Origin of the sequence: Campylobacter concisus (genome assembly GCF_002913045.1) — a bacterium.
In the GTDB taxonomy this organism is placed as follows: domain Bacteria; phylum Campylobacterota; class Campylobacteria; order Campylobacterales; family Campylobacteraceae; genus Campylobacter_A; species Campylobacter_A concisus_AP.
The window spans coordinates 172,067-229,737 of the sequence record NZ_PPAF01000004.1 but is presented as its reverse complement, the minus strand read 5'-3'; the positions used below and the strand labels follow the sequence as shown (position 1 = coordinate 229,737).

Below are 57,671 nucleotides of genomic sequence, written 5' to 3'. Positions count from 1 at the left end.
TTGCTGTTATATCCTCACTTTTAGCAATATCTGGATGATTTATCAACATAGTTTTTATATCATCTACACATTTTTTAATCTCATCAGTTGTCGCTCCATACTCAATGCCTATTAGCATTCTGATACGTCTACCAACTTTTCTTCTACTCCAGTTTCTAACAGGATCACTTGCTAGCTTTGAGTTTGGCACAAAGATTAAAGCATTATCAAAACTTCTGATAGTCGTCTTTCTAAAGCCAACCTCAACAACAGTACCCTCTATATCACCACAAACTATCCAGTCACCTTGCGAAAATGAATTATCAAAAAGCATCATAACAGAAGCAAAGAAGTTTGCGATGATGTCTTTTGCCGCAAATGCAACAGCAAGACCGCCGATACCAAGTGAAGCTATGAGTGCTGATATATCAAAGCCAAGCTTTTGAAGAATTAGTAAAAGTGCGATTATTAATACAATTACATAGACTACTTTTAAAACTAAATTTACGACCTCTTTTCGTCTACTCTTTTGTGCGATTTTATCGATTATTACTATGCCATAGCCATTTAGGATAGTTAAAACAAGCCATGAAAATGCGACTATATAGACGATCGAAAAAATATTTGCTAGAGTTAGTGGCACTGGCACTGGATAAAAGCCAACACCGATACAAATATTTAGTGCATAAATGATAAGAAGTGCAGAGATAGGCTTTTTAACGATATCTACTATCTGATCCTTTGCCTCCTTTACACCTTCGCCCGATGCAATGAGTGACATAAGCCAGTATGTAAGCTTGGCGAGAATTCTTGTAAGTGAGACAAAAAATAAAAATACTACGATTATAACTACGATCTTGCCAACGTTAAATTTTGCCGAATTTATAGAAGTTAGCTTATTTATATATTCGACCGTATCGACTAAATTTAGCTCTGATAAGATCATGCTTGAGCTTAGAAGATCGGCATTGTTTTTAAGATAGATTAAGATTTCCTCATCAGTTTCTTTTTTTAGATCAAGCTCGGCAAATGCGTTATCGTAAGAGCTTGAAGTCTCATTTAGCGAATCTTTTAGCTCTTTTATGCTGACGTAAGAATTTGTTTGTAAATTTAAAAGTCCGTTATCTATAACCTCTTTTATAGAGTTTGCTTTAGCACCTTTTTTAAATATCTCTTCAAGATTAATTAAAGCCGATAAATAAGCATAATCTATCTTCATTTTCTCAAGCTCAATAGCACTTTGAACGTAAGCATCTTTGTTTGATTGCTTCTCTAATCTAGCTACTTTTTTTTCTAAATTATTTTTTTGCAAAATAAATTTATCAATATCGTTTTGAGTTACTTCAATCTGCATAACATATAGTGGAATTTTTTCCAAAAGGTCATTTTTTTTCTTTTGAAGTCCAGCTAAATTTGAATTATCAGCTTTCGTTGAGTTTGTATCTTTTTGCTGTGCTTTTATGATTTGGATTTGATTATTTAAAGTTAAAATTTGATTTGTTAGGCTTAGTATATTTTCTTCTTGAGTTTTATTATTTTCAGCACCAAAAAGCATTATAAATGAGAGCAAGACGATGGTTAAAATTTTACGCATTTTCATCCCTTTTATCTGCTAAAAGTTTGAATGTGCCCTCTTTTAAATCGTAGCTGAAAATTTCACCGGTTTCTATAATGTAGTGCCAGCCATAAATTTGAAGATTTCCTCTTTCATACTCCTCTTTTACATTTGGATAAGTCATTATATTTTCGATCGAATTTATCACATTTAATCTCTCAGTTAGCCACGCCATCTTTGCTGGATCGTCGCTTGTAAATTTAAGCACTTCTCTCTTAATTGGTTCTATTAGCTTTATCCAATTTCTAACATTTGGTGTAGTTTTGAGCTTTTTTTCATCCATATAAAGCGCTGCACATCCACCACAGTCAGAGTGCCCGCAAATAATAATATTTTTGATATTTAAAAGCTCTAATGCATATTCGATAGCAGAAGTCGTTGCCAAAAATTCCTCGCTCACTCTATAAGGTGGCACGATGTTTGCGATATTTCGCACCATAAAAAGCTCGCCTGGGAGGCAGTTTGTTATCAAATTCGGTACTACTCTTGAATCAACACAGGATATAAAAAGGGTATGTGGGTCTTGTCTATTTTGTAGACTTTTAAAGAGCTCTTCATGCTCTAAAAAGCCATCTTCCATAAATTTTACCGCACCTTCAAGTAGCGAGTCATCCATAGAAATTTATCTCCATTTTTTATATTTTTACGCGATTATAGCAACTTTTATTTAATCTAAAAAATACTTTAATATATAAATTTTTAACTAATATAATTTATTAAAATTCTTTTTATTCATTGTTTAATTATTTTAGGCTAAACTCATTCAAAAATTCATAAGGAGATAAAATGAGTCTATATGATAGGAACTACGCAAAACAAAATCAAGAAGAACTTGCGTACTCTCAAAGCTCGCTAAGCACTTTTATAAAACAAACTTATCAACTTTTTGCAGCATCACTACTTTCAGCTACAGCTGGTGCCTATGTAGGCATTAGCATTGCTGGTGTTTTTGCGGCAAATAGATTTTTGTTTTGGGGACTTGTTATAGTCGAGTTTGCACTACTTTTTGGCTTAATGGCAGCTAAACGCAAAGAGGGATTAAATTTAATACTTCTATTTGCATTTACTTTTATAAGTGGCCTTACGCTAACTCCGCTACTTTCAGCGATCCTTGCTATGCCAAGTGGTGCTGGTATCGTGGCTCAAGCATTTGGACTAACAACAGTTGCTTTTGGTGCGTTAAGTGTCTTTGCAATGAATACAAAGCGCGACTTTACAACAATGGGTAAAATGTTGTTCATAACCTTAATTGTTATTGTTGCAGCAGCTATTATCAATATTTTCGTTAAAAGTACAATGTTTCAACTTGTAATCGCAAGTATCTCATCGATCTTGTTTAGTGCATATATACTTTTTGATACGCAAAATATTATCCGTGGAAACTATGAAACACCAGTTGAAGGTGCAGTTGCTTTGTATCTTGATTTTGTAAATCTATTTACATCATTGCTACAAATTTTAGGAATTTTTAATAGAAATGACTAAAGATGAGCGCATCTACCGAGTGATAGATGCGAATCTAAATAGGCTAAAAGAAGGGCTTCGCGTTGTTGAAGATATAAAAAGATATGTCTTTGATGACGCTAAGCTCGCCTACAAAATAAAATCCCTCCGCCATAAAGCAAAGATCCCACAAAAAGAATTTTTAAAATTTAGAAATTCACAAGAAGATGTCTTAAAAACTAGCACAAAAAGCGAGCAAGCTAGAGAAAATTTAGACGAGATAATCACTGCAAATTTCAAGCGTGCCCAGGAGAGCGCCCGCGTGCTTGAAGAGTGCTTTAAGCTTATAAATTTAGAGCGAGCCGAGCTTTTTAAAAGCATAAGATACGAGCTTTATGAGCTTGAAAAAGAACTTTAACTAAAAATTTAAATCTTTTCTTGTATAATCGCAACCAATTATTTTTAAAAATTTAAAGGAAATTTCGTGAGTTTAATATTTTTGATCTTACAGTTTGCTCTAGCTGTCATCATAACTATCGCTGTTTTACTTCAAAAAAGCTCATCTATCGGACTTGGGGCATATAGCGGAAGTAACGAGAGTCTTTTTGGAGCAAAAGGACCAGCTGGATTTTTAGCTAAATTTACTTTTATCGTAGGTATTTTATTTATCTTAAATACACTTGCACTTGGATACTTCTACAATAAAGATCTAAAACGCTCTATCGTTGATAGCGTCGATAGTAAATCTCTAGTCATACCAAAGTCAAACGACGTACCATCAGCTCCTAGTGCACCACAAACTCCAGCAAAATAACAATGATAAAAACACTTTTAGCGTCATTCTTGACGCTAACATTTGCTTTAGCAGACGCTCATATTTTAGTCTATCATCGCTTTGATGATCCAAGACATACAAGCACTGATATTTCTATTAAAAATTTAAGAGAGCAGTTTGAATATTTCAAAAATAATGGCTATGAAGTCGTTAAACTCTCAAAGCTAGTCGATGCTGTAAATGCTGGCGAAAAAATACCTGATAACTGGATCGTCATCACTGTAGATGATGGTTATAAAAGTTTCTATGACAAGGCCCTTAGTGTATTTAAAGAGTATAACTATCCATTTGCACTAATGCTTTATGTGGAAGCCAGTGCAAATAAATATGGCGATTATTTGGATTTTGATCAGATTAAAGAACTTGAGGCTTATGGCGAGATTGGGTACCACTCGTACGCTCATCCAAGGATGACGAAGCTTAGCGATGAGGCATTAAGAGAGGATTTTCAAAAGGGCGTTGAAACCTTTGAAAAACACATGGGCTATAAGCCAAAATACTTCGCAGTACCTTACGGCGAGATCGATAGTAGAGTGGTTGCTCTTGCAAAGGAATTTGGCTTTTTAGCACTTTTAAATCAAAACTCAGGCGCAGTTTCAGATAAAAGCGATGTTTTTGATCTTTACAGAACGCCCGTAATGAACGGTACCAAAATAGCACTAACGTTTAATAGCAAATTTTTAAATGCCCAGTGGATATTTCCAGATAGCTATCCACAAAATAATGCAATAGACAAACTTATTATAAAAACTGATACAAATGCTAGCGAAGGTAGTTTTTTTATGACTGGCTTTAATGGCTTTAAAAAGGTACCTATGACAAATGGTGTTTTTGAGTGTAAATTTAACCCACCGCTCGATAAACGCAAAGTTTTAATATCACTAAAAGTAGATCATCAACGAAGTACAAAACTTCTAATAAAGGACATCAATGCTAAATAAAATTTACGAAACACAAAAAGAAGGCTGCGAAAAAGCAATAGCTTCATTAAAACGTGACTTTACAACGCTTAGAACGGGTAAGGTAAACATTAATATTGTAGATCATGTAATGGTTGATTATTATGGTTCGCCAACTCCACTTAACCAAGTAGCCACTGTGCTTACAAGCGACGCTTCAACTATCGCTATCACGCCTTGGGAAAAAAGTATGATAAAAGCCATATCATCGGCTATCCAAGCAGCAAATATCGGTGTCAATCCAAATAGTGATGGTGAGAGTGTTAAGCTATTTTTCCCACCTATGACCGTCGAGCAACGCCAAGAAAATGCAAAACATGCAAAATCAATGGGGGAAAAAGCCAAAGTTAGTATAAGAAACGTAAGAAAAGATGCAAATGATGAAGTCAAAAAGCTTGAAAAAGACAAAGCTATAACTGAGGACGAGAGCAAAAAGGGACAAGATGAGGTTCAAAAGATAACTGACACCTACACTGCAAAAATCGATACTCTTGTAAAAGAAAAAGAAGCCGAGCTTTTAAAAATCTAAAATTTTTAGAAATTTTTCCTTATCTAGCTACTTTTATGTGGCTAGATATTCTCTCAAAATAATATTTCAAAAAAATATTTATTAGCAAGTAGTTTATTTTTTGTCTGTTGTACTTTTATCTATTAAATATAAATAGAACCTAGACTACATAAAACATAGCCGCCACTTTAACTTTAAACTATTTTCATGGATTGCTTTAGTTTAAATTCTTATTTTGAATTCGTCTTAAATTCTTTATTCAATATTATTAATTTTACATATATTTATACACAGGATTACTACCTATTATGTATTTTGGATGTGCTACTACAAATATTATTTTGAGAATTTAAGATAGTCAAAAATAAAATATAAAAACTCTTAAACTTTTCCTTATCTTACAATATCTTACTTTGAATAAGAAATTTACTACTATTTTTAGTTTTAGTAAATTTTGGACTGAATATTTATAGAAATTTTTTTATAGCCATTATGAACGATAAATCTAGGTAATGCTTTATAAAATAAACAAGGAATTAGATAGGTGGCCGGGAGATAGGGATTCGAACCCCAGGAGGCTTTCACACCTCAACGGTTTTCAAGACCGCCGCTTTCGACCGCTCAGCCATCTCCCGAATTAAAGATTTGTGATTATAACCAACTTTGCTTAAAATTTACTATAATCTCTAAAATTTACTCTGTTTTTTCTTTAATATATGTAGCTCCATCATTTATCTTTTCTTTAGTCCATTCTTTGGCATTATGAGTATCTTCTTTTACGCCATGCCAAGTATTTGAACAACCAGCTACAAAAAATGCTATACAAGCTGCTAAAAATAAATTTCTCACTATTATTCCTTTGAGTAGTTATTTTTGAAGTTTGGAGGCGACACCCGGATTCGAACCGGGGATCAAAGCTTTGCAGGCTCATGCCTTACCACTTGGCCATGTCGCCATATCGTGGTGCCCGAGACCGGACTTGAACCGGTACGGTAAAAACTACCGAGGGATTTTAAGTCCCTTGCGTCTACCATTCCGCCACTCGGGCTAAGTTAATGGAGCGGGAAACGAGATTCGAACTCGCGACCCCAACCTTGGCAAGGTTGTGCTCTACCCCTGAGCTATTCCCGCGTTAAAGTTTGCAATATTATCCAAAAATTGCTTAAAATTTTATTTTGCTAAAACAAATTTCAAAATATTGTAAGCCATAAAAAGATAAAATGCCAAAATCTATTTGGGGTTATAGCTCAGCTGGGAGAGCGCTTGAATGGCATTCAAGAGGTCGGCGGTTCGATCCCGCTTAACTCCACCAGTGCTTTACTATCTCTTTTGCTTAATATATTTTCACTACTTTTTACTAAAATTTACGCCACATATATGTAAAAATTCAGATTTCTTTCGCTAAATTACAAATATGCAAAATTTAAAACAATATGTCAATGAAATTTTAAAAAGTCATAGTGACGGCAATGATCGTATCTTTAGCTTTGAATTTGATGGACAAAAATTTTGGTTAAAACGTATTGAAAAAAACATTGAAGGTGGCTTTTTAACTAAAATTTTCAAGCCAAATCCTTATAAATCATTTGCCAACGAAATAAAGAAACTTGAAATTTTAAACGAAGCCAAAGCTCCTGCCCCAAAACTCATTCTAAAAAGCGATGAGTTTTTCGTGATAGAAGATGTCGGTGAACCGATTTCTCAGCTTTTTAAGTATAGCAACAATGAAAGATTTAAACATGAAATTCTACTAAAAGCAGCCCGCGCACTAGCTGGGCTTCATGCACTAAATTTTGCACACGGACGCCCAGCCCTTAGGGATATCGCCATAAAAAATGACGAGATAAAATTTTTAGACTTTGAGTCAAAATTTTTTAGCCATGACCTAGAGCTTCAAAAGTGTCGCGATCTGCTTGTTTTTATAGATGAGTTATTTCGTTTTAAAATTTCAGACGAGTTTGCAAGCGAAGTCATTAGCGAATATTTGGCAACCGGAGGGAGTGAAATTTACGCGCGCTCACTACAGCTAATTATAAAATTTAAACCACTTTATCACTTACTAAAACCATTTAAATCTCTAAATAAAAAGGATCTAAACGCAGTCATCAGAACCTTTGAGTATCTCTTACCGATCGCTCAAAATAAATAGCAAATTTCTTACCAAATTTATCTCCTCTTAACAAAAAATAAAATAATATTCGCTATTAAAATTTAAAGGAAAAAAATGTTTTTAAAACGAGGAAAAATCATCTTCAACATCCACCTAATAATTGGACTAATTGCGGCTATTCCGCTAATATTCATGACTCTTTCAGCACCATTTGCGTCTTATAGAGAAGAGATCAAAAGTGCGATAAATAAAAATTTTATAAACCTAGTTCCTAGCGAAAAAACAAATTTAAGTTTAAATGAACTCCTAGCTAAAGCAAAAAGTGAGATTCAATTTGATACGCTTGAAAGCTTACAAATAGGTGGAGAAAATGAAGCTTATCGTATAAGCATTACAAAGGATAAAAAGCAATTAAATTTCTTCATAGATCCAAGAAGTGGCGAAGTTATTAGCGAGGATTGGGGTGAGAAATTTCGTATCATTATCTTAAGTCTTCATAGAAATTTAGGTCTTGCCTTGCTTGATAGCAAAATACCAGCCAATATTGGCAAACAAATAGTTGCCATTAGCTCTATCATCATGGCTCTGCTTGCTATCAGTGGCCTCATCCTCTACGCACCAGCGATCAAGCGAAATTTCTTAAATTCACTAAAAATTAAACCAAAAGCAAAGGGCTACGCCTGCTTCTACAACCTTCACACCAGCCTTGGCACCTACGTGGCGATCTTACTTGTGGTGATGTCACTAACTGGACTTTACTGGTCTTATGGATGGGTCAGAAGCGGTGTAAATAGTATATTTTTTGACCTAAAAACAGCTCCAATGAAAAAAAGTCTACCACAATCAAATTTACTCTCAATAAGCGACGAGAAATTTAAAGAGATCGAGACTGCGAAGCAAATTTTTAAAGAAAATGTCACACTAGATCTAAAATCACTCACGATAAACATTCCTGAAAATAACCAAAGCACCTACACTATAAACTATGAAACTAGCGAGAGCCAAGTGGGCAAACTAAAGCTTGACACTAGCGCTGGCAAGATAAAAGAAAATAAGCTTGTTAGCAAGAGTGATAGTATCCCAGAGGCCAAAAAGGCTGGGCGAAAGGTGCTTAGCTTGCACACTGGAGAGATGTTTGGCGAGGTCGGTCAGGTCGTATTTGCAGTATCATGCGTTATCGCAGTTTTGCTGATCATAACTGGCTTTTTAATGACCATAAAAAGGACTAAGGCGCTCTAAATAAAAGTAAATTTTTACCTTGCTTTGGGTAATATTTTAAGAAATTTTTACCACAAACAAGAGAGAAATTTATGAACAGAAAACGCATATACAACCCAAGTTCAAATGAAAATTTGACCGACAGAAGAGTCTTTAACGGCAACCCACACGGCATTTTAAATTTCACCAAGGCAAAATACGAGTGGGCGTTAAAGCTTTGGGACCTCATGGAGGCAAACACCTGGTTTCCAAAAGAGGTCGACACCACAGACGACGTGCGAGACTACGCCTACAACCTCACAGAGGCCGAAAAACGCATGTATGATCTAGTTTGGAGCCAGCTCATCTCGATGGATAGCTTCCAGACAAACAACCTAGCCGATAACATCAACCCTTACATCACCGCACCAGAGATCAACGCCGTACTAAGCCGCCAAGCCTACGAAGAGGCAAACCACTCCAAGTCCTACGCCGTCATGGTCGAAGCGATCTGTGACAATACCGACCTCATCTACGAGATGGAGAAGCACGACGACGTCTTGCGTGAGAAAAATGACTACATCTCAAGCGTATACGAGGAGCTTGCAGGTGAAGTAACTGACGAGAAGCTACTTCTTGCGATGGTTGCAAACCAAATTTTAGAGGGCATCTACTTTTACAGCGGCTTTACAGCGATCTACGCTCTAGCACGTGCTGGCAAGATGCTAGGCTCAGCTCAAATGATCCGCTTCATCCAACGCGACGAGATCACGCACCTGCTTCTATTTCAAAACATGATAAATTCAGTCCGCAAAGAAAGACCCGATCTCTTTACGCCTGAAACTGAGGCAAAAATTTATGATATGTTTGAAAAAGCTGGAAATTTAGAGATAAAATGGGGCAAATACATCACCCAAAACCAGATAATGGGCTTTACTGATGATATCATCGAGCAGTATATCCACTACCTCATCGATCAACGTCTAGTTGCGATCGGTCTAAAACGCAAATACAACGTCACTCACCCGATCAAATGGGTCGATGACTTTGCGAAATTTAACGACCAAAAGTCAAATTTCTTTGAAGCAAAGGTGACAAACTACAGCAAGGGAAGCATTAGCTTTGATGACTTTTAAAAATGGAATTTTAGCCCTTGTCTGCGTGCTTTTTGTGGGGTGTGCTAGCAGCAATCAAAGGATAATTGATCAAGCAAATAAAAATAATCTCGAAAATTTCTACGCCTACAAGCTTGTCAAGGTAAAAGAGACAAGCCAAGCAGAAATCTATCAAGAGATGCCAAACGGCGAAATTGCACCAAGTTTCGCACCGCTAGGATCTGTGCTAGGAAATGACGTGATGCTTGGCATAAACAAACAGTGTGGCTTTGAAGCAAAAGACCTAAAAGAGGTAAGAGTGGTTTCACATGATGAGGCTAGAGGTCTTGCCTTCGAGATCTGGGTTTTTAATGACCCACTCTCCCAGAGAGATGATAAAATCACAGCTATAAGCGTTATTTTAAAAGCCACACCAAACATCGGTGGTACGGATATAAACTGCAAAATTCCAAAAGACTGCCACGACGAAAAACCTATGACATTTGTATTTGGAAAATAAATGAGCGAAAATTTAAACCTAATAAGCCTAACATTAAAGGCAAAAAATGCAACCGATCGCCTAGAAGAGCTTGCAAATTTAGTTGAAGCTGCGCCTGAAAATTCGCTCCTGCTTGCAAGCGAGCTTTGCATAAGCGGCTATGACTTTGACGGTTTTTTTGCAGGGACGAACAAAGCGATGCTTGGTGGTATGATAGGTAGCTTTGATGCGATGCTACTTGAGCGCTTGCAAGAGGCGCTTAGCCCAGATAAATTTCTTGGTTTTACGCACCTTAGCAGCCTAAACAAAAGCGCAGGACTCGCTAAAATTTCAAATCTAAATCCACACCAGCCAAAAATTTATAACGAATTTTTGCTTCTTAACTCAAATAATGTCTTTCATTCACAATTTAAAGCCGAACTTTTTAGGCCAAATTTAGAGCATGAAATTTTTGCCGCTGGCGATGTGAGCGATATAAATGCATTTGATTTTAGAGGGCTAAAGCTTGGCGTGCTAATATGCTTTGAACTACGCGATAGCACACTTTGGGCAAAGCTAAAAGGATGTGATATCATCATGGTGCCAGCCATGTGGGGCAAGGCTAGAGAGGATGCTTATCTTAGCCTTTGCAAGGCTCTAGCTATCGCAAACAACTGCTATGTCATGATCTCAAGCTCTCTTGCATTAGAAGTTGCTGGGGTATTTTTACCAAATGGCACACTTGTTAAAGAGATGATTTTTGATGCAAATTTAATAAAAGAGATCAAGACAAATTTAGGGATTTTATAAATTTTAAGATAAGTTTTAAATCGTATAATAACGATTTAATTTTTATTTAGGATATAAATTTTGACTCAACTAGAAGCGATAAAATGCCAAAATTTGGCTAGCGATATAGCCGATGAGATCACGTTAAGCCCACTTTTGTTCGATGCGATAGCTACCACTGAGCGTGAAATTTTTGTACCAATCACTGCGCATGCTTATAAGCTCGATGCTCAGCCGATACTGGGCAATCAGTGGATCAGCTCACCGCTAACTGTGGCAAAGATGACAATGGCGCTAGAGTGCGAGAATATGGATAACATCCTAGAAATAGGCTGCGGTAGTGGCTATCAAGCAGCGATTTTAAGCAAACTTGCACATAGAATTTTTAGCGTCGAGCGAATAGAGAAACTAGCCATGGAGGCGAAAAAACGCTTCGAGGCACTAAAAATAAAAAACGTGCATGTAAGATATGATGACGGCAACAATGGCTGGCGAAGCTACGCACCATTTGATCGTATCCTGCTCTCGGCAGCTGCTGATGAGATCTCGCCAAATTTATTTAAGCAGCTTAAAAATGGTGGAATTTTAGTAGCTCCAATGAAAAAAGATGGCAAGCAATTTATCGCTAAATTTAAAAAAGATAAAGATGGAAATTTAGAAAAAGAGTACTTAGATGAGTGCCTTTTTGTGCCACTTCTTGAAGGTAGAGAGTAGCCCAAAATAAGGCAAAGCCTAGCCTTGCCTAAATGTTAGAATCTATAAGTATAGCCTGTATAAATTCCTATAGTCGTATCTCTTAGCTGAGCTCCGCTATTTTTCTTATAAAAAGTCTTATCAGCTTTTAAGCCAAACTCGATCGCGTTATGTTCGTCAAATGAGTAGATGCCGCCCGCTTTTGCGCCAACTAGTAAGCCTTTGAAATTTTTCTTACTTGTTTCGTTATTAAATCTCTCTCTAACGCTCAAGTAGCCAAGGCCTGTGTATCCGCCAAGAACGGCTTTAAAATTTTCAGTGATGCTTGGCGTATAATCAACGCCGCCTAAAAATTTATGCTTACTCCATTTTGCATCTGATTCACCAGCATTTTTCCTAGCTTTAAAGTCATAATAATAACCGCCATAAGCTCTATAGCTGTCAAAATCATAACCGCCATAAAAGCCAAGACCATAATGACCTTTTTTGAAGTTATTTTTCTCACTACTTGCTATGTTTTTTGTTTTGATTTTTGAGTTAAACGAATAATCACCTTCGCCGCCGACAAATGCACCTTGAGCTAGTGCTGCTGAGCTTACCAAAGCTAGAATCAAGCTTGATTTTACAAGTAAATTTTTCATACCTCTCCTTTAAAAAATTTCTGAGATTTTACATCTAAGCTTTTAATCTATATAAAATTTAAATTTAATAAAGCCCTATTTTAATCATCCTTTGGCTTTAAAATTTAATAAGAAATTTTATACCAAGTGCCAATTTATTACTAATAGTAAATATAGCAAGCGTGAGTATTATTAAGAAGATAAGAGTAAAAATACTTAAATTTGGCACAGCTCTAGGGCAAATCCTAAGCCCATAGCCATGCAAATTTATTAAGTTACGCCCTAAAAATGTACCTTAAATTTCGCCCAAAAGCTTCTACCTGGCTCATAAAGCCTCGTGCCGTTCGGGATAGTCTCGTAGCCTGCGATACCGCCGCCGTAGCCGCCTTTTGAGTTATGATAGGCGTATTTGGCGTCGTTTAGATTTTCCGCCGCTAGCAAAAATTGATAATTTTTATATTTATAGCCCGCGCTTAGTCCTAGCGTCCAGAAGCTATCGCTCTTGCCCAGGTCCATACCGCCCACGTCGCCGTAGCCTTTTTGCGCGCGGTTTTGCGATGCGTTAGCGTAGAAGTCGGCTTTGACGAACCAGTCTGGCTTTTCTAGGCCGGCGCTTAGTTTAAACGTTAGAGGAGAAACCTTAGGCAGTGCATCGCCGTCTTTTAAGCCGCCCGCGTTTTTAGTCACCTTGCCGTAGACGTAGGATACACCCGCCCCTAGCCTAAATATATCGGCTAGTAGCGTATCGCCCTCGATCTCACCGCCGTATAGTAAGGCATCGGTATTAAATACGTTTGATGACATACCCATAGGGTTATACTTTATCATTATGTAATCATCCATCTTCGAGACAAAGAAATTCGCGTTTAGCTCGTAGTTTTTGTCTTTTAGCACGGTGCCAAAGTCTAGTTGAGTGTTTCTTTCTTTATTTAGCTTAAGATCTGGGTCTTTATTCGTTTCCCAGTGATCCGGTAACCTTTGCGCGTGACCTAGTCCTGCGTAGAGCGTTAAATTTTGTAGATATTTCTCGTATCTAAAAAACCCTGAGAATAAATTTTCTTTCCTGCTCTTATGCGTTTTTAGCAGTTTTCTCTCGCCCGCGTCCAGCCTAAGTCCGCCAAAAAGCCCGTAGTCGTTTTCAAGGACGTATTCGTTTTGAGTGTATATCGTTTTATACGTTACCTTGCGCTCTTTTACGTGCGGCTTTGATACGGCGGCATCCATTTCGGCTTTAGACACGCCGGCTCTGCCCGTTCCGGCGCCTCGCCATTTAAAGGAGTCTTGCGAATAACCGGCGCCGATGAAGCTGGTTAGATTATCGAAATTTAACTCGCCTTCTAGCTTAAAGCCGTACATATCGCGTATCGGGTGACTGATGCTGTATCCCTTGCCGCGCCCCGTGCCCGGCACCACCGGACGCATGGTGAAGTTGTCCATTATGTGATCGATTTGATGATAGTATGAGCTTAGCCTAATCTTGTGCTCGCCGACGTCTTGTTCAAATTTGAGTCCGAAAGACTTACGGTCAAACTGTATGCCGTCCCTCATCCTATCGGCATACGCCGCTTCGCCCTCCCCCAGATCCGCACTTAACTACAATGCGGTAGTTTCCGTAGGCGTTAGCGTACCCACGAGAGAGACGCTGTTGCGTTTATAGTGCGTATGCATTTTCTGCCCGCCGCCGCTTTTATAATCGCCGCTCTCGTAGTGTCCGCCGGAAACCTCTATGCTGCCCAGCTCGTTGCCCGCCACTACGTCCGCGGTAGTTTCAAACCGCTTAAAACTGCCGCCCAGCACGCTTACGTTTCCTCCGAAGCTCGGTTTTGACAGCCTTGCTATCTCTCTATCGAAAAATATGCCGCCGCTAATGAGCGCGCCGTATCTGACGTCTTGCGGGCCTTTTACGATACGAACCGAGCTGTAGTTTTGCGCCGAGATGTAGGTGATGGGCGTATCCATGCGCATACCGCAACCGCCGTTTAGCGTGCTACCGTCGATTAGCACCGGCAGTCTAGCCGCCGTCTGCGAACGATAATAAACCTCGCTGCCGCCTCCACCCTTGCGCTCCATCGTAAAGCCGCTCAAATTTAAAAGCGATTTAGCGATGTCGCCGTTTTCTAGTATCGCGCCTTTGCCTACTATTTGAGCCTTTGTCGGTTCGTCAAGAACGGACTTTTGTATCTTTGCAGAAACGGTAACCGGAGCCAAGTCTATCGTTTCTTCAGCACCAAGCATTAAATTTGATACTAAAGCAAATGCTAAAACGTAAGAAATTTTCATGTTTAGTCCTATGAAATTAATATTTAAAATTAAAATTAAAGCAAAAATGAACTTAAATAAAGTATAAATATTTATATAACATTAATTTTACAATACAGAAATTTGACTCAAATAGTATTATTTTAGTTGGACTGCATTAAATATATAAAGAAACGATTTTGGTGAATTAAAACCGAAGAAATCTCGGTTTTATTAAAATTTTAGCATTATAAAACCGAGATAAAATTTATAAAATCTCTTTTATGAGTAGCTGTGGAGTAACAAGTCCGCGGAATGAATTTTTTGATATACAAAAGATAATATCTATCATCTCGCCAACTCTAGCATGTTTTGTAAAGTTAAAAAATAGAGCCTCAAGTGTTTTATTATCCTTTTGCAAGATGAGCTTTAAGTGATTTTGATCTCTTCCTATAAGTCTTTCATTTTTAACAAGAGCATTTTTTATCTTAAAGACTGGGCGAGGGTTTTTCTGCCCGTATGGCTCATAAAATTCTAAAATTTCAAGCAGCTCAAAGTCTATCTCGCTTGGCATTATATCGCCAAGTAGCTCGTCCGAGCTTTTGCACTCTTGCATATTTAGGCATGAGCAACTTTTATTTATTGCTTCTTTAAATTTCACCAAATTTTCAGGCGCAAGCGTAAGTCCAGCCGCTCCTTTGTGACCGCCGTAGCTTGTTAGTAAATTTTCGTGGCTTGCTATGAGAGATAAGATATCAAGCTTGCCAATGCTTCTAGCACTACCTTTTGCACGACCTTTATCGATACTAAAGACGATAGCTGGCTTTGCAAAGTGCTTTGCAAGGCGGCTTGCTACGATACCTATCACACCCTCATGCCACTGCTCTCCCCAAGTGATAATGACTTCATCATCTTCTTTTACGTCCTTTAGCGAGCACTCAAAGAGTTGGCGCTCTTCCTCTTTTCTGGAGTTGTTAAATTCAATGATCGTATCAAGGTAGTTGTAAGCTTCCTCGATACTTTTAGCACGTAAAAAGTCAAATGAATTCATCGCATCGTCCATGCGTCCGGCTGAATTTATAAGTGGAGCTATAAGAAAGCTAATATCATCACACTCAAATTTTTCCTTACCATAAAACTCTTTTATAGCGTGAAATGCAGAACGCTTAGACGCATTTAACTTACAAATGCCAAGACGAACAAGCATTCTATTCATATCTCTTAGCTCCATCATATCAGCGATTATCGCGATAGCTAAAAGCTCTAGAAATTTGCTCATATCGTAATTTAGCCCAAAAACATCCTTTAACGCTCCAACCAAATACCAAGCAACCTCAGCACCACAAATTTCGATATTTGGGAAGTTGCAGTCTTCTTGTTTTGGATTGATGATCGCATAAGCTTCTGGGAGAACAGCTGGAGGCATGTGATGATCAGTGATAATAAGATCGATGCCTTTTTCTTTACAGATAATGGCTGCATCGTTTGCAGAGATACCGTTATCAACGGTGATAATCAAGCTTACATCAGCTGAGAGTTCGTCTATTATCTCAGGATTTAGCCCATATCCATCTTTAAATCTATTTGGAATTTTTACTAGGTAGTCTTTCACACCAAGATCATCAAAAAACTCGGCCAAAATTACGCTCGAAACAACACCATCAACATCATAATCGCCCACAATGGCTATGCGCTCGTTTTTCTCGATCGCTTCTTTTATGCGGTTAGCACCTTTGTAGATATCTTTTAAGGCACTTGGTGTCGGAATTTCACTAATTTTTTTATGTATGTCGTTACAAAATCTATGCGCTAGTAAATTCCTTATGTCCTCTTTATTTAGCATGGTTTTGGCAAGAATTTTTGAATAACTTGCCAACTTTATTTAATGCCACTTGTTCACTTGAATTTACACCCATATTGCCAAAAATTTGGCTATAAAAATACTTCTTTTTCATCGCAATCTTTCGTCTTTATTTTGAATGCTTGGATTATATCTTTTTGAAATTTAATTTCTTATAATTTTAAATGAAAGTAAGATTTTAGGGCTCATAGCAAGCTTAAAAGCTTTGTTAAATTGATAGTCTTTACAAATTTAACCCGCTAAAAATAGTAAGTATTAGCAAAAATTTATACAATTAAATTTATAAATTTTAAATGGTTTATGCCATAAAGCTTAAACCATTTTTATAAAATTTATTCCAAATTTCTCAAAAACTCCGCGTATTCTCTGGCACCGCGCTCTAAATCATCCTGGCTTGATACGTAATCCACACCCGGAGTCTCCTCGGCGCCGTAAAATGCGAAAAAGTCGCGGTAATCGGCGTGAAAATAGTATTTAAACGCAAGCTCAAAGGGCGTAAGAACCTCACGCAAGCTAAAATGATAGCGTCCTTGCGGGCAGTAGTCGCTCTTTTTGATGCCTGCGGTCACGGCTAGCGCTACCTTGCGCCCCGCTATGCCGTCTGAACCGCGTCCGTAGGCAAAGCCATGCGTCATCACCGCGTCGATCCACGATTTTAAAATCGGAGGGCAGGAGAAGTTGTGAAGCGGAAACTGCAAAACGAGGGCGTCGTGGGCTCTGATGAGCTCTTGCTCGCGTGCAGCGTCGATGTTGCCACCCCCATAAACCTGCGTCAAATCATGAACACTAAAGCGCTGCGGCTCTTTGAGAGCCTCTTGTAGCAGGCGTTTGTTTATGACCGAGTTTTGGATGTTAGGGTGTGCTAAGATGATTAAAGTTTTCATTTTTCTCCTTAAAAAATTTATAGAAAGAAGTGGGATTTATTTGATAAATAATTTAATAAAAACAGCAAAATTTTTAAAAGAATTTTTAGAGCCAGATGGCTCTAAATTTAAGATTTGACGTTTTCCAAACTTGCCTTTATAAAGCCTAATATCACAGGATTTGGTTTAGTTAGACGGCTAGTAAATTCAGGATGGCACTGCACGCCTACAAACCATGGATGGCCTTTTAGCTCGATAGCCTCTATCAGCCCATCGCTCTCGCCACTTACTAAAAGACCATTTTTCTCAAAAATTTCTTTATATTTTGGATTTGCCTCGTAGCGGTGGCGGTGGCGCTCTTTTACACTCTTTGCATTGCCATAAATTTCAGCTAAAAGTGTCTTTGGTTTGATGTCGCAGTTATATGCTCCAAGCCTCATCGTGCCGCCAAGTGGGCTTGTGTGCGTTCTTATCTGTTTTTTGCCGTGAGCGTCAATGAAGCTATCTATTAGGTAGATGATAGGGTTTTTACACTCTTTGTCAAATTCCATAGAATTTGCATCTTCTAAGCCCAAAACATCCCTTGCAAACTCAATGAGTGCTAGCTGCATACCAAGGCAAATTCCAAGATAAGGGATCTTATTTTCACGAGCAAATTTTATAGCCTGCATCTTGCCTAAAACGCCTCTTTCGCCAAAGCCACCAGCGACTAAGATACCATCTACGTCTTTTAAAAGCTCATTTACATTGTTCTCTTCTATCTTTTCACTATCTATCCAGCGTAAATTTACCCTAGCATCCAAATTTGCTCCAGCGTGGATAATGCCCTCAGTTAGGCTTTTGTAGCTCTCTTTTAGATCGATGTATTTACCCACAAATGCTATTGTAGTTTCATTTGTTGGAGCGATTATCCTTTTTACTAGGCTATCCCACTTTGCCATATCTGGTTTTAGCTCATTAAAGCCTAAATTTTCAGCGATCGGCGTTAATATATCTTGCTTTAAAAATGAAAGCGGAATTTGATAGATACTTGCGCTGTCTAAGCTTTCTATGACGCAGTTTTTCTCCACACCACAGCTTGCTGCTATCTTATCTTTTAGCTCACGGTTTAGTGGCATTTCAGATCTGCAGATGATGATGTCTGGTGTTATGCCTATACGTCTTAGCTCGCCTACGCTATGCTGGGTTGGCTTTGTTTTTAGCTCACCAGCTACTTTGATAAATGGCACGAGAGTTAGGTGGATATTTAGTGCTCTTTTTTTGCCAACTTCCACTCTTAGCGCTCTTATCGCCTCTAAAAATGGTAATCCCTCGATGTCGCCAACGGTTCCGCCGATCTCAACGATTAGGACATCTTTGCCCTCGCCTGCTTTTTTGATGCGATCAACTATCTCGCCAACAATGTGAGGGATCACTTGTATAGTCTTTCCAAGGTAATCGCCTCTTCGCTCTTTTTCGATCACTGAGCTATAAACTCTACCGGTTGTGAAGTTATTATCTTGACTTAGGCTCTCATCTAAAAATCTCTCATAATGTCCCAAATCCAAATCTGTCTCTGCCCCATCGTCTGTGACAAAAACTTCGCCGTGTTCTAACGGGCTCATCGTGCCAGGATCTACGTTGATATATGGATCAGCTTTTAAAACACTTACTTTTAAGCCGGAATTTTTTAAAAGAGTCGCGATAGACGCAGCTGCGATGCCTTTTCCAAGTGAGCTTAAAACGCCACCTGTGATAAAAATGTACTTCGTCTCTTTTGCCATTAAATTTCCTTAAATTTATTTATTTTTTAATTGCGGATTATACCCCTTAAATATTTAGTAAGGCATTAATCGTATAAATTTTAAAAATTATTCTTTAAGTCTTTTTGTTATAGACTTCAAAAACTATGATAAAAAACTACCTAAACATCATTGCCTCTTTATATATAGAGGGCTTTAAAAACATGAAAATAGGCAAAAAATTATGGCTTCTCATAATAATAAAGCTTATCATCATGTTTGGAATTTTAAAAGCCTTCATCTTTAACGAGACTCTAAATACCAAATTTCAAACCGACGAAGAAAAAAGCGAATTTGTAATTCGTAATTTAATAAAGGAATAAAATGTCTGAGATGGATTTTGTTGATTGGTCTAGGGCTCAGTTTGCGCTGACTGCCATTTACCACTTTTTGTTTGTCCCACTTACCTTGGGGCTAAGTTTTATCATTGCCATTATGGAGACGATATATGTCAAAACTGGCGATAAAGTCTGGCTTGAGATAACGAAATTTTGGCTAAAGCTCTTTGGTATAAATTTCGCTATCGGTGTAGCTACTGGCATCATCATGGAGTTTGAGTTTGGTACAAACTGGGCCAATTACAGCTGGTTTGTCGGCGATATCTTCGGCGCTCCTCTTGCGATAGAAGGTTTGCTCGCATTTTTCATGGAGAGTACATTTTTTGCCATTATGTTTTTTGGCTGGGAAAAGGTTAGCAAGAAATTTCACCTGCTTTCAACTTGGCTTGTCGCGATTGGTTCAAATTTAAGCGCGCTTTGGATCTTAATCGCAAATGGCTGGATGCAATACCCAATAGGCATGAAATTTAATCCAGATACTGCAAGAATGGAGATGGAAAATTTCTTTGAAGTCGCGCTAAATCCTCTTGGCATTAGCAAATTTTTGCACACAGTAACTAGCGGCTACACTATCTCGGCTCTTTTTGTGATAGGAATTTCTGCTTGGTTTTTAATCAAAAAACGCCACATCTTGCTAGCTAAAAAAAGTATCGTCGTTGCTAGCGCATTTGGCCTTATCACATCGGCATTTTTGTTACTTAGTGGCGATGAAAGCGCATATTTTGTAGCTCAAAAGCAGCCTATGAAGCTAGCAGCCATGGAGGGACTTTACAAGGGCGAGAAAAACGCTGGTCTAGTTGCTGCTGGTATTTTAAACCTAGCTAAAAAGCTTGGCGACGAGAGCGAGCCATTTTTGCTTGAGATAAAGGTGCCTTATGCACTTGGCATCATGGCAAACAGAGAGCTTGACTCATTTACGCCAGGTATAAATGACCTACTTTATGGTAATAGCGAGCACAATCTAATAAGCGTAGAAGAGAAGATGGCAAAGGGCAAAGTAGCTATCGAAGCTCTTAAAAACTACAAAGAGGCTAAAAAAGCAAATGATGAGAGCCTAATGAAAACTTCTCTTTCAAATTTAGAAAGTAACCTAAATTTCTTAGGATATGGCTATCTTAAGGACGCAAAAGACGCTGTGCCGCCAGTTGCACTTACATTTTATAGCTTTCACATCATGGTCGCTCTTGGCACTTACTTCATAGCTCTTTTTGCTATCACTCTTTATCTAAATCTCTCAAGAAAGTATAAATTTGAAAACATAAGAGCATTTTTGTGGATCTGCCTCTTTACCATACCGCTTGGCTATATAGCAGCTGAAGCTGGCTGGATAGTAGCAGAGGTCGGCCGTCAGCCATGGGTGATACAAGATCTCATGACCGTTGGCGTCGGAGCTACGAATTTAGCAGACTCAAATATCAAAATTTCATTTATATTATTTGCTGTTTTATTTACGGTCTTGCTAATTGCTGAGATCAAAATCATGCTTAAGCAAATAAAGATAGGATTTAACGACCATGCATAGTTTAAGCTTAGAAAATTTACAAATTTATTGGTGGTTTATAGTTAGCCTTCTTGGCGGACTTTTGGTATTTATGATGTTTGTTCAAGGTGGCCAGTCGCTCATCTTTAGCCTTGGCAAGGACGAGCTTAAAAAAGATATGCTCATAAATTCTATCGGTAGAAAATGGGAGCTTACATTTACAACGCTTGTTATGTTTGGAGGCGCGTGCTTTGCGGCGTTCCCGCTATTTTACGCTACTAGCTTTGGTGGTGCCTACTGGGTTTGGCTGGCTATTTTATTTTGCTTTATCATCCAAGCCGTAAGCTACGAGTACCGCAAAAAGCCTGATAACTTCTTAGGTGCTAGAACTTATGAAATTTTCCTTTTCATAAATGGCTCACTTGGCGTTATCCTTATTGGCATGGCGGTTAGTACATTCTTTAGCGGAAGCGACTTTGTGCTAAATGAGCACAACTTTGTCGAGTGGAAGACTCCATTTCGCGGTCTTGAAGCTTTGGCAAATCCTTACTTGTATTTACTTGGCATAGCGATGTTTTTCCTATCTCGCATAGGCGGATGCTTATATCTTATAAACAACATTGCTGATGGCGAATTTATACAAAACGCTAGAAAACAGCTACTTGTCAATACCGTGCTATTCTTGCCATTTTTCCTAGGATTTCTTGCTTGGGTGCTTACAAAAGATGGCTTTGCATACGACACAAATGGCGTAATTAGCCTTATGCCTTACAAATACGCTATAAATTTGATCGAGATGCCTATCGTTGGTATATTGCTTCTTGTTGGCGTTGTTTTGGTACTTGTTGGAATTTTCCAAGGGGCATTTACAAAAAGCATCCGTGGAATTTTTGCTTACGGCGTTGGCGTAACACTAGCTGTGACTGCGCTATTTTTGATAACAGGACTAAATGGCACAGCATTTTATCCGTCATTTAGCGACCTTGCTAGCTCGCTAACTATCAAAAATGCAAGCTCAAGCCACTACACACTTGGCGTTATGGCATATGTTAGCTTGCTAGTGCCAGTAGTGCTTGCCTATATCATCGTTGTTTGGCGAGCGATAGATAGCAAGAAGATCACACAAGATGAGATCAAAAATGATCATCACGCATACTAAGGATAAAAGATGCTAGAAGCAGGAATTTTTTTGATACTTTGGCCAGTGACGCTATTTGCTAGCTATAAATTTGTTCTCTTTTCTCTTAAGAAATTTGAGGCAAATAACTAAAATTTAGGGGCTTTTGCTCCTAAATTCTTCTTTTTATTTTTACTCTTTAAAACGACTTCTTTATAAATTTATTTAAGCCACTTTTCATATAAGCGTTAGTTCTGTGTGAAATTTGGGTAGTAAGATATCATTAAATTTTATTAAAGGAGCAAAAATGAGCAAGAATTTCTTAGGTTCTGTTGCCCTTGCGGCTGTTTTGGTTAGTGGTCTTAGTATAGGCATCACGCCACTAGAGGCTGGAGTCCTGGCTCATCACGTAAAGGTTCAAGGCGAGCTTGGATCAGTCTTTATAAATCCTTACGACGTATCACCGCTAACTGCTATCATCGATAGAGCTGGCAAAGACATCAAAGATATCCATGTCAAAGTAAAAGGCAAGCCAGATGGCGGCATCGACATCGACTACAACGTCTCAGAGCATGCTTTGCTTACGCATGATGGTGTGCCTATTTGGGGACTTTATCCTGACTATCTAAATGAAGTAGTCGTAAGCTACACATTTAACGGAGCTAAAAAGGTAGAAACATATAAAATTTACGCCCAGCCTATCGTCACATATAGCCGTGATTTTAGATTTTCTCACATGCAAAAGACTCGCGTCAAAAAGGTCGATCCTGCCTTTAAAAACAGGCTCTATCTCATAAATAACACGATCACAAGCGTCTATAAACCGCTTGATTGGAAAAATGGCGGCGCTGCTAGCTGGAATGACTTTACCGAAAACTACATCGTAGATACTAAAGGCGAGGTTAGATGGTATCTTGACTATCAGAAATTTTACGATCGTAGCGAGAGAAGAGTGATGGATGGAGGCATGATGATGGGCTTTCATCAGCTAAAAAATGGCGATATCAGCTTTGGTATGGCTCAAAGATATCTAAGATATGACCTTATGGGAAAAGAAATTTATAATCGCCCGCTTCCAAGAGGCTACATCGATCTAAGCCATGAAGTTATGCCATTAAAGGACGATCACGTACTTCTTAGAGTTGGCAAATACAACTACCACCACAAAGATGGCAAAATTTCTCACACTATAAGAGATCACATCATCGAGGTCGATAACACCGGCAAAGTGGTCGAAGAGTGGGATCTAAATGAAATTTTTGGAAACAACGTCTACCGCAGCAACCTCATAAAAGCGCTTGATGCAAGAGCCGTTTGCCTAAATATCGACATGGACACAAAAGAGATAAAGATAAGCAACGATCAGCCATTTGGCGACATCACCTCTACTGGCACAGGTAGAAACTGGGCTCACGTAAATTCTATCTCATACGATGAGAGCGACGATAGCATTATCCTCTCACTTCGCCACCAAGGTATCGTTAAAATCGGCCGAGATAAAAAAGTAAAATGGATACTAGCTTCGCCTGAGGGCTGGAGTGAAGAATTTAAAGCCAAAGTGCTAACTCCAGTCGATAGCAAAGGCAATAAGATAAAATGCGAAAACTCAAAATGCGAGGACGAATTTGACTGGTCATGGACTCAGCACACTGCATGGCTAACGCCAAGATACGACAACAAAGGCAGTGTAAAACACCTAAGTGTCTTTGACAATGGCGATGCAAGGGGCATGGAGCAGCCAGCCTTTAAAGAGGATAAATACTCTCGTGCGGTTGAGTATAAGATAGATGAGAAAAAGGGTACGGTAGAGCAAACTTGGCAGTTTGGTAAGGAGCGTGGCTTTGACTTTTATAGCGCAGTTACTAGTAACGTCGAGTGGCAAAATGATAAAAATACCTATTTCATCTCAAGCTCAAATGTAAATTTACTCCGTCCTGACAAGACTATCAAAATGGTCTTAGTTGAGATCGATCCAAAGACAAATGAGATCAAATTTGAGATGGATGTGGACTCTGCTTCAAGAGATGATGTCGCTTATAGGGCGATGGTTATTGATCCGGAGGTATTTAGTTATTAGCAGTATCTGGTGTGAGATTTTTCTCGCACCAGCTTTTAGTTGTTGTTTTGAAATTTATAGATTGCTTCTTTGATTCTAGTAAGGTTAAAATTTATCGCTCGCTCTAGTTCTGGCAAGTCTATATCTTTATCCGCTTCGAATGCTTTTACCATATCGCTTAGCTCTTTTGTCTCATCACTTGCAAGAACTGTGCTTTTAAAATTATCATTGTCTATCTGGTCAAATTTTAAAAAGATCGATACAAATTTATCTTTTAAAATTTCTTTATTTAGCTTTCTATTTTCCAAAGCTTTCTTTGTTCCACCATTTTTATTACAGGTTCTAAATATCGAATCTATTGTTTCATTCACTTCATCAAGTAAAATTTCTATTTTTTCACTTTGCATATAAAACTCTCTTAACTATAAATTAAATTTAAAATAAAAGCTAATCGCTCTTGTTTTGGAGATTAGAAGTTGTTTTACTTCTTCGCGTAAAAAGGAAAAATTAAAGTTGTATTTGTGAAGTTATTTTCATAAAAGTTTGCGCCAGAATTTAAAATTTTAGTTTGCATTGGCATCACTTTTATGCCCTCTATTTTTGCGATCATTTTCTCATCCTTGTTAAAAAATTTTATCGCATTGTATAAATTTTCATAGGTCTTGTAAATTGTACCAGGGTACAATAAAGCCCTATAAATCAATATTTATAACACATTGATAATATTTTTACGTTATTATTTTGCATACTGCTTTGATTAAAATTACCGAAATTTCGTAGCTATTTAGCTCATCCTTTTTGGCTAAATTTTAAAAATTTAATGTGTTATTTATGTAATAAAAAAATTTTTAAATTCGCAAAAATTTTTTAAAATCTTTGATACTTTATATGTGATAAAATCCTCTCAAATTTTAAAAAAGGATCAAATTTGAGAAGCGATATAATCAAAAAAGGCTACACAAGAGCCCCACACCGCTCACTTTTGCGTGCGACTGGGCTAAAAGACGATGACTTTGCTAAACCCTTTATCGGCGTTGCAAACAGCTTTATAGAGATCATTCCTGGGCACTTTTTCTTAAATAAATATGCGCAAATTTTAAAAGATGAAATTCGCAAAAATGGCTGTATTCCATTTGAGTTTAACTGCATCGGCGTGGATGACGGCATCGCGATGGGGCATGGAGGCATGCTATATAGCTTGCCTAGCCGCGAGATCATCGCAAACTCGATAGAAACTGTGATGAACGCTCATGCACTTGACGCACTTGTTTGTATGCCAAACTGCGATAAGATCGTCCCTGGTATGGTTATGGGCGCTTTAAGAGTAAATGTACCGACCGTGTTTGTAAGCGGCGGCCCAATGAAAAAGGGCTACACAAAAGATGGCAAGCCGATTGACCTTGCGACTGCATTTGAGGCGGTTGGTAAATTTGAGACCAAAGAGATAGATGAGGCCGAGCTAAGAGATATCGAGTGCAACGCGTGTCCAAGCGGTGGCAGCTGTAGCGGTATGTTTACGGCAAATTCTATGAACACGCTTTGTGAAGCGATGGGCATAGCACTCCCTGGCAACGGCACTATCCTAGCACTAACTCCGGAGCGTGAGGAGCTCATCAGGCAGGCTGCTCGTAGGATCTGTGAGATCGCACTTGATGAGAAATTTAAAATCAGAAACATACTAAATGAAAAAGCGATCCGCAACGCGCTTGTCGTTGATATGGCAATGGGTGGTAGCAGTAACACCGTCCTTCACATGCTAGCCATCTCAAGAGAGGCTGGCGTAAATTTAGACATCAAAGAGCTAAATAAAATCAGCCAAAACATCGCTCACATCGCTAAGATCAGCCCAAGCTTGCCAAATGTGCATATGGAGGATATCGGCAGAGCTGGTGGCATGAATGCAGTGATAAAAGAAATTTCACGCAGAGATAATGGCATGCTAAATCTAGATAATCTCACAGTTAGTGGCGAAACTCTGGGAGAGCGTGTAAAGGTAAGTGACATCAAAGATGAAAGCATCATTCATAAAGTAGAAAACGCCTATTCGCAAGTTGGTGGACTTGCCATTTTATTTGGAAATTTAGCCGAGCAAGGCTGTGTCATCAAGACAGCTGGCATCGTTGGCGAGCGTAAATTTAGCGGCAAAGCAGTCTGCTTTAACTCACAAGATGAAGCAATAGCTGGCATTTCAAGTGGTAAAGTAGATAAAGGCGATGTCGTCGTCATCCGCTACGAAGGCCCACGCGGAGGCCCTGGCATGCAAGAGATGCTAAGCCCTACTTCACTCATCATGGGACGAGGCCTTGGTGCAGACGTAGCGCTCATCACAGATGGTCGCTTTAGCGGGGCGACAAGGGGTCTAAGTATTGGTCACGTAAGCCCAGAAGCAGCTGAGGGCGGCATGATAGGCTTGCTACAAGATGGCGACATCATCGATATAGACGTCGATAAATACGAGATCAATGTTCGCCTAAGCAAGGCTGAGATCGCAAAGAGAAGAGCAGAATTTAAGCCAGTTGATAAAGCGCTAACCTCTCGCTGGTTAAGGCAATACCGCAAACTAGTTACAAACGCAAGCAACGGAGCAGTGCTAGAAGCATAAAAATTTATTACAAAAGCAAGGAGTAGTCTATTTGCTTTTGTAAAAATATAAAAATTTCTTCATTTTTTTAAGGATACTAAATGCAACAAGATTTCTATTTTTATGCTGCCATATTTTTAGGAGTACTATTTTTGATTGCGATATTTGTCATCTATTCATTTAATAGAGACAAACTCGAGTTAAAGAGAAATTTAGCGCAAAAAGAGCAAGAAAATTTTGAAATTTCATCAAATCTAACAAATTTAGTATCTAAAAATAGTGAAAATCTGCAACTAATCAGCGAGCAAAAAGCAAGGCTTATGTCAAATCACGAGCGAATAGACGAGCTCATCAGTGAGATCGATGCGATAAAAACCAAAATGGTACAAAAAGACGAAGCCGAAGATGCGATGGAGCGCGTGATAAATGAGCTTAAAGAGAGTATCGGTACAGCAAATGAACGAGCTAAAAACAATGAAGCAAATTTTAATGCGGCACTAGCCGAACTAAATCAAAATAAAAATGCTTTAGCTGAAGCAAATGAGAGAGAAAATAGATTAAAACGTGATATGGCTGTGCTTAGAAATGAAATAGAAGCAAAAGAAAATAGCCTAAAAGAGCAAGAGGCAAATTTATTAAAAGTAAAAAATGAGTTAAATTTGGAATTTTCTAATCTTGCAAATAAAATATTTGAAGAAAAAAGTGCAAATTTCACACAAAATAGCCAAAATTCTTTAGATCTTTTACTAAAGCCGCTAAAGGAGCAAATTTCAACCTTTCAAGAGCGCGTAAATGCAGTCCACGACGAATCAGTTAAAGGCATGAGCGCGTTAGGAACGCAGATTAAGCACATAAGTGAAATTGGTATCTCAATGTCAAAAGAGGCAAATTCACTAGCCACTGCACTAAAAGGTAGCAATAAAACACTTGGAAACTGGGGTGAAATACAGCTTGAACGCACATTTGAGGCTTCTGGACTTGTAAAAGATGAGCATTACTTGACACAACAAAATTTCAAGAACGAAGAAGGCAAACGTCTTATTCCTGATTTTATAGTAAAGATACCAGATGGTAAACACCTAATAGTTGATTCTAAAGTCTCACTTATAGCTTACGAAAAGGCTATCACAGCCAGCAATGAGGAGGAGCTAAATTTAGCATTGAAAGAGCATATTGCTTCTATGAAAAATCACATAGATAGTTTAAATAGTAAAAATTACGGCGAGATCGTACCTGATAGCCCTGATTTTGTATTGATGTTTATACCAATTGAGCCAGCATATATCGAGGCTATGAAATTTGATAGTTCCCTTTTTGACTACGCATTTCAAAAGCGCGTAATACTAGTATCTCACACTACGCTTATGCCTATTCTTCGCACAGTGGCAAATTTATGGCGCATAGAGCGTGGCAATGAAGAGGCCAAAAATATCGTAAAGAGTGCGATTAAAATTTATGATAAAGTCCGCAATGTGGCCGAGCATATGAATAGACTTAGCAATACACTAAATACTGCAAATAAACATTTTAACGCCCTTGCATCAAGTTTTAGTGGTAGAGATGGTCTTGTTAGTAGACTTGAAAATTTTAAACGCTTGTCTCCAGATGAGCAAAAAGATATAGAAGTAAAAGAGATCGGTGTAAATAACGAATTAGAAAAAGAGAATTAGGATATGGCTAGAAAAACTAGCCATAAAAAATTTATTTTAAAAGACCTTGTTTTTTCATTTGTTCCATTACTTGAGCAAACATCTCTTTAGCTTGTTTGCAAGTAGCGTCTTGTTGCTCTTTTGGAAGTGCAGCAAGTTGATCCATTGATTGTTTCTTTTGATCTTCATAAATTTTTACTTGTTGCTCTTGTCCAGCTTGTTTGTAAGCTTCGACCATTTTGTCGATGTCTGAGAAGTATGATTTGCAAGTATCTGTAAGATCTGCAGCGTTTAGGCTTAGTGCAAAGCCAAGAGTAGCTAAAACTAAAAGTGATTTTTTCATCTCTTTCTCCTTGTGAAAATTTGAAAGGATTGTATCATTTTTATAATATTTTATGACTTAAATTAATAGCCAAGACAAGTGTCTTGGCTATTTTTGGCTTTTTAGCCTAGAAATTCGCGTTTAAAATACTCTTTTGGAGCTTTGCAAAGTGGGCAAGCACCTGGAGCTTTTTTGCCTCTGTGAACGTGTCCGCACACCTCACAAACCCAGATATCTTCCTCGTCGCTCTCAAAAAAGCCCTCTTCATCAAGCATCTTTTTAAGCTCTAGATATTCTCTTTCATGCTCAACCTCGACCTTGCCGATCGCGTTAAATAGCCTTTCAACATCTCTTAACTCTTCTTCTTTTGCGATCTTTGCAAAGTCTGGATACATCGTCGTATGCTCGTAGTTTTCGCCAGCTGCCGCATCAAGTAAATTTTTATCCATCTTATCGATCGGATCGTTCATTAGCTCGTGATATTTTTTAAACTCCGCTCTTGCGTGCCATTTTTCATTTTCAGCTGCTTCGTAAAAGTGTCTAGCAATAGCATGATAGCCTGCTTCTTTGGCTAGGTCGCCGTAAAGCTCGTACTTGTTTCTAGCTTGCGACTCGCCAGCAAATGCCTTCATCAAATTTACCGCTGTTAAATTTTCAGTCACGCACTTCATCTCTTCGCCGCAACAGGTTAGTGTACCGCCGCCAACTTTTTGTACCTCGATCTCGTTGCCGCATTTTTCGCATTTGTATGTTTCGTACTGTCTCATTTTGACTCCTATTTTGATAAATTTTGATTGGATTATAACCAAATAATTAAAATAAGTAAATAATAATTTTTATTGATAACGTATATTATTATTTTATTTTTTACATAAAATTTGTGTGAGTTTTGTTACAAATGGAGAGACTAGCAAAAGCACTGGATACGCTACCGCAAAGGCTTTAATGTAAGCAGTTAGCCAAATTTTAACAAAGCCATCAATAAAACCAAGGTTTAGATATGTCAGCACAAATGACATAAAAAACGCCATAAATGCTGACATTATAAACGCAAAAACATATTTATAAAATTTTGCTGGTATCATGAAATTTTACCTATCAGCTCGCCTAGCCTCTTTGCATGATCGAGCGCCTTTTGCCTCATCAAAGTAAGCTTTGCCTCATCGTGCCTGCTCTGATATGATAGCCCTCCGCTATAAACATAGCCTGCAAACTCCATGCCGCACATATTTGCTAGAGCCCTAAGTGGCGGCAGAAACTCCTCTATCTCGTATCGCTGAAGCGCTTCTTTTTTATAAAGCTCTTCAGGCGCGCCAGAAGTAAATGAAAGCACCAGCTTTTTGCCACGTAGCTTATCTCCCTTGCTGCCATGAGAGAAGCCATGAACTAGCACGTCCTCAAACCACTTTTGTAAAAGCGATGGCACACCGTACCAGAAAAATGGATAAACAAGTACGATCACATCAGCCTTTACTAGCTTTTCTTGCTCAGCTTTTACATCGATAGCGTAGTTTTTATAAAGCTCGCTTAGTATGTCAAATTTAGCCTCTGGCAGGTGCTTTTTTAGCTCGCCTAAAATGATCTTATTTGCAAAGGAATTTTCAAGGTCGGTGTGACCTGATACGACTAAAATTTCACTCATTTTTACCCCTTAAATTTACTTTCTTAAATTTACTTGCAAACAAAGCTACTAGCTTTGCTCGTGTCGCCACCCACGTATGTAGCCACCTTTGGATAGGCACACACTAGAAATTCCTTGTCAGCGTAGCTCTTGCTTTTTGCTAGCATACTCTTTGGCGCTTCACCCTTTTCGTGCCACGCTTCAAGCGCACTAAGCGGATCCACGTCATCTATGCCGTTACCGCCACCGCAGTGGTTCATCCCAGGTAGCGCAAAAAATGCCGCGAAATTTTGGCTATTTTTATTATCAGCCTCTAGCTTTTTAAACCAATCCCTTTGATCTTTTGCTGAGAAGACTGGGTCTGAAACGCCAGTTACTATTATGAGCTTGCCGCCATTTGCGCTAAATGTGCTAAGGTTTGTTGAGATGGCGTCATTTATCGCCGCAGTCTCGAAAGTCTTTGGCGTGTCTTTGTCAAAGTCAAAATTTATCGTGTCAAAATTTGGCTGCGCTGGCGTTAAAAAGTAGTAGTTCACCGAGCCGCTTGAAAGCGTGATGTTTCTAGCGTTTGGCTTAGCACTTTGTGAGTCGCCTAGCTTCCACTGCCTCCAGCCCTCAGCGCTCACGCCTGAGTCATAAAACCAGCCGCTATAAATTTGCTCGCCCTTGCTGTTTTTGGCTCCGTTAAAGATTTTCTCTATCGCCTCTATCTTTTGCTTCGCTAAATTTAGACCTTTTGGATCAAATTTGCATGCTTCCCACGCATTTATGATCCCATCTTTTAGTCCGTCTAAGGCGTCACATTTTTCTAGTACGGCGTGGCTTAGCTTCTCAAGGTCATCCTTAGTTAGGGTATTTGCGAAAATTTTCTCGCCTTTTTCATTTTTCGGAGCTATCTTCATAAGGGCTTGGTTGTCCCACTGCTGAGCGATCGCCGCGCGAGATAGCCTAAAGCCAGGGTTTGCAGCGATGACGCCGTCAAATTCTAGTGGATAGCGCTGGGCCGCTATGAGTGCCGCCCTGCCGCCATTTGAGCAGCCCATGAAGTAGCTATGTTTTGGCTTTTTGGCGTATGCGGCAGCTAAAATTTGCTTAGATGCATCTGTGACCTTGCCGATCGCCTGATAGGCGTAGTCTAGCCTTGCTTGCTGATCTAGTCCAAACTCAGCCGTTGGCTTTGGGTGACCTGAGTTTGTAGTAACTACCGCGTAATCTCTAAGAAGCGCTGGCGTGGCTGTGCTTGTGCGTATCGGCACCGCGCCAAGAGCAGGCGCTACAAAGCCGTCCATACCGCCCCCACCTTGAAACAAAAACTTCTCATTCCACTGCTCTGGCAGCCTTAGCTCGTAATCAATCGCATACTCTTTGCCATCACTGCCGGTGCGCTTATAGAGTTTGCCATGCACCACGCAGTGAGGCTTTGCTTTGATAGTGTTTTTACTACCACCAGTTAGCGCAGACATCTTATCGGCTGATACTTCGCCGCTCTCATTCCACACCGCGTCTATCATCTCGTTGTTTAAAATTTTCACATCTTTTAAACTCTCACATCCAGCCCTATCAAGGGCAAAAGCCGTGCTACTAACAAGCGCTAGTGCGCAAAAAAAGTGAAATTTTCTTCATAACATCTCCTAAAATTTTATCTTGCTAAATGAGGTCTCGTTCTTAAGACCAAAGCCGTCAAATTCATCTATTAGCCCAGCTCGCTCTTTGGCATAAGCTTTGTAGTTTTCGCTGTGGCGGTAGCTCTCAAAGCTAGCCTCGTCTTTGTAAATTTCAACCAGCACCCATTTGCTAGGTGCCTCTTTTTGACTAAAGGCAAACTGCGCGTAAGCGCCCTCATCTACACTTTTTTGCATATATTTTTTGATGATCTTTTCAAATTTCGCATCGCTTTTTGCCTTAAGGCTTAAATTTGTAATGTGAAAGTAGGCATCTTTTAGACGCTCTGGCGTTAAATTTTTTGAAATCACAGCCCGTTTTTTCACGTTTATAGCCTTTTTACTAGCTAAAATTTCAGCGCTTGCACCTACAAATTTCTTAAAATGCGCCGAGCTTATATGCTTTTTATAAGCCGCCTCATCCTCGTAAAACTCAAGCACATAAAACAACTCCGGCTTACTCTTTGCGCTCATAAAAAAGATCGCCTGCGTGCCTGGCTCACTCTTTGAGCTTAGTATTTTTTCCCTGCCAAGCTGCTTTAGCAAGCTATTGTTATTTGGCGTTGAAAGCAGCTCATATAAGCTCACTTTCGCTTCCGCCCCAAAGACAAAAGCCGCCAAAACCGCTAGTAAAAATAGCTTTTTTATCATCAAATTTCCTTAAATTTATTTCTCAACCACTCTTTTCATCCAAGCAAAAAGCTCGTCTAAGTCGTAGTCACCGCCGTGTCCTTGTCCCCAGACCGCTTCGAAATCAACCTCTTTGCCAGCATTTTTAAGCGAGAGAGCGAGCATAGCAGGCACGGCAAGGGCTAGGTCGGTGTCGTTTGTGCCCTGCCTTATTCGGTAAAATTTTGCCGCCTCTTTATTTTTAGCGTAGTTCATAGCATTCATCATCTTTATAACGCCAGCATCCGCCATCTCGCCGCCACTTCGCTCTTTTGCAAATTTAGTAAAGTGCTTTGCAGGCGTTTTGCTGTCACCAAAGAGATCGTTTTCAGGGTTTTCTAGCCCAAATCCGTCAAAGGCAACCACCTCTTTAGCGCGTTTTAGCGAAGCGATGAAGTCTTCAAGCTTAAATGTATATCCAAGCGAGCAGCCCTGCGTATCAAGAGTTATAAATTTAGGCATGAACGTGTTTTTGTCGCTACTTTTTGTAGCGGTAAATGCCTTTGAGATGAGAGCGTTTATATACTCTTTGAAGCTACCCTCGCCGTTTTCGTCAAGGCTTAGCACGTGGCCTTTGGCGTCTTTTAAATTTAGCGAGTTTAGATAGGCTGGAAATTTGCTCTTTAGCTCGCGCGAGAGCTCTTTTTGCGTGGCGTTTAGCTCGCCTGTGATAGTCTTTGGCTTTTTGCTCCTGTCGTTAAAGCTGGCCGCATCAAAGCTTGAAAAATCAATACTTTCAAATTTATCCAAATCCCCAAACATCCACTCATACGCCTCATCTTCATGCTCTAAATTTGTAACAGGACAGTAGGCTGAAGCGGCGTAAATTTGATCGTCCGCCTTTGCAGCGCCTAGCCCTTTAAGATATGGCTCGTACTCTTTTGCGCTGGAGCTTGTGCCAAGAAGTGCTGACATCGCGCCGCCTGCGCTCGTACCGTTTGAGATGATCTTATTTGCGTCGCCTGGCATAAATTTGTCGTTAAATTTAAGATATCTAACGGCCGCTTTTAGATCGACTATCATGGCTGGCGCTTTGCCGATAAATTTCTCGCCATCTTTTAGCGTCCTACCCCTAGCGCCAACGCTTGCCACGACGTAGCCTCTAAGAAGCGCTTCAAGAGTGGCATTTGGCTTTTCGTTCTGGATTTCTGGTTTTGGTGGCATTGCGCTCATATAGCCGCCAATAGCATTTGGCATAAAAATGGCCGTCTTTTGGTCGCTAAATTTATCCTCTGGCACATAAAAATTTAGCACCTGATAGTCACTAACTGGCTTTGCCACATAGACTATGCCCTCATAAGCTCTAAATTTAAGTATCCTATCGCCAACTTGCACGCTTTTTAGCTCAAACTTGCTCTCGTCAAATTTAAGTTCATTTCCAAAGCAAGCACCTACTAAACAAACCCCTAAAATAGCAACTCTAACGCCTTTCATGATCTGCCTTTTTTTTGTCCTACTTTTTTGCTTTACTAGCCTTGGCGTAGGCTACCAGGGCTTTAGCGCCTAGTTATCTTTTGGCTCGTATTTGATAGCGTAGTCAAATTTTGGCTTGCTTAAACTAAACTCAAAGCTATCTCTATCCACCGAGCCAACGCAGTAATGGCTATCATAAAGTCGAAGCAAAAACTCCGCCATCTGCTCGCTCGTGTGATACTTTTTAAACGCTTTGTCGTAGTCGTAGCTCTCTTTGCTAGTTGCCACCATGCCAAATTCTGTTTTTGTGGCAGCTGGAGCTAGCACTTTTGCCTGCATTTTTGCCTGCTTGTCCTGTGCTAGCTCGTGGTAAAGCCCCTCGCTAAAGGCACTTACGAAAAATTTGCTAGCGCAGTATGTGACCGCGTTTGGCACGATCTTGTAGCCGCCTATCGAAGAGATGTTGATGAGCTGCGTATCTTTGTCTTTATATTTTTTCGTAAAGAGCGTTGAGAGCGTCACAAGTGAGATGATGTTTAAATTTATCATCTGCGTGATTTTTTCTAAATTTTGCTCGCCGACCTTGTTGTAGTCGCCAAAGCCAGCGTTATTTATAAGTGCTTTTAGCTCATATTTTTCTAAATTACGCCAAAGAGATATGGCATTTTCTTGCTTTGAGAGATCACAAATCTCTATGACAACATCAACACCCGAAAATTTAGCTATCTCGCTTTTTAGCTCCTCTAAAAGCTCGCCACGCCTTGCAATAAGGATCAAATTCTCCCCACGCTTTGCAAATGCCTTTGCCACGGCAGCTCCTATGCCTGAGCTTGCTCCGGTGATGGCGATATATCTTTTCACTTCACATACTCCATCGGACTATAAATTTTGACACCCTCGCTGTGGTCATCTTGCGCTACTTGCACGATCACTTTAGCGATATCAGCTGCCCTCATCGGACGATACTCGTCAAAAAAGCCTTTTGGGATAAATTTAAACGCCTTTATCGCCAGATACTCGCCAAGCCTAAAGTCCTTTCTCTCAGCCTCAATAAGCGGCAGCCTAACGATGTGAAATGAGCTATATCCAAGCTCTTTTATCTTTGCTTCTGCTTGACCTTTTGCCTTTAGGTAAAACGAGCCTGACTTTCTGCTAGCACCTGCGGCCGAGAGTAAAACAAAGCGTTTTGCGCCGCACTCCAAGCCAAATTTTGCAAAATTTAGTGGATAGGTCACATCGACTTTGTAAAACTGCTCTTTGTGCTTTGCCACCTTCATCGTCGTGCCAAGCGCGCAAAAGACATCATCAGCGATAAATGGCACCTCATCTTTTAGCTCGTCAAAATTTATTACTTTTACTTCAAGCTTTTCGTGAGTAAATTCTAGCTCATGCCTAGCAAGGGCGATAACCTTGTTGTAATGCTCGCTCGCACATAAATTTTTTAAAATCTCACTTCCCACAGCACCGCTAGCTCCAGCTATAAGGGCGATCTTTTTCATATCTTTCCTTTGTAAAATTTAGATAAATTCTATCTCGATAAGGCAAAAATTTCACTTATTGCCTCTTTTGTATAAATTTGCTCCAAGCCCCTGCCCTTGGCATAATCATAAACTAGAGCCATGATCTCATCTAAATTTGTATCATCAACTCCGATTTCAATAAGACTTGTTGGCGTGCCAACCTTACTAAACCACTCTTTTAATTTCTCTATGCCTGCGTCTGCGTCATCTACGCCAAAAATTTCTTTGCCAAAGCGCTTAAATGCCTCTAAATTTCTACTCTTATACCACTTCATCCAAGCTGGCATCACGACACTTAGCCCAGCTCCATGCGCACAATCAACCACCGCACCTATGGCGTGCTCGATCATGTGATTTGGATATGAGTAGCCAGCTGTGCCAACGTAAGTTAAGCCATTTAGCGCCATCGTAGCAGCCCAGGCAAACTCGCCTCTAGCATCATAGTTTTCTGGCTCTTTTAGTAAAATTTCTGTCGTTTTTATAACGGTTTTTATATTTGCTTCGATGTATAAATTTATGATCTCAGGCTGAATGCTCGCTGTAAAGTATCCCTCGATGCTGTGAGCAATGATGTCTGAGGCTGAATAGACCAAATACTCTTTGCTCACGCTTGCTTGAAGAAGTGGATTTATCACTGAGACTTTTGGGTAAAGACATGCTCCGTGCATAGCAAATTTCTGTTTCGTGGCTTCATTTGTGACGACCGAGCCGCCGTTCATCTCTGAACCAGTTGCAGCTAGAGTTATGATGTCAAAGATCATAAGTGCCTCTTTTGGACTTTTACCAGTAAAAAAGTCCCAAACGTCGCCGTTATACTTCACACCTGCAGCCACAGCCTTTGCCGTGTCAAGCACTGAGCCACCGCCTATGGCTAGCACACTATCGACACCTTGCTTTTTAGCTAAATTTATAGCCTCATTTACCTTGCTTAGCACTGGGTTTGACTTCACACCGCCTATCTTGCAAAACTCGATACCATTTGCACTTAGGCTCTTTGCTGCCACATCAAAAAGACCATTTTGTTTGATCCTATCGCTGCCATAGATGATAAGCGTCTTTTTAACACCAAATTCTTTCATGTATTTGCCGATATTTTGCTCTTTATCTTTGCCAAATTCTATTTTTGTAGGATTTAAAAAGCTAAAATTTTGCATATTTTCTCCTTATTAGTTTTAATGATTATAGTTTTGCAAAGCAAAAATTTTTGTTAAAAATAATGAGTAGAAATTTAAAAATTTCTTAGTTTAATAGGAAGTTTTGAGATGATTTTTTTCGGATCAAAGCTACTTTTAGCATCAACTAAATTTCCAAAATTTTCACCTGTGCTAAGGAATTTTTGCAAATAATAATTGCCTCTATATCCAAGGTCATAAAGAATTTCAGACATCAAAGAAATATCTGTTTCATCTAAAAAATCTGCATGCACGGTTGTTCTTACTTCAAAATCAAAATTTATCTCAAGCAGATATTTTAGTGTGCTAATAAATTTTTCATATAAATTTGAGCCAGTTATGCCCGTAAATTTCTCTTTTGGCGCTTTAAAATCAAGTGCGATATAATCAATCAGTCCCTCGCCTATCGCCTCTTTTAAAATCTCAATATGAGAGCCATTTGTATCGACCTTTAGGCAAAAATTTCTTGACTTAACCTCTCTTGCAAGTTTTAAAAATAAAGGATTTGCCGTGCATTCGCCACCGCTAAAGACGATGCCATTTAGCTTACCTATACGGCGGTCTAAAAAGTTACAAACCTCATCCATTTCTATATTGCCATTTGAATTTACAACTTCTATATTGTAGCAATACACGCATCGCATATTACAGCCTGCAAACCAAACTACCGCAGCCACTTTGTCTGGATAATCAAGCGTAGTAAATGGCGTTATACTAAAGACTTTATGCAAATTTATGGACCTTTTGAGATTTAAAAGGCACAGAAGATTGTGCCTTTTTTATTTGAGTTTTTATGTTTTTATTAGCTGCGGTGATTATCTTTTGCAGCAACTCGCGTATTCGTCAAATTTAATACGCTCTTTATGCTCACCTTTTTTACCAAGGTTAAAGCTCTCAACTGGGCGATGATAACCCATAACACGAGTATAGACTACGCATTTTGTGCGTTTGTCTTGTACTTTTTCCAAAATTTCTTTTTCTGTCATTTCCTCTCCTTATTTGGAATTGTTTTTCTCTTTTTCTATTAATTCTGCATCACAAAGCGGACAAAATTCATGCTCTCCAGCAATGTATCCATGCTTTGAACAAACGCTAAACACAGGCGTTATCGTGATATATGGAAGCTTATAATTTGAGATTATGCTCTTTACAAGCTCCTTGCAAGCTTTAGGTGAGCTGATCCTTTCTTTCATATAAAGGTGAAATACTGTGCCACCAGTGTATGAAGTCTGAAGATCATCTTGTAAATCAAGCGCCTCGTAAGCATCATCTGTAAAATTTGCTGGAAGCTGAGTTGAGTTTGTGTAGTAAATATTCTCCCCGCCACCTGCTTGGATGATGTCTGGATAGCGCTTTTTATCCTCTTTGGCAAAGCGGTATGTTGTGCCCTCAGCTGGAGTCGCCTCAAGGTTATATAAATTTCCAGTTTCTTCTTGAAATGTCCTTATCTTATCGCGCAAAAACTCAACCATCTCAATAGCAAAATCTCGTCCAAATTTTGTTGAGATATTCTCTTTATCATTTGTGAAATTTCTAAGAAGCTCGTTCATGCCATTTATGCCAATCGTGCTAAAGTGGTTATTAAAGTGCTTTAGATATCTAGCCGTATAAGGATAAAGCCCTCTGTCATACATCTCTTGTATAAATTTGCGCTTTTTTTCAAGTGTCGATTTAGCAAGCTCCAAAAGATAACTTAGCCTGTTATAAAGTGCGACTTTATCGCCTTTGAAGTTGTATCCTAGGCGAGCTAAATTTATAGTGACGACGCCGATTGAGCCTGTCATCTCAGCACTACCAAAAAGACCACCACCTCGTTTTAAAAGCTCTCTTAGATCAAGTTGCAAACGGCAGCACATAGAGCGAACATGTCCTGGTTTGTAGGCTTTTTCGTTTTCTATCTTATTGCCATTTTCGTCATAAGTGTATTGTGAGCCGATAAAATTTTGAAAGTAGCTTGAGCCCATTTTGGCAGTATTTTCAAAGAGTACATCCGCTACTTCACTATCCCAGTCAAAATCCTCTGTGATATTTACCGTTGGTATAGGAAATGTGAAAGGCTGCGAGCACTTATCGCCAGCTGTTAAAACCTCGTAAAATGCCTTATCTATGCGTGCCATTTCAGGCTCGAAGTCCTTGTAGGTCATATCGATCAAATTTTTTCTGCCACGCTCGTTTGCTTTTTTCAAAATTTTTTCATCTTTTACGTTTGTAAAGAGGTGTATATCATCGCTCGTTGGGATCTGATCTCTTAGGTCGCTTGGGCAAGTGATGTCTATGGTTACGTTTGTAAATGGACTTTGTCCCCAGCGTGCAGGCACATTTAGGTTGAAAATAAAGCTAGTTATCGCCTTTTTGATCTCAGCGTCACTTAGATCATCTTTAAAAACATAAGGCGCAAGGTAGGTATCAAAGCTAGAAAACGCCTGAGCACCAGCCCATTCACTTTGTAAAATTCCTAAGAAATTTGCCATTTGATAAAGTGCTTCTCTAAAGTGTTTTGGTGCTTTACTCTCAACTCTACCACGAACGCCGTTAAAGCCCTCATTTAGCAAGGCTCGCAAACTCCAGCCAGCGCAGTACCCTGTAAGGCAGTCAAGGTCATGGATGTGGTAGTCGCCATTTCTATGAGCAAGACCTTCTTCTTTGCTATAAACAGCGTCTAGCCAGTAGTTTGCGATGACTTTGCCAGCAGTATTGTTGATAAGTCCTGCATTTGAGTAGCTTGTGTTTGAGTTTGCAGAAATTCTCCAGTCGGTGCCATTTATATACTCATTTATCGTTTGAGTTGAATTTATGTAAGTCGTATCGTCATTTAGGCCTAAAATTTGCTCACGTTGAAGCTTGTGGGTATGACGGTAGAGCATAAAGCTCTTTAAAACGTCGAAATATCCGCTATTAAATAGCTCTTTTTCGATCGCATCTTGGATGTCTTCGACTGTTATCGCGCTTGATTTTTGAAAGATATCTTGGACAACATTTGTAAAAACTTTCTCATCATAAGCTAGATTTTCGCTAGCAAATGCTTTTTTTATCGCATCTACTATCTTATATGCTACAAATTCTTGTCTTGTGCCATCTCTCTTCAAAATCTCACGCATTATTCGCTCTTTCTTCTAAATTTTTCAATATAAAGTTTAAAAGTATAGGACAAGAAAGCTTAAACAATAGATAACTATTTTATTTTGTTTAATAATATTTATCAAAAAATATAAAATTTTAGAGAGTTTTCTTAAGTATATTTTTACGTGTTTTAAGTATATTAAACTAAAATTTGATTATTTTTACTTAAATAATTATTTTAATTTTATTTTTTAAAAATAGTATATTAATTAGACTATATAGCATTATGGCTATTTAATTTTATAGATATCCAGAATATATTTTTCTATATCTGCTTCGCTTGGCGGAGATAATAATTTTTGAGTTTTTAATTGTTTTATATCTATTTTTCCATATATAAGATCCAACATATCAAATTCCATTTCTAAAATAATAAATTTATTATCTAACCATTTTGCAAAAAAGAGATATTCTATATGTGAACTAATATTCTCTTCACAATTACTATATTCTTCTACTGCTTTTGCTATTTCGCCACTATCCTGCATATATTTTATGGTGCTATCACTCCAATTATTATCTTTTATATTCATTTCTATAAACTCTTTTTCGTAAACTTTTTTACATATATCGACAAATCTTTGCTTTGCTTCTACTGCTTTTAAAAAACTATCTTTCCATAATTTATAATCAGGTTCTTGAATATGCAAAATTTCTTGATATTTTTTCATGTTAGATGAATATATTTTTATTATATTTTGATAATTATCTCTTTCTGAAATACTTTTAGCATTATCTAAATACTTGTATAATGCATTAAGTTCTTGTCCTATTTTATCAATTGGCAAGATCAGAGTTTTTTTTAAATTTTGTTCAATATTATTAATATTTTTTATTTTAAAAATATTAGAGATATTTTTATCGAGCAATAAGTCAGACAACATACTTTTATGAGAAATATATTTAATTGTTGTATTTGTATATAAATTTTTTATATCTATTAAATTTTGTTTAGCAACCAACTCTTTATTTTTTAGATCTTTTATATTTTTTCATACACTTCCATTTGTTGAATTAAGTCGTTATTGGTGTTTTTAAGCTCGTTTTCTTTCTTGTTAAGTTCGGCTATTCTAATATTGGTCACATTAAGTTCATTTGATTTCTTTAATAATTCTTTGCTAATTTTTTGATTTTCGATGGTAATATTTTGTTCTTTTTCGTTTAATATAGCTACTTGTTTTTCTAGCATTTTAATTTCGAATGTTGGTTTGATTGTATAAATATATCCGTATATGGCAGTTATTGCAACAATAATAGTTGCAATATTGCCAAGAATAGAATAAGTATCTTTATTTTTTAAAATTCTATAAACGTATTTTATAAAATACAACAACCATACTTTCATAGCTTTATTACTCCAAAATAAGAAAACAAATCAAACATCTTTGTGAAAAGTTCTTTACTGACATCCTTCGCATTCGATCGAGCGGTCAGCCACGTCGTTTAGCTTTTCGCTATCTGGTGACTCAGAGCGTAGATAGTAGGTTGATTTTAGTCCGAGCTCCCATGCAAGCGTGTAAATTTCACTTAGATATCCGCCGCTTGCTTTGTCTAAGCTCATAAAGATATTTAAGCTTTGACCTTGGTCGATCCATTTTTGGCGGATCGCACCTGCTTTTATTAAAATTCTCTGATCAAGCTCATAAGCTGGCGTGTAAAACTGCCAAGTATCAGGGCTTAAATTTGGCACGACATTTGGGATCATGCCGCTTAGGTTGTGCTCAAACCACTTGCGTTTATAGACTGGCTCGATGGTCTGAGTGGTGCCAACAAGGATCGAGATCGAGCTAGTTGGAGCGATCGCCATTAGGTAGCCGTTTCTCATGCCGTCACGCTTGACCTTCTCTCTTAGCTTGTCCCAGTCGCAGACATTTTCGTCAAATAGCCCGCCTTTGTCGTTTAAAAGTGCCTTTGCATTCTCATTTGCAGTGTCTATCGGCATGATACCTTTGCTCCATTTTGAGCCTTCAAATTTTGGATATATACCCTTTTCTACGGCTAAATTTGAGCTAGCGTAGATGGCGTTGTAGCTTATGTTTTCCATTATGCTGTCAATGAGCGCCAAGTGCTCATAGCTGCCCCATTTTACGTTTTTCTCAGCTAGCATTTGCGCCTCACCCATGACGCCAAGGCCGATCGAGCGAGAAGCTAGGTTTGTGTGTTTTACCTTTTTGTGCGGGTAGAAATTTAGATCTATAACGTTATCAAGCATTCTAATAGCTATCGGCACGACACGCTCGATGTCCTCTTTGCTGTTTATCTTGCTTAAATTTATACTTGCAAGGTTGCAAACTGCCGTTTTGCCTTCGATACTCTCTTTTTCTACGATGAAAATTTGCTTGCCTTTTAGGCTATCAAGCGCGCTAAGCTTTTTGGCTTTTTTAGTTATGCCACTATCGACCGTGACGTCTTCTTCTTCGTCAAATAGCTCCTCGCCACCGTCTTCATAAGTGATCTTGATCTTATAGTAGTTTGGCGCTGTGTTTTGGAAAATTTCGGTGCATAAATTTGAGCTTCTGATGATACCCTCGTGGTTATTTGGATTTGTTTTGTTGGCGTTATCTTTAAAGCATAAAAATGGCATGCCCGTTTCAAAATAGCTAGTTAAAATTTTCTTCCAAAGCTCTTTTGCTAGGATGGTGTTTTTCTGGATATTTTCGTCATTTTCATACTCTAAATATCTCTTCTCAAACTCCTCACCATAAAGGTCGCAAAGGTCGCTTACTTGAGCTGGATCAAAGAGGCTCCAGCGGCCATTTTCTTTGACACGCTTCATAAATAGGTCGTTTATCCAAAGTGCAGGAAAAAGCTCGTGTGCACGGCGTCTCTCCTCGCCTGAGTTTTTACGAAGATCGAGAAAATCGCTCACGTCCATATGCCAAGGCTCGATATAAACAGCGATCGCACCCTTTCTAGTGCCTAGCTGATCGACCGCTACTGCGATGTCGTTTGTCACTTTTAAAAATGGTATGATACCGCCAGCTGCGTTTTTGTGTCCGTCGATACTGCCACCCATCGCACGCACCTTGCTCCAGTCCCAGCCGATACCGCCACCAAATTTTGAAAGTAGCGCCATCTCTTTGTAGCTATCAAAAATGCCCTCAATATTATCAGGCGTACTGCCTACGTAACAGCTACTTAGCTGGTGACGTGTAGTCCTTGCGTTTGAGAGCGTTGGCGTGGCTAACATCACTTCAAATTTAGAGATGAGGTCGTAAAATTTCTTAGCCCAACCTTGACTATCTAGCTCGTTTTGCGCTAGAAACATCGCGATCGCCATAAACATGTGCTGTGGCAGTTCGATCGGCATGCCGCTCTTATCTTTGATGAGGTAGCGATCATAAAGCGTCTTGATACCAAGGTATGCAAACTGAAGGTCACGCTCAGGCTTGATGTAAGCGTTTAGATCCTCAAGATCGTACTTCTCTTTTAGTCCAGGGATGATACGGCCTACTTTTTCACCTTTTACTAGGTAGTCTTTTAGGTGATTGTAGCCGTTAAAGCCAGATACTTTGTGATAAAGGTCGAACAAAAATAGTCTCGCAGCGACAAATGTCCAGTTTGGGCGGTCGATGTCTATCTTATCAACTGCTGTTTTTATAAGAGTTTGCTGAATTTCCTCAGTCGTTATCATATCTCTAAACTGGATTTTTGCGTCCACTTCAAGCTCGCTAAGACTTACATTGCTTAGTCCAAGGACTGCTTCGTTTGTGTATTTTTTGATCTTACTTATATCAAGCTCTTCGGTTCTGCCATTACGTTTTATAACTTTCAAAAATATCTCTCCATGCTAAATTTTAATTTGGGATTTTATCCAAAAGGAGATAAAAACTCTCTTTGTTAAAAAAGTGCTTTTAAATATAAAATTTGACTCAAAAAATAATATTTTATTTTTAAAAAATTAAAAAATTTTGATCTTATTTTAAAATGATTATAAAAATTTTTGAAGTGATGTCTTAAAGCAAGAAGCATAAATTTGCTTCTTGCATTTAAATTTACTTGCCAAAGACTCTGGCAAAAATTCTATCTACATTTTTGGTGTAGTAGTTGTAGTCAAAGCACTCTTTGATCTCATCTTTACTAAGGCTCTTAATTAGGTCCTCGTCGTTTAGCAAATTTTGCAAAAATAGGCTGTGACCTTGCTCATCGATCGCTTTTTTGCCCTCTTGCAAGTCCGCCCAGACCTTCATTGCGTTACGCTGAACGATCTTATAGGCGTCCTCTCTAGAAATTCCGCGCTGCGGCAGTTGTAAAAGTACGCGCTGTGAAAAGACTAGTCCACCTGTTAAATTTAAATTTTTCATCATATTTTCTGGATATACGACTAAATTTGCTATCAAATTTTTGATGCGAACCAGCATAAAATCAGCCGTGATAAACATATCTGGCAGGATAAATCTCTCAACCGAGCTGTGGCTGATATCGCGCTCGTGCCAAAGGGCGACGTTTTCAAGTGCAGGCGTAACGTATGAGCGTAGCACCCTGCAAAGGCCGGTGATGTTTTCGCTAAGGACTGGATTGCGCTTGTGTGGCATAGCGCTTGAGCCCTTTTGTCCTGGGCTAAAATACTCCTCTGCCTCATAAACCTCGGTCCTTTGGTAGTGCCTAATGGCAACTGCGATCTTCTCACAAGTAGAGGCTAGAACTGCGATGGCGCTTACCACATGGGCATAGCGGTCGCGCTGGATCACTTGATTTGACGCTGGGGCAGCTTTAAGACCTAGCTCCTCGCATGTTAGCTCTTCAAATTCCATCGGAGCGTGGGCTAAATTTCCCATAGCACCTGAGAGCTTGCCGTAACTGATCGTATCTTTTGCATCTTTGATGAGCTTTAGCGCCCTTGCAATCTCGTCGTACCAGATGGCAAGCACAAGGCCAAAAGTTATCGGCTCGCCGTGGATGCCGTGACTTCTGCCGACCATGAGCGTGTGCTTGTGCTCGTTTGCCCTGTTTTTGACCGCCTTCATGAACTCCTCAACGTCGCTAATAATGAGCTCTAGGCTCTCTTTCATCTGAAGTGCGACGGCTGTGTCGATGCAGTCGCTTGAGGTCATGCCGTAGTGCACGAACCTACTCTCCTCGCCAAGGCTCTCGCTTACGCTTGTTAAAAACGCGATGACGTCGTGCTTTGTTGTCTTTTCTATCTCATCGATACGAGCCACTTCAAATTTAGCGTTTTTGCAAATTTTCTCACAGTCGCTGTCGCTTATGAAGCCAAGCTTATTCCAAGCTTTAACAGCAGCTTTTTCTACCTTGAGCCAAGCATCATACTTTGCTTGCATGCTCCACTTATCAGCCATCTCTTTACGCGAGTATCTTTCGACCATTGTTGAACCTTTTGTATTAGTTTGCTTTTGTCCTAAAAGTATAAATTTGGCTTTTTAAGCCAGAAATCACGTCGTGCAATTTCTCTAAATTTAAGTTTTGATTATATAAAATCCGGGCTGAAATGTCGGTTATATACTTATAAATTTGTGCTTAATAAAGCTCATTTTTTTCAAAAGGATTATTTTTGCCATATGTAAATAAATTTATTGCCACAGCAAATCAGCAAAAATCCTATGAAATTTTACTGCAAAATGGCTTTACTATGAGTCAAACTCAGCGCCTCATTGACAAGGGCAGGCTGATATGTGGCGGCAATGTCGTGAGCGAAAAAAATGCTATTTTATGTGGCGACGTCTTTTTGATCGACTATGAGGCAGAGCCAAAGGGGCTTAAGCCGATCTTTGAATGCGAGAATTTTGCAGTTTTTGACAAGCCAAGTGGCGTGCTGAGTCATCCAAACGGCAGACACTGCGAATACTCGCTAAATGATGAAATTTATACGCTTTTTGGGCGAGAAGCGAGCGTGGCACATAGGCTGGACTTTGAGACGAGTGGCGTGATAGTCGTTGGAAAAGATAGAAATTCTACTATTAAATTAAAGAAAATTTTTGAAAACAGAGAGGTTTCTAAAAGCTACGTCGCGATGGTGCAAGGTAAGATAGAGCGAGAATTTACTATCGATACCAAGATGGATCTAGCAAACAACTACGACGATGTGAAAATGCGAATGCAAATTTGTGAGAACGGTAAGAGTGCTGTGACTAAAATTTTGCCGATCAGATATTTTGATGATATTGATACGACTTTACTTCGGGCTATCCCACTCACTGGTAGACAGCATCAAATTCGCTTACATTTGTTTCATGTGAAACACAAGATACTTGGCGAACCACTTTATGGTTTGTCACGTCCGCAGATCGAGAAAATTTTAGATAAAGAGATGAGCGAGCGTGAACGGATAAATTTAACTGGAGCAAAAAGACTCTTGCTCCACTCAGATGAAATTTCTTTTAAATTTGATGAAATTTTTTATAACATAAAAAGCAAATTTGACGCTGAAAACGAGTTTTACAGATTTGCAAAAGAGAGCTTACTTTAGTCTAAATTTTTTAATAAATTTCTATTTCTCATAAACCTTTACCTACATTTTGCCAAAGTTTATCGCTTTTAAATACCACAATGACAATTTTATAGTTTATGCAATTAATACTCCATTTTATTTCTTTATGAGGGTTAGATTTTATCTTGATGTTAAGGCTTAGAATTTATGCCTATCGTTTTCATCTTTTAAAACTTTTAAAATAAGCCCTAATCCAAGTAAAACCACAACAGCAACAAAGACTATTTCGGCTATATCAAGTGCACTCATTCTAACTCACACTGGCTTTACTATTATCTTCAAGTGAATGTGTTTTTAAATTTTTATCGCTGGAAATAGCTTTAAATTTTGCATTTTCATTGCGTTGTTTTAATTGCCCGCAAGCTGCACTTATATCAAGTCCTTTGCTCTGTCTGATCGTGCAAGTAACACCGTGATCTCTTAGATATTCTTGAAATTTTAGCATGCTGGTAAGCTCAGGTCGTCCAAATTCACTACCTTCATGCGGGTTAAAATAGATCAAATTTACCTTTGCCTTGATACCATGCAGCAGTTTTACCAGCTTTTTTGCATCACTAACGCTGTCATTTAGGTCCTTGATAACAAGGTATTCAAACATCACGCGTTTGCGCATATCGATAGGAAATCCCCTAACAGCATCCATAACAGCTTCGATATTATACGCCTTATTTATCGGCATTAGACGGCTTCTAAGCTCATTAGTAACAGCATGAAGCGATATGGCCAATAACACACCAAGATCCATCTCACCAAGCTTTTTTATCTGGCTGCCAAGGCCACTAGTTGAAACGGTTTGACGACGTGGCGATATGGCTAGACCCTCGTTAAGAGCTAAAATTTTGATCGCTTTACTAACGTTAGTAAGATTATCGAGTGGCTCACCCATACCCATATAAACGACATTTATACGTCTTTCATAAGGTATTTTATTTTCTCTTTTTATCCATAAAATTTGCCCCACAATCTCGCCTGCAGTCAAATTTCTAACAAGCCCACCCTTTGCTGTTAGACAAAAAGCACATCCCATTTTACAGCCAACCTGTGAACTAACACAAACTGTATAACGAGCATGGCGACTGATCTTTCCATTCTCATCACTTATCTCCTCTTTCATCGGCAGCAAAACACTCTCTATCTTTAGCCCATCTTTTAGCTCAAAAAGATACTTGATCGAACCATCACTACTTTGCTCAAATTTTACACATTTTAAAGGATCGATATAAAATTTTTCAGCCAGATCTTGACGCATATCTTTAGGTAAATTTAGCATTTGGCTAAATTCGGTTGCATTTTTTTTATATATCCACTCGTAGATTTGTGTTGCTCTAAATGGTGGAGAAACTAACTCTTTTAGCTCATCAATACTAAGATCAAGCAAATTTATCACATATTTTCCTTTATATATTTTGTTAGAATTTTCTTGGCCTCTGCGTGATTTTTTATAAAATCAGCATGTGCATTTTTATCACAAAAATTTGTCGCTACAAAAATTCCATAAGCTGGAATTTTAAAAATTTGAGCTACTTTTAGAACAGAAAAAAACTCCATATTTTCTAAAAAATAGCCTTTTTCAAATATCTTATGAGCCAAATTTTTATCAGTCGTTATAAAATTTGACGAATTTGCTTTGATAGTTCCACGTGAAACTATAGAAGAAATTTCACACTCAATCGGTGAATAAGATCTATTTTCTACGCTAGAAATTTCTATATTTGCCCCAACCGAACTTTCATAAATTTGTAAAATTTCACCGTCTTTATAAAGACCTGCCGAGCCAACGAAAACTATTTTTTCTGGCATCTGATACAAATTTCGTTCAGGATTTTTTGACAAATTTTGGATTAGATTTTGTAGCTCTGGATTTGATGAGTTTGCAAATTTAGCTTCAATCTTTGCAAGATAGTGCGGATCGATATTTTTTAAATTTATACCCTTTTCATCCGCTCCAATACATGCTCGTTTCTGCAAAAATTTTGTCAAATTTATCGCCATATCAACTAGCCCCACACCCATTGGCAAAGCAAAGTCAAAAATTTCATTTTTTCCAGCAGAGATAACTAACATCAGAGCCTAACCTCAATACCATTTGTCTTGAGATACTCTTTTAGTTTTTTTATCTCGATCTCGCCAAAGTGAAATATCGAAGCAGCTAAACACGCATCAGCCCCGGCTTCAAAAGCCTCTTTAAAGTGCTCCATCTTACCAGCGCCGCCACTTGCGATAGTTGGTATGGAAAGCGTGCTAAATACCTTTGTTAGCTCAAGATTAAAGCCCTGTTTGACGCCGTCATTGTCCATAGACGTTAGCAATATCTCCCCTGCTCCACGCGACTCGACCTCTTTCGCCCAAGAAAAGGCATCTTTTTTGGTATCGATCCTGCCACCATTTATAAAAACACTATAACCATTTTCGATCTTCTTGGCATCGATCGCAATTACGATACATTGCGAGCCAAATTTCTTAGCTGCCTCATCAATCAAATTTGGATCTTGTATGGCTGATGAATTTAAGCTTACTTTATCGCAGCCAGCATTTAAAAGACGTGAGATATCATCGATCGTGCGTATACCTCCGCCAACTGTTAGTGGGATAAAAAGTTTACTTGCGACCTTTTTTACGACATCAACTATCGTATCACGCCCAAGATGAGAGGCAGTGATATCTAAAAAGCAAAGCTCATCAGCGCCCTCGTCATTGTATCTTTTAGCTATTTCGACAGGATCTCCAGCATCGACAAGTCCTACGAAATTTACGCCTTTTACAACTCTACCATCTTTTACATCAAGGCATGGGATTATACGTTTTGCAAAATGATTCAAATCTGTCCTTTATCTATTTTTCTAGCTGCTACCTCAAAATATGGCAAATTAGACCAATTTTCTCGGTTGCCAACTATATAAACAACCTCTTTTGCTCTTGTTAGTGCTACATTTAGTAAATTTGGCGTACTAGCAGCCCATGCTCTAGCACCTTTTGTAGCACCGCCAAGGACAAAGATAATAACATCAGCTTCTTTGCCTTGCATGGTGTGAATGGTACCAGCCCCTTTTAAATTTTTACAAACATCTTTAAAAGGTGTTATTATTTTAACACTGTCTTTTAGCTTGGCTAGCTTACCATCTAAAAGCTCTTTAACGATCATGCCTTCAGCTTTATTATAATTACCTATCCATTCATCACTACTAACATCAATCCATTCTGTTTTGATATTAGGATCACTAAGTTTACTTTCACTGTTTCTGCCAAGTATCATCATATCATCATATGTTGTTTCATTTGAAATTTTAAACATAGGATTGGCACACCTTCTATGAACGATAAGTGGCGAACCAACCCAAATGGACTTACCCTCTCCTTTTATATATGTACCAATATTTTGTACTTTATCGGCTCGAAGTTGAACTGATGATTTTAGTAGATTAAACTCATCCTTTGCATCACAGTAGCGTAAAATAGCATTATTTAAAGCCGGTGGCAATGTTACAACAGGCTCAAGTTGAAGCGGATCGCCAACTACAACAGCCATGTTTGAACGAAGCAGTGCACCTAATGCGTTAGTTAAATTTGCCTGCCCTGCCTCATCTATTAAGAGCAAGCCTATATCGCCATTTAGTAGCTCTTTAAAGCTATTATTAAAAGATGCAAAAGTAGAACTAACAACTGGCGTTAGTAAAAATAATCCTTTTATTATTTCACGTCTATCTTTAGCCTCAAGCCCGTTTTTCTCAGCCATTTTTTCATCATTAAATATAACACTAAGAGCTCGTAAATTTGTTCTAACAGCTTCTTTGCAAGCAAAGATAGTGGCTTTATGCAGATTAAGTGCTTCTTTAAAAAGCTTGATTCTTGCGTTAAAAAGCTTTGTCTTATGAAATTTCTCATCAAGGCCAAGCTCCATCATAAATGGCATGCTCTTTTGTATTTCTTCATTACTCTGATTAAAACTACCATTTAAAAAGCTATCAAGCTCTTCGCTTCTGCCAATTAATTTTTGACGTCTAACAAAGTCATCATTAAGCTTGTTGAGATGGTCTATCTTGGTGTTAAGTTCTAAAATTTTCTCTTCAAGCTGAGTTATTTGAGCTTTTAGTTCGTTTAATTTTGCTTCATTCTTCTCTTTGTTTTCACTATTTTGTTTGCTTGCTTTCAAATTTTGCTCAGCTATTTGGCGATTTATCTCACTAACTTTTCGTGCTTCATTGTTATATTTTTCAAAAGCTTGCGTCCTTAAAATTTGCTGGAAAATAAAAAATGATGGCTTTATAGGCGTACTTAGATACTCTTGCAAAATTTCATTTTGGCCAATAAGCTTTGCTAGCTCGTTGGCTTCAGCCACCTTTTGCTCTAGCTCATTTTTACTCAAATCTAGCTCATCTATTAGTGGCCTTAAAAGCTCGTCTATTTGCCTTGCTGAATTATAGTTATCAAGTCTTTTATCGATATTTATAAGCTCACTATTTATACTTTTTAGCTCCTCTTCTTTGATCCTGATCTCACTAAAAAGTAGATTTACTTCGTGTAGGGCTTGATTAAATTTCTCCTTTGCCTCGTCGTAATCATCAACTCCTTCTCCAGTAGCCAAATACTTGCCAAGCCCCATCAAAAAGCCATCTTGTTCTATAAATTCTTTAAATTCTTTTGAAATGTCTTCAAACTGACTATGCGTTTTTTCGATCTTTACGCCATTAATTGCGTTAAAAACAAAATTTGACTTATTTTGCTTTGAGCCAAGAGGTATGCAAAAAAGTCCCCATGCAAGTTTTGAGACAAAAGATTTTTCTCCAAAATTTGTCTTTTCATCGGCCGAGAGAAGCCTTGTAGCTATAAATTTAAAATAATCAATCTCGCCTGCGTAACTACCGATACTTTTTAGCTGACTAAGCTCTTTACTTAAAATTTCAACCGCACCGTTATTACAAGAGCTAACAACCATCTCATAGCCCTGAAGTTCTTTATTTAGAGTGAAATAAAGCACCTTATCGCTACTATCTCGAACTGGAACAAAGATATCATGTCTACTCATTTGTGCGAGCTTCATCGCTCTAAGCGTAACAATTTCAGCCATTACATCTTTTAAAAGCGTTGTTTTACCAGTGCCTGGAGCACCATTTACGCTATAAATTCCACCACTTTTTTCTTTAAATTTTTTAATGATGTTATTAACGGCAATTTGCTGCGAGAAATTTAGAGCGAAGTCACTAGCAAAGGCCGATCTTGGATACTCTTCTGCTTTAAAAAAATCTCTAACAAGCCTTTTATTTTGCTCATCTCTTACATCAAGTCTTTCAAATTTATTCTCACTGCCCTCGTCCAAAAACTGATCCGTTAGCTCGTGCGTCCTACCTGACTCGTAAAATTTTATAAGCAAATTTATATCATCTATAAAAAAGCTATTTAAAAGGCTATCATTTTCTTTAAAATTTGGATTTATGATCTTTACTTCAAGCCTTAAGAAATCATTACAAAATGGTGTTTTAAGTGCACTTTTTAGCTCATCGTTTATAAGCTTTATATATTTACCAAGTTCCATTTTTTCTTTATAAATAGATAGCTTGTCTTTTATGCGCTCACACTCTTTGCTAAAATCACTTTGGCTTATCTCCTTTAGATGATTTAGACGAGCCATTGCCCAAGGAGCTGTTGAGATAAAAAGATCATCAGATGAGTTTGGTGTAAAAAATGGAGTTAAATCATCATCTAAATTTACATCTTTTAAAGCAAAATTTTGATCATCTTTACAAAATGCTAAATCACCAGTAAGCTTAAATTTATAGCAAAACGCCTTATCAAAGCTTGTTTGCTCAGATCGCAGCTCATCTAAAATTTGCTCTTTTTCAAATTTTGAATTTGCAAGCTTTGAGATATAAATGGCAAGCAAGTCAGTCTCAAAAATGCTGCCATAAATTGAAATTTCTATACCATTTTTTAAAAGTGAGCTATCAAATGCTCTTAAAATTTGCATAAACTTCTCATCGAAATTTGCGATGTCAAGGTCTATTGATTTTTTAAATTTCGTATTTGTCTTTTTTGGCTCATCTAAGGTTTTTGGCTCTAAATATTGTGATAATAAAAAATATTTTAAGGTATTTGCTTTGCTCAAATTTATGCCCTATTTCGTTATTATTTAGTGATTATAATCCATTTTATATATGATTAAACTAAACTTGTAATCATTGTATAAGTAATTTTTGGCTAATATCGCGGCTATGATAAAGGCAAAAAAGCACTTTGGACAGAATTTTTTACAGGACAAAGCGACACTAGATAAGATCATCCAAGCGATACCCAATGACGTAGCAAACGTCGTTGAGATTGGGCCTGGCTTAGGTGATTTGACATTTAGACTTTTGCAAATTTACAAGACGACCTGTTTTGAGATAGATTGTGAGCTATTTCAAATTTTAAAGGCCAAATTTGCAAATGAGATCCAAAATGGACGATTAAAACTTTTTTGTAAAGATGCATTAGAGCAGTGGCAGCAAGAGGGCGGACTAAGTAGCGAGAACTACTTTTTGGTCGCAAATTTGCCTTATTACGTTGCTACGAAGATGATACTAAATGCGATAGATGACGAAAAATGCCTTGGGCTTATCGTGATGATACAAAAAGAGGTTGCTCTTAAATTTAGTGCAAAGAGTAAGGATAAAGAATTTAGCGCTTTATCGATCCTTGCCTCACTCCAAGGCAGGTGCGAGCTTTTGTTTGATGTGGATGCAAGGCTTTTTAATCCACCCCCAAAGGTCACATCCTCAGTCATCAAACTACAAAAAACAAAAAAGATTTTTGGCAAAGACGGGATTTTCAAAGATGCAAAACAATACGAGGCTTTTAAAGTATTTTTAAGAGCTGCGTTTGCTTCGCCAAGAAAGACGCTTTTGAAAAATTTATCCACAAATTTTGACAAAAATGCGTTAGAAGAAATTTTTGAAAGCCTAGGCTTAGCTCAAAATTTACGTCCACACGAGCTAGATGTCGATTTTTATCTAAAAGTATTTGAAAGATTAAAGGAAGATAATGAACGACAAAAACGAAGAGAAAGTTGTAACTAACCAAAGTAAAAACAACAAAAGACGAAGATTTAGACCAAAAAATAAGCCAAAACAAGAGGGCGAAACTACCGAGCAAACCTCACTAGCAAGCAAAAGCGTAATAGATAATTTCTTTGCAGCAGAGCAAGCTGAAACTGAAACGAACGCCGAGCTAAAGAGCCAAAATTCTCGCCCAAAAAAGCCAAGAAATAACAAAAATCAAAATAAAAATGGCGAAAACAATAAGCCAAAAGAGCAAAAACAAGAATCGCAAGAAACAAAAACCAAAACACAAGAACAAAAAGAAAAGCCAAAAAAGGCTAAAAAGCCAAAGAAAAATTTACCAGCTAAGCTAAACGGCAATGAACAATGGCAGCAAGATATCGCAAGTGCAATGGTGGCAAACAAGGCCGTTCACGAGCTACGTCTGGAGCCGATGAAATATCTAAACTCAAGTGAACATAAAATTCGCATAACTCCACTTGGTGGTCTTGGCGAGATCGGCGGAAACATGACTATCTTTGAAACCGACACGAGCGCAATCATCGTGGATATTGGCATGAGTTTTCCGAGCGAGAGTATGCACGGCGTGGATATCCTCATCCCAGACTTTGACTATGTTAGAAAAATAAAAGACAAGATAAAAGGCGTCATCATCACTCACGCGCACGAGGATCACATCGGCGCAGTGCCATATTTTTACAAAGAGTTTAAATTTCCGATTTACGCCACGCCACTACCACTTGGTATGATAAATAATAAATTTGAAGAGCACGGCTTAAAGCAAGAGCGCTCGCTTTTCCGCTCTGTCGAAAAAAGAAAGCCATATCTAATAGGCGACTTTGAGGTTGAATGGATACACATCACACACTCTATCATCGATGCTAGCGCGCTAGCCATCACGACAAAGGCGGGCACCATCATCCATACGGGTGACTTTAAGATCGACCATACGCCGATCGACGGCTATCCAACTGACCTTGGCAGACTTGCATACTACGGCGAAAGAGGTGTATTGTGCCTAATGAGCGATAGCACGAATAGCTACCGAGAAGGATTTACTAAAAGCGAAAGTAGCGTGGGCAAGACCTTTGACGCGATATTTTCAAAGGCCAAAGGTCGCGTCATTATGAGTACGTTTAGCTCAAACATCCACCGCGTTTATCAAGCGATAGAGTGGGGGCTAAAATACAACCGCAAAGTCTGCGTCATCGGTAGATCAATGGAGAGAAATTTATATACTGCAATGGAGCTTGGCTACATCAAGCTTGATAAGAAAATTTTTATCGATGCAAACGAGGTTGGCAAATTTAAAGATAACGAGGTTCTGATCGTCACCACAGGCTCTCAGGGTGAGACTATGAGCGCGCTGTACCGAATGGCTACCGACGAACACAAATACATCAAAATAAAACCGACCGATCAGATAATAATCAGCTCAAAGGCGATCCCTGGCAATGAAAGCAGTATCTCAACTGTATTAAATTTCCTAATAAAATCAGGTGCAAGCGTCGCGTACCAGGACTTTAGCGAGATACACGTGAGCGGCCACGCAGCACAAGAGGAGCAAAAGCTGATGCTTCGTCTTATAAAACCAAAATACTTCCTGCCGGTGCACGGCGAATACAATCACATCGCAAAGCATAAAGAGACAGCTATAAGCTGCGGCGTAGACGAGAGAAACATCTATCTAATGAGCGATGGCGATCAAATGGAGATCTGTCAAAAGTACCTAAAGCGTGTAAAAACAGTAAAAACAGGCAAGGTATTTATTGACAATCAAATAAATAAACAAATTTCAGATGATGTCGTCATCGACAGACAAAATCTTGCCGAAGCAGGTGTCGTCATGATAATCGCTCAAATTTCACGTCATGGTGCAAAACTTATAAACAAGCCTCGTGTCATTAGCTACGGCCTTGTGGGTAATAAACAAGATGCGGAGTTTAGCAAAGAGATGCAAGAAATTTTGACGCAGTTTTTAAGCAATGTCAAAGAAGAGCTTTTAAAAGATGGCAGACTGCTCGAGTCACAAGTGCGTCAAGTGATTAGAAAGCATATCTTTAGAAAGGTCAAAAAGTACCCAACTATCGTGCCAATTATCTATCTAATGTAAGGGAAATTTATGCAAGCAATCAACCAAATCGCAGCCGAAGTTTTAAAGATAGAAGCAAACGAGCTTTTAAGACATGCTAAAAACTTAGAGATAGAAGATGCTGTAAATTTGATATTTAATACAAAAGGCAAGGTCATAGTAACAGGCGTAGGCAAGAGCGGTCATGTAGGTGCAAAGATTGCTGCCACGCTTGCGAGCACCGGCACGCCAAGCTTTTTCTTACACCCAACAGAGGCTATGCATGGCGACCTTGGCATGATAGAAAAAGATGATGTTTTGTTAGCCATTAGCTTTAGTGGCGAAAGCGATGAGCTTATCAAAATTTTACCTCACGTAAAGCGCTTTGGTGTAAAGATCGTCGCAATGGCAAGGAGCAAAATAAGCTCGCTTGGTAAATTTAGCGATGCATTTATTAGCATAGATGTAGAAAAAGAGGCGTGCCCACTAAATGCCGCTCCAACAGCATCAACTACACTAACGTTAGCTCTTGGCGATGCATTGGCTGTTTGTTTGATGCAAAGGCGAGGTTTTAAAAAAGAGGACTTTGCAAATTTTCATCCAGGTGGCAGCCTTGGCAAGAGGCTATTTTTAAAGGTCAAAGATGTGATGAGAAGCGAAAATTTACCGATAGTTCGCTGGAATGCGAGCCTAAAAAAAGCAATCGATACTATGACACACGGTAAACTTGGCACGGTCCTAATCGTCGATAAAGATGGTGTGTTAGATGCTATTTTAAGCGACGGCGATCTTAGACGTGCACTTATGCGAGAAGACTTTGACTTAGACGAGCCAGCGATGAAATTTGCAACCCTAAAACCAAAAGAGATAGATAACAAAGAGATGTTAGCTGTAGATGCGTTAGCTTTGATAGAAAAGTATAAAATTCAACTTCTAGCCGTCGTAGAAAATGGCGTACCTGTGGGTGTTTTACATATCCACGACCTTGCAAATTTAGGACTATAAAATGGAAAAAACAAGACTTAATAAATTTATCTCACACAACACAAACTACTCACGCCGTGAGGCAGATGAGCTGATAAAAGCTGGCAAGGTTAGCATAGCAGGGCGCGTGGTTAGCGATCTTGCGACAAGCGTGGATGAAGATGATAAAGTGCGTATAAATGGCCGTTTGATAAAGCTAAAAAAAGAATTTACCGTTATCGTTTATCACAAACAAAAGGGCGAGCTAGTTAGTAAGAAAGATGATCGCGGACGAAAAACGATCTATGACACGTTAGACAAGAAATTTGCCAAATTTGTTAGCGTAGGGCGCCTAGACTATGCAAGCGAAGGGCTACTTTTACTAACTGACGCCCCAGCTATCGCCACAGCGCTAATGAATAGCGACATAGAGAGAGAATACTATCTAAAGGTAAAAGGCGAAGTAACGAAAGAGGTGATAGAGGCCATGACAAATGGCTTTTTTGCCAAGGACGCTACCAAAGGCGCGCACGCAAAAACCACTATAAAATCAATGGAATTTAAGCCATTTCTAGCCTATAAAGTCTTTGGCTCAAGCGGCGGTTACACAAAACTAAAAGTCATCATTAATGAAGGTCAAAACAGAGAGCTTCGCCGTTTCTTTGGCTACTTTGACCTTGAAGTAATGGATCTAAAAAGGGTTAGCTTTGGTCGTGTTAGCCTTGATATGCTAAAGCCTGGCAAATGGCGCTACTTCGAAAATAGCGAATACGAAGACCTAAGAGACTTTTTAAAGGTTAATAACGTTAGATACTAAGGATAAAATTTGAAAAATATTTTAAATACTGCGGTAACCATTGTAGCTACTATTATTTCAACTTTTCTTGCACAGATAGCTATTTCTAAATATAGCGCGGGCAACTTAGAATATCAAGTAAAGTCCGCCAATTATCAATCAATTGAAAAACATAATAGCTATGAATACAAGCAATGTATAACCCTAATTAATTTAAGCATAGAAAATAATTCAAATTTTAATGAAAAAAATATTCAAGTTAAAATCCCAAATATCTATGAAACCCCATTCAATAATATTGAAATAAATAGCGATATTAAAAATATTGAGTTTAATAAAACAAAAGCAAACTTTATCCAAATTCCAGAACTTAGACAAAAAGAAAAAGCTAAAATTCAAATAAAATTTACAGGTCTTTCTTGTATAGACACAGATATCTTATATTCACAAAATGATTTATATATATCATCAGATAGTTCATTGGCTCAGAAAAAACAAAAGTTTTTTGATAAATACTATGAATTAACTTTTATGATATCATTATTGGGTGTTCTATTTATTATAATTTTATCCATTGCTT

The 57,671-nt window shown here is 38.5% G+C and carries 53 protein-coding genes, 5 tRNA genes and 1 pseudogene (2 of these 59 running past the window's edge); 24 read left to right on the top strand and 35 right to left on the bottom strand.

The features are described 5' to 3' along the window. Positions 1–1,573, bottom strand: the 5' portion of a protein-coding gene (locus tag CYP43_RS01165) for a mechanosensitive ion channel domain-containing protein (RefSeq protein ID WP_103582192.1). The gene continues 272 nt to the left of window position 1, outside the view; the window shows 1,573 of its 1,845 coding nt (coding positions 1–1,573); the start codon lies at positions 1,571–1,573; its stop codon lies off the left edge, out of view. Then, on the bottom strand, positions 1,566–2,210 hold the full coding sequence (locus tag CYP43_RS01160) for a carbonic anhydrase (protein ID WP_103582191.1): 645 nt from the start codon (positions 2,208–2,210) through the stop codon (positions 1,566–1,568). Before CYP43_RS01160 ends, CYP43_RS01165 begins: the two co-directional genes overlap by 8 nt. 170 nt (positions 2,211–2,380) lie before the next feature. Here CYP43_RS01160 and CYP43_RS01155 point away from each other — a divergent pair, with 170 nt between their 5' ends. From CYP43_RS01155 to frr, 5 genes are all read left to right on the top strand, one after another. Continuing rightward, positions 2,381–3,079, top strand: a complete 699-nt coding sequence (locus CYP43_RS01155) for a Bax inhibitor-1/YccA family protein (protein ID WP_084109905.1) — start codon at positions 2,381–2,383, stop codon at positions 3,077–3,079. Next, positions 3,072–3,455 carry a thiamine-phosphate pyrophosphorylase gene (locus CYP43_RS01150; protein ID WP_103582190.1) on the top strand — a complete coding sequence of 128 codons (384 nt, stop codon included), beginning with the start codon at positions 3,072–3,074 and terminating at the stop codon, positions 3,453–3,455. The genes CYP43_RS01155 and CYP43_RS01150 overlap by 8 nt, the downstream gene beginning before the upstream one ends. Positions 3,456–3,521: 66 nt before the next feature. Continuing rightward, positions 3,522–3,851, top strand: a complete 330-nt coding sequence (secG, locus tag CYP43_RS01145) for a preprotein translocase subunit SecG (RefSeq protein WP_021091090.1) — start codon at positions 3,522–3,524, stop codon at positions 3,849–3,851. Positions 3,852–3,853: 2 nt separating this feature from the next. Then, the gene (locus CYP43_RS01140) at positions 3,854–4,813 is read left to right on the top strand and encodes a polysaccharide deacetylase family protein (RefSeq protein ID WP_103582189.1); all 960 of its coding nucleotides are present in this window, start codon (positions 3,854–3,856) and stop codon (positions 4,811–4,813) included. After that, entirely contained in the window at positions 4,803–5,360 is a 558-nt protein-coding gene (gene frr / locus CYP43_RS01135; protein ID WP_072595202.1) for a ribosome recycling factor, read from the top strand. Before CYP43_RS01140 ends, frr begins: the two co-directional genes overlap by 11 nt. 524 nt (positions 5,361–5,884) lie before the next feature. Here frr and CYP43_RS01130 read toward each other — a convergent pair. The 5 genes from CYP43_RS01130 to CYP43_RS01115 all read right to left on the bottom strand — a co-directional run bounded on the left by CYP43_RS01130 (position 5,885) and on the right by CYP43_RS01115 (position 6,470). Further along, positions 5,885–5,974 (bottom strand) — tRNA-Ser (locus CYP43_RS01130). Between the two features lie 58 nt (positions 5,975–6,032). Next, the gene (locus CYP43_RS09425; protein WP_167496266.1) at positions 6,033–6,188 is read right to left on the bottom strand and encodes a hypothetical protein; all 156 of its coding nucleotides are present in this window, start codon (positions 6,186–6,188) and stop codon (positions 6,033–6,035) included. 32 nt (positions 6,189–6,220) lie between these two features. Next, positions 6,221–6,294 (bottom strand) — tRNA-Cys (locus tag CYP43_RS01125). A 6-nt stretch (positions 6,295–6,300) separates the two neighbouring features. Further along, a tRNA-Leu gene (locus CYP43_RS01120) sits at positions 6,301–6,387 on the bottom strand. Between the two features lie 8 nt (positions 6,388–6,395). Further along, positions 6,396–6,470, bottom strand: a tRNA-Gly gene (locus tag CYP43_RS01115). Between the two features lie 105 nt (positions 6,471–6,575). On the opposite strand from CYP43_RS01115, the gene CYP43_RS01110 reads away from it, so the two are divergent. The 7 genes from CYP43_RS01110 to CYP43_RS01080 all read left to right on the top strand — a co-directional run bounded on the left by CYP43_RS01110 (position 6,576) and on the right by CYP43_RS01080 (position 11,721). Next, positions 6,576–6,651 (top strand) — tRNA-Ala (locus CYP43_RS01110). Positions 6,652–6,753: 102 nt separating this feature from the next. After that, the gene (locus CYP43_RS01105) at positions 6,754–7,488 is read left to right on the top strand and encodes a spore coat protein (RefSeq protein WP_103582188.1); all 735 of its coding nucleotides are present in this window, start codon (positions 6,754–6,756) and stop codon (positions 7,486–7,488) included. Positions 7,489–7,563: 75 nt separating this feature from the next. Then, entirely contained in the window at positions 7,564–8,688 is a 1,125-nt protein-coding gene (locus tag CYP43_RS01100) for a PepSY-associated TM helix domain-containing protein (protein ID WP_103582187.1), read from the top strand. A gap of 71 nt (positions 8,689–8,759) precedes the next feature. After that, positions 8,760–9,782 (top strand): ribonucleotide-diphosphate reductase subunit beta, encoded by a 1,023-nt coding sequence (locus CYP43_RS01095; protein ID WP_021092521.1) that lies wholly within the window; start codon positions 8,760–8,762, stop codon positions 9,780–9,782. After that, positions 9,769–10,260 (top strand): hypothetical protein, encoded by a 492-nt coding sequence (locus CYP43_RS01090; RefSeq protein ID WP_180998620.1) that lies wholly within the window; start codon positions 9,769–9,771, stop codon positions 10,258–10,260. The genes CYP43_RS01095 and CYP43_RS01090 overlap by 14 nt, the downstream gene beginning before the upstream one ends. Beyond that, entirely contained in the window at positions 10,261–11,028 is a 768-nt protein-coding gene (locus CYP43_RS01085; protein WP_103582185.1) for a carbon-nitrogen hydrolase family protein, read from the top strand. A 60-nt stretch (positions 11,029–11,088) separates the two neighbouring features. Beyond that, positions 11,089–11,721, top strand: a complete 633-nt coding sequence (locus tag CYP43_RS01080) for a protein-L-isoaspartate(D-aspartate) O-methyltransferase (RefSeq protein ID WP_072595253.1) — start codon at positions 11,089–11,091, stop codon at positions 11,719–11,721. 35 nt (positions 11,722–11,756) lie between these two features. Here the strand turns inward: CYP43_RS01080 and CYP43_RS01075 are convergent, their stop codons facing one another. From CYP43_RS01075 to CYP43_RS01055, 6 genes are all read right to left on the bottom strand, one after another. Beyond that, positions 11,757–12,341 (bottom strand): hypothetical protein, encoded by a 585-nt coding sequence (locus CYP43_RS01075; RefSeq protein ID WP_103582184.1) that lies wholly within the window; start codon positions 12,339–12,341, stop codon positions 11,757–11,759. A 261-nt stretch (positions 12,342–12,602) separates the two neighbouring features. Beyond that, positions 12,603–13,868: a TonB-dependent receptor domain-containing protein gene (locus CYP43_RS09420; RefSeq protein WP_180998619.1), complete on the bottom strand. Its 1,266-nt coding sequence runs from the start codon at positions 13,866–13,868 to the stop codon at positions 12,603–12,605. Positions 13,869–13,913: 45 nt separating this feature from the next. Next, the gene (locus CYP43_RS09415; RefSeq protein WP_180998618.1) at positions 13,914–14,600 is read right to left on the bottom strand and encodes a TonB-dependent receptor plug domain-containing protein; all 687 of its coding nucleotides are present in this window, start codon (positions 14,598–14,600) and stop codon (positions 13,914–13,916) included. 226 nt (positions 14,601–14,826) lie between these two features. Then, positions 14,827–16,401 (bottom strand): single-stranded-DNA-specific exonuclease RecJ, encoded by a 1,575-nt coding sequence (gene recJ / locus CYP43_RS01065; RefSeq protein ID WP_103582183.1) that lies wholly within the window; start codon positions 16,399–16,401, stop codon positions 14,827–14,829. Positions 16,402–16,751: 350 nt separating this feature from the next. Next, complete coding sequence (locus CYP43_RS01060) at positions 16,752–17,303, bottom strand: NAD(P)H-dependent oxidoreductase (RefSeq protein ID WP_103582182.1); 552 nt, start codon at positions 17,301–17,303, stop codon at positions 16,752–16,754. Positions 17,304–17,410: 107 nt separating this feature from the next. Continuing rightward, positions 17,411–19,045, bottom strand: coding sequence for a CTP synthase (locus tag CYP43_RS01055; RefSeq protein WP_087578046.1), 1,635 nt, complete (start codon positions 19,043–19,045; stop codon positions 17,411–17,413). Between the two features lie 125 nt (positions 19,046–19,170). Between CYP43_RS01055 and CYP43_RS01050 the strand changes: the two genes are divergently transcribed. The 4 genes from CYP43_RS01050 to CYP43_RS01035 all read left to right on the top strand — a co-directional run bounded on the left by CYP43_RS01050 (position 19,171) and on the right by CYP43_RS01035 (position 24,075). Further along, positions 19,171–19,386 carry a DUF4492 domain-containing protein gene (locus CYP43_RS01050; RefSeq protein ID WP_021091886.1) on the top strand — a complete coding sequence of 72 codons (216 nt, stop codon included), beginning with the start codon at positions 19,171–19,173 and terminating at the stop codon, positions 19,384–19,386. Between the two features lies 1 nt (position 19,387). Then, a complete protein-coding gene (locus CYP43_RS01045) occupies positions 19,388–20,923 on the top strand; it encodes a cytochrome ubiquinol oxidase subunit I (protein WP_103582181.1) in 1,536 nt (511 codons plus the stop codon). Further along, positions 20,916–22,040, top strand: a complete 1,125-nt coding sequence (locus tag CYP43_RS01040) for a cytochrome d ubiquinol oxidase subunit II (RefSeq protein ID WP_103582180.1) — start codon at positions 20,916–20,918, stop codon at positions 22,038–22,040. The genes CYP43_RS01045 and CYP43_RS01040 overlap by 8 nt, the downstream gene beginning before the upstream one ends. A gap of 265 nt (positions 22,041–22,305) precedes the next feature. Next, complete coding sequence (locus tag CYP43_RS01035; protein ID WP_103582179.1) at positions 22,306–24,075, top strand: aryl-sulfate sulfotransferase; 1,770 nt, start codon at positions 22,306–22,308, stop codon at positions 24,073–24,075. Between the two features lie 35 nt (positions 24,076–24,110). On the opposite strand, the gene CYP43_RS01030 is transcribed toward CYP43_RS01035, so the two are convergent. Further along, positions 24,111–24,461 (bottom strand): hypothetical protein, encoded by a 351-nt coding sequence (locus CYP43_RS01030; protein ID WP_103582178.1) that lies wholly within the window; start codon positions 24,459–24,461, stop codon positions 24,111–24,113. Positions 24,462–24,535: 74 nt separating this feature from the next. Further along, the gene (locus CYP43_RS09395) at positions 24,536–24,739 is read right to left on the bottom strand and encodes a hypothetical protein (protein WP_141089831.1); all 204 of its coding nucleotides are present in this window, start codon (positions 24,737–24,739) and stop codon (positions 24,536–24,538) included. Positions 24,740–24,982: 243 nt separating this feature from the next. Between CYP43_RS09395 and ilvD the strand changes: the two genes are divergently transcribed. Then, positions 24,983–26,656 (top strand): dihydroxy-acid dehydratase, encoded by a 1,674-nt coding sequence (ilvD, locus tag CYP43_RS01025; protein ID WP_103582177.1) that lies wholly within the window; start codon positions 24,983–24,985, stop codon positions 26,654–26,656. An 80-nt stretch (positions 26,657–26,736) separates the two neighbouring features. Continuing rightward, positions 26,737–28,305: a DNA recombination protein RmuC gene (gene rmuC / locus CYP43_RS01020; RefSeq protein WP_103582176.1), complete on the top strand. Its 1,569-nt coding sequence runs from the start codon at positions 26,737–26,739 to the stop codon at positions 28,303–28,305. 31 nt (positions 28,306–28,336) lie between these two features. On the opposite strand, the gene CYP43_RS01015 is transcribed toward rmuC, so the two are convergent. From CYP43_RS01015 to purB, 16 genes and pseudogenes are all read right to left on the bottom strand, one after another. Beyond that, entirely contained in the window at positions 28,337–28,627 is a 291-nt protein-coding gene (locus tag CYP43_RS01015; RefSeq protein ID WP_087584912.1) for a DUF5339 domain-containing protein, read from the bottom strand. Positions 28,628–28,728: 101 nt separating this feature from the next. Further along, positions 28,729–29,373, bottom strand: a complete 645-nt coding sequence (locus tag CYP43_RS01010) for a ferritin family protein (RefSeq protein WP_021091887.1) — start codon at positions 29,371–29,373, stop codon at positions 28,729–28,731. A 93-nt stretch (positions 29,374–29,466) separates the two neighbouring features. Continuing rightward, positions 29,467–29,649, bottom strand: a complete 183-nt coding sequence (locus tag CYP43_RS01005) for a DUF2798 domain-containing protein (protein WP_345917491.1) — start codon at positions 29,647–29,649, stop codon at positions 29,467–29,469. Positions 29,650–29,687: 38 nt separating this feature from the next. Continuing rightward, positions 29,688–30,248 (bottom strand): NAD(P)H-dependent oxidoreductase, encoded by a 561-nt coding sequence (locus CYP43_RS01000; RefSeq protein ID WP_103582174.1) that lies wholly within the window; start codon positions 30,246–30,248, stop codon positions 29,688–29,690. A 29-nt stretch (positions 30,249–30,277) separates the two neighbouring features. After that, the gene (locus CYP43_RS00995) at positions 30,278–31,759 is read right to left on the bottom strand and encodes a tannase/feruloyl esterase family alpha/beta hydrolase (RefSeq protein WP_258032114.1); all 1,482 of its coding nucleotides are present in this window, start codon (positions 31,757–31,759) and stop codon (positions 30,278–30,280) included. Positions 31,760–31,858: 99 nt separating this feature from the next. Next, on the bottom strand, positions 31,859–32,539 hold the full coding sequence (locus tag CYP43_RS00990; RefSeq protein WP_103582173.1) for a putative quinol monooxygenase: 681 nt from the start codon (positions 32,537–32,539) through the stop codon (positions 31,859–31,861). Positions 32,540–32,554: 15 nt separating this feature from the next. Next, entirely contained in the window at positions 32,555–33,991 is a 1,437-nt protein-coding gene (locus tag CYP43_RS00985) for a subtype B tannase (protein ID WP_103582172.1), read from the bottom strand. A gap of 69 nt (positions 33,992–34,060) precedes the next feature. Continuing rightward, on the bottom strand, positions 34,061–34,831 hold the full coding sequence (locus CYP43_RS00980) for an SDR family NAD(P)-dependent oxidoreductase (RefSeq protein WP_103582171.1): 771 nt from the start codon (positions 34,829–34,831) through the stop codon (positions 34,061–34,063). Beyond that, a complete protein-coding gene (locus tag CYP43_RS00975) occupies positions 34,828–35,469 on the bottom strand; it encodes an NAD(P)H-binding protein (RefSeq protein WP_103582170.1) in 642 nt (213 codons plus the stop codon). Before CYP43_RS00975 ends, CYP43_RS00980 begins: the two co-directional genes overlap by 4 nt. A 29-nt stretch (positions 35,470–35,498) precedes the next feature. Beyond that, on the bottom strand, positions 35,499–36,644 hold the full coding sequence (locus CYP43_RS00970; RefSeq protein WP_103582169.1) for an iron-containing alcohol dehydrogenase: 1,146 nt from the start codon (positions 36,642–36,644) through the stop codon (positions 35,499–35,501). A 74-nt stretch (positions 36,645–36,718) separates the two neighbouring features. After that, positions 36,719–37,393, bottom strand: a complete 675-nt coding sequence (locus CYP43_RS00965; protein ID WP_103582168.1) for an anaerobic ribonucleoside-triphosphate reductase activating protein — start codon at positions 37,391–37,393, stop codon at positions 36,719–36,721. An 84-nt stretch (positions 37,394–37,477) separates the two neighbouring features. Then, positions 37,478–39,760, bottom strand: a pseudogene (locus CYP43_RS00960) (ribonucleoside triphosphate reductase). Between the two features lie 252 nt (positions 39,761–40,012). Further along, complete coding sequence (locus CYP43_RS00955) at positions 40,013–40,744, bottom strand: hypothetical protein (RefSeq protein WP_103582167.1); 732 nt, start codon at positions 40,742–40,744, stop codon at positions 40,013–40,015. A 20-nt stretch (positions 40,745–40,764) separates the two neighbouring features. After that, positions 40,765–41,127, bottom strand: a complete 363-nt coding sequence (locus tag CYP43_RS00950) for a hypothetical protein (protein ID WP_103582166.1) — start codon at positions 41,125–41,127, stop codon at positions 40,765–40,767. A 54-nt stretch (positions 41,128–41,181) separates the two neighbouring features. Further along, positions 41,182–43,557 (bottom strand): ribonucleoside-diphosphate reductase subunit alpha, encoded by a 2,376-nt coding sequence (locus CYP43_RS00945; protein ID WP_103582165.1) that lies wholly within the window; start codon positions 43,555–43,557, stop codon positions 41,182–41,184. Between the two features lie 220 nt (positions 43,558–43,777). Next, positions 43,778–45,109 (bottom strand): adenylosuccinate lyase, encoded by a 1,332-nt coding sequence (gene purB, locus CYP43_RS00940; RefSeq protein WP_103582164.1) that lies wholly within the window; start codon positions 45,107–45,109, stop codon positions 43,778–43,780. A 185-nt stretch (positions 45,110–45,294) separates the two neighbouring features. Here purB and CYP43_RS00935 point away from each other — a divergent pair, with 185 nt between their 5' ends. Next, entirely contained in the window at positions 45,295–46,209 is a 915-nt protein-coding gene (locus CYP43_RS00935) for a pseudouridine synthase family protein (RefSeq protein WP_103582163.1), read from the top strand. A gap of 271 nt (positions 46,210–46,480) precedes the next feature. Here CYP43_RS00935 and rlmN read toward each other — a convergent pair whose 3' ends face one another. Genes rlmN through CYP43_RS00915 form a run of 4 tightly spaced genes read right to left on the bottom strand, consistent with a single transcriptional unit; the run spans position 46,481 to position 52,330 of the window. Then, complete coding sequence (gene rlmN / locus CYP43_RS00930; protein ID WP_103582162.1) at positions 46,481–47,617, bottom strand: 23S rRNA (adenine(2503)-C(2))-methyltransferase RlmN; 1,137 nt, start codon at positions 47,615–47,617, stop codon at positions 46,481–46,483. Beyond that, positions 47,614–48,294, bottom strand: a complete 681-nt coding sequence (locus CYP43_RS00925) for a purine-nucleoside phosphorylase (protein WP_103582161.1) — start codon at positions 48,292–48,294, stop codon at positions 47,614–47,616. Before CYP43_RS00925 ends, rlmN begins: the two co-directional genes overlap by 4 nt. Further along, positions 48,294–49,049, bottom strand: a complete 756-nt coding sequence (gene hisF / locus CYP43_RS00920) for an imidazole glycerol phosphate synthase subunit HisF (RefSeq protein WP_103582160.1) — start codon at positions 49,047–49,049, stop codon at positions 48,294–48,296. Before hisF ends, CYP43_RS00925 begins: the two co-directional genes overlap by 1 nt. Next, on the bottom strand, positions 49,046–52,330 hold the full coding sequence (locus tag CYP43_RS00915) for a DEAD/DEAH box helicase (protein WP_103582159.1): 3,285 nt from the start codon (positions 52,328–52,330) through the stop codon (positions 49,046–49,048). Before CYP43_RS00915 ends, hisF begins: the two co-directional genes overlap by 4 nt. A gap of 106 nt (positions 52,331–52,436) precedes the next feature. Between CYP43_RS00915 and rsmA the strand changes: the two genes are divergently transcribed. The 5 genes in view from rsmA to CYP43_RS00890 are tightly spaced (at most 9 nt apart) and all read left to right on the top strand, a layout consistent with a single transcriptional unit that may run on beyond the window. After that, positions 52,437–53,279, top strand: coding sequence for a 16S rRNA (adenine(1518)-N(6)/adenine(1519)-N(6))-dimethyltransferase RsmA (gene rsmA, locus CYP43_RS00910; protein ID WP_103582202.1), 843 nt, complete (start codon positions 52,437–52,439; stop codon positions 53,277–53,279). Beyond that, positions 53,245–55,374 (top strand): ribonuclease J, encoded by a 2,130-nt coding sequence (locus CYP43_RS00905; protein ID WP_180998617.1) that lies wholly within the window; start codon positions 53,245–53,247, stop codon positions 55,372–55,374. Before rsmA ends, CYP43_RS00905 begins: the two co-directional genes overlap by 35 nt. Positions 55,375–55,383: 9 nt before the next feature. Further along, the gene (locus CYP43_RS00900; protein ID WP_103582157.1) at positions 55,384–56,337 is read left to right on the top strand and encodes a KpsF/GutQ family sugar-phosphate isomerase; all 954 of its coding nucleotides are present in this window, start codon (positions 55,384–55,386) and stop codon (positions 56,335–56,337) included. Between the two features lies 1 nt (position 56,338). Further along, the gene (locus tag CYP43_RS00895) at positions 56,339–57,112 is read left to right on the top strand and encodes a pseudouridine synthase (RefSeq protein ID WP_084041967.1); all 774 of its coding nucleotides are present in this window, start codon (positions 56,339–56,341) and stop codon (positions 57,110–57,112) included. A gap of 9 nt (positions 57,113–57,121) precedes the next feature. Continuing rightward, positions 57,122–57,671: the 5' portion of a hypothetical protein gene (locus CYP43_RS00890; RefSeq protein ID WP_103582156.1), read on the top strand. It continues 86 nt past the right edge of the window; 550 of the gene's 636 nt are visible here — the first part of the coding sequence; it begins with the start codon at positions 57,122–57,124; its stop codon lies beyond the right edge, outside the window.

What these genes read in the sequence shown, in the direction of transcription:
- purB (WP_103582164.1), bottom strand. Translation starts at nt 45,109, where the DNA reads ATGGTCGAAAGATACTCGCGTAAAGAGATGGCTGATAAGTGGAGCATG.
- CYP43_RS00900 (WP_103582157.1), top strand. Translation starts at nt 55,384, where the DNA reads ATGCAAGCAATCAACCAAATCGCAGCCGAAGTTTTAAAGATAGAAGCA.
- CYP43_RS00990 (WP_103582173.1), bottom strand. Translation starts at nt 32,539, where the DNA reads ATGATAAAAAAGCTATTTTTACTAGCGGTTTTGGCGGCTTTTGTCTTT.
- CYP43_RS01105 (WP_103582188.1), top strand. Translation starts at nt 6,754, where the DNA reads ATGCAAAATTTAAAACAATATGTCAATGAAATTTTAAAAAGTCATAGT.
- CYP43_RS01045 (WP_103582181.1), top strand. Translation starts at nt 19,388, where the DNA reads ATGTCTGAGATGGATTTTGTTGATTGGTCTAGGGCTCAGTTTGCGCTG.
- CYP43_RS00895 (WP_084041967.1), top strand. Translation starts at nt 56,339, where the DNA reads ATGGAAAAAACAAGACTTAATAAATTTATCTCACACAACACAAACTAC.
- CYP43_RS00905 (WP_180998617.1), top strand. Translation starts at nt 53,245, where the DNA reads ATGAACGACAAAAACGAAGAGAAAGTTGTAACTAACCAAAGTAAAAAC.
- CYP43_RS01050 (WP_021091886.1), top strand. Translation starts at nt 19,171, where the DNA reads ATGATAAAAAACTACCTAAACATCATTGCCTCTTTATATATAGAGGGC.
- CYP43_RS01075 (WP_103582184.1), bottom strand. Translation starts at nt 12,341, where the DNA reads ATGAAAAATTTACTTGTAAAATCAAGCTTGATTCTAGCTTTGGTAAGC.
- CYP43_RS00925 (WP_103582161.1), bottom strand. Translation starts at nt 48,294, where the DNA reads ATGTTAGTTATCTCTGCTGGAAAAAATGAAATTTTTGACTTTGCTTTG.
- recJ (WP_103582183.1), bottom strand. Translation starts at nt 16,401, where the DNA reads ATGCTAAATAAAGAGGACATAAGGAATTTACTAGCGCATAGATTTTGT.
- CYP43_RS09420 (WP_180998619.1), bottom strand. Translation starts at nt 13,868, where the DNA reads ATGAGGGACGGCATACAGTTTGACCGTAAGTCTTTCGGACTCAAATTT.
- CYP43_RS00970 (WP_103582169.1), bottom strand. Translation starts at nt 36,644, where the DNA reads ATGCAAAATTTTAGCTTTTTAAATCCTACAAAAATAGAATTTGGCAAA.
- CYP43_RS01155 (WP_084109905.1), top strand. Translation starts at nt 2,381, where the DNA reads ATGAGTCTATATGATAGGAACTACGCAAAACAAAATCAAGAAGAACTT.
- CYP43_RS01100 (WP_103582187.1), top strand. Translation starts at nt 7,564, where the DNA reads ATGTTTTTAAAACGAGGAAAAATCATCTTCAACATCCACCTAATAATT.
- CYP43_RS01160 (WP_103582191.1), bottom strand. Translation starts at nt 2,210, where the DNA reads ATGGATGACTCGCTACTTGAAGGTGCGGTAAAATTTATGGAAGATGGC.
- CYP43_RS01030 (WP_103582178.1), bottom strand. Translation starts at nt 24,461, where the DNA reads ATGCAAAGTGAAAAAATAGAAATTTTACTTGATGAAGTGAATGAAACA.
- CYP43_RS01055 (WP_087578046.1), bottom strand. Translation starts at nt 19,045, where the DNA reads ATGGCAAAAGAGACGAAGTACATTTTTATCACAGGTGGCGTTTTAAGC.
- CYP43_RS00975 (WP_103582170.1), bottom strand. Translation starts at nt 35,469, where the DNA reads ATGAAAAAGATCGCCCTTATAGCTGGAGCTAGCGGTGCTGTGGGAAGT.
- CYP43_RS01010 (WP_021091887.1), bottom strand. Translation starts at nt 29,373, where the DNA reads ATGAGACAGTACGAAACATACAAATGCGAAAAATGCGGCAACGAGATC.
- CYP43_RS01095 (WP_021092521.1), top strand. Translation starts at nt 8,760, where the DNA reads ATGAACAGAAAACGCATATACAACCCAAGTTCAAATGAAAATTTGACC.
- CYP43_RS00950 (WP_103582166.1), bottom strand. Translation starts at nt 41,127, where the DNA reads ATGAAAGTATGGTTGTTGTATTTTATAAAATACGTTTATAGAATTTTA.
- CYP43_RS01035 (WP_103582179.1), top strand. Translation starts at nt 22,306, where the DNA reads ATGAGCAAGAATTTCTTAGGTTCTGTTGCCCTTGCGGCTGTTTTGGTT.
- CYP43_RS01150 (WP_103582190.1), top strand. Translation starts at nt 3,072, where the DNA reads ATGACTAAAGATGAGCGCATCTACCGAGTGATAGATGCGAATCTAAAT.
- CYP43_RS01085 (WP_103582185.1), top strand. Translation starts at nt 10,261, where the DNA reads ATGAGCGAAAATTTAAACCTAATAAGCCTAACATTAAAGGCAAAAAAT.
- rmuC (WP_103582176.1), top strand. Translation starts at nt 26,737, where the DNA reads ATGCAACAAGATTTCTATTTTTATGCTGCCATATTTTTAGGAGTACTA.
- rsmA (WP_103582202.1), top strand. Translation starts at nt 52,437, where the DNA reads ATGATAAAGGCAAAAAAGCACTTTGGACAGAATTTTTTACAGGACAAA.
- CYP43_RS01140 (WP_103582189.1), top strand. Translation starts at nt 3,854, where the DNA reads ATGATAAAAACACTTTTAGCGTCATTCTTGACGCTAACATTTGCTTTA.
- frr (WP_072595202.1), top strand. Translation starts at nt 4,803, where the DNA reads ATGCTAAATAAAATTTACGAAACACAAAAAGAAGGCTGCGAAAAAGCA.
- CYP43_RS01060 (WP_103582182.1), bottom strand. Translation starts at nt 17,303, where the DNA reads ATGAAAACTTTAATCATCTTAGCACACCCTAACATCCAAAACTCGGTC.
- CYP43_RS09415 (WP_180998618.1), bottom strand. Translation starts at nt 14,600, where the DNA reads ATGAAAATTTCTTACGTTTTAGCATTTGCTTTAGTATCAAATTTAATG.
- CYP43_RS01000 (WP_103582174.1), bottom strand. Translation starts at nt 30,248, where the DNA reads ATGAGTGAAATTTTAGTCGTATCAGGTCACACCGACCTTGAAAATTCC.
- CYP43_RS01005 (WP_345917491.1), bottom strand. Translation starts at nt 29,649, where the DNA reads ATGTCAGCATTTATGGCGTTTTTTATGTCATTTGTGCTGACATATCTA.
- CYP43_RS00985 (WP_103582172.1), bottom strand. Translation starts at nt 33,991, where the DNA reads ATGAAAGGCGTTAGAGTTGCTATTTTAGGGGTTTGTTTAGTAGGTGCT.
- CYP43_RS01015 (WP_087584912.1), bottom strand. Translation starts at nt 28,627, where the DNA reads ATGAAAAAATCACTTTTAGTTTTAGCTACTCTTGGCTTTGCACTAAGC.
- CYP43_RS01040 (WP_103582180.1), top strand. Translation starts at nt 20,916, where the DNA reads ATGCATAGTTTAAGCTTAGAAAATTTACAAATTTATTGGTGGTTTATA.